At 39.7% G+C, this 57,671-nt stretch carries 43 protein-coding genes, 22 tRNA genes, 3 rRNA genes, 2 pseudogenes and 3 riboswitches (2 of these 73 running past the window's edge); of the genes and pseudogenes, 55 read left to right on the top strand and 15 right to left on the bottom strand.

Annotated elements, in window-relative coordinates; all coding sequences use genetic code 11:
* Window positions 1-218: the final stretch of a DUF6518 family protein gene (locus MKX65_RS18955; RefSeq protein WP_340905052.1), read on the top strand. Its footprint begins 280 nt before the window's first position; only the last 218 of its 498 coding nucleotides appear in the window; the start codon falls outside the window, past its left edge; its stop codon occupies window positions 216-218.
* Window positions 219-400: 182 nt separating this feature from the next.
* Here MKX65_RS18955 and MKX65_RS18950 read toward each other — a convergent pair whose 3' ends face one another.
* The 5 genes from MKX65_RS18950 to cobT all read right to left on the bottom strand — a co-directional run bounded on the left by MKX65_RS18950 (window position 401) and on the right by cobT (window position 5,992).
* Window positions 401-1,408: a DUF3231 family protein gene (locus tag MKX65_RS18950; protein ID WP_160549935.1), complete on the bottom strand. Its 1,008-nt coding sequence runs from the start codon at window positions 1,406-1,408 to the stop codon at window positions 401-403.
* 158 nt (window positions 1,409-1,566) lie between these two features.
* On the bottom strand, window positions 1,567-1,695 hold the full coding sequence (locus MKX65_RS18945) for a CBO0543 family protein (protein ID WP_340905051.1): 129 nt from the start codon (window positions 1,693-1,695) through the stop codon (window positions 1,567-1,569).
* 148 nt (window positions 1,696-1,843) lie between these two features.
* Window positions 1,844-2,959 (bottom strand): IS4 family transposase, encoded by a 1,116-nt coding sequence (locus MKX65_RS18940; protein ID WP_340902899.1) that lies wholly within the window; start codon window positions 2,957-2,959, stop codon window positions 1,844-1,846.
* A gap of 118 nt (window positions 2,960-3,077) precedes the next feature.
* Window positions 3,078-3,422: a CBO0543 family protein gene (locus tag MKX65_RS18935; protein ID WP_340905050.1), complete on the bottom strand. Its 345-nt coding sequence runs from the start codon at window positions 3,420-3,422 to the stop codon at window positions 3,078-3,080.
* A 782-nt stretch (window positions 3,423-4,204) separates the two neighbouring features.
* The gene (gene cobT, locus MKX65_RS18930) at window positions 4,205-5,992 is read right to left on the bottom strand and encodes a nicotinate-nucleotide--dimethylbenzimidazole phosphoribosyltransferase (RefSeq protein WP_160549849.1); all 1,788 of its coding nucleotides are present in this window, start codon (window positions 5,990-5,992) and stop codon (window positions 4,205-4,207) included.
* Between the two features lie 87 nt (window positions 5,993-6,079).
* A riboswitch (cobalamin riboswitch) is annotated at window positions 6,080-6,247 on the bottom strand.
* Window positions 6,248-6,502: 255 nt separating this feature from the next.
* Between cobT and MKX65_RS18925 the strand changes: the two are divergent.
* Together MKX65_RS18925 and MKX65_RS27140 are read left to right on the top strand one after the other, a co-directional pair.
* Window positions 6,503-6,745: pseudogene (locus MKX65_RS18925) on the top strand (cation:proton antiporter domain-containing protein); the annotation flags it as partial.
* Window positions 6,746-7,649: 904 nt separating this feature from the next.
* Window positions 7,650-7,898 carry an SMODS domain-containing nucleotidyltransferase gene (locus tag MKX65_RS27140; RefSeq protein WP_445677957.1) on the top strand — a complete coding sequence of 83 codons (249 nt, stop codon included), beginning with the start codon at window positions 7,650-7,652 and terminating at the stop codon, window positions 7,896-7,898.
* Between the two features lie 118 nt (window positions 7,899-8,016).
* On the opposite strand, the gene MKX65_RS18920 is transcribed toward MKX65_RS27140, so the two are convergent.
* The 4 genes from MKX65_RS18920 to MKX65_RS18905 all read right to left on the bottom strand — a co-directional run bounded on the left by MKX65_RS18920 (window position 8,017) and on the right by MKX65_RS18905 (window position 13,133).
* The gene (locus tag MKX65_RS18920; RefSeq protein WP_340905047.1) at window positions 8,017-8,373 is read right to left on the bottom strand and encodes a response regulator; all 357 of its coding nucleotides are present in this window, start codon (window positions 8,371-8,373) and stop codon (window positions 8,017-8,019) included.
* A gap of 69 nt (window positions 8,374-8,442) precedes the next feature.
* A riboswitch (cyclic di-GMP riboswitch) is annotated at window positions 8,443-8,526 on the bottom strand.
* Window positions 8,527-8,706: 180 nt separating this feature from the next.
* Window positions 8,707-9,285, bottom strand: coding sequence for a CBO0543 family protein (locus tag MKX65_RS18915; protein ID WP_340905045.1), 579 nt, complete (start codon window positions 9,283-9,285; stop codon window positions 8,707-8,709).
* A gap of 194 nt (window positions 9,286-9,479) precedes the next feature.
* Window positions 9,480-10,250, bottom strand: coding sequence for a TerC family protein (locus MKX65_RS18910; protein ID WP_340905043.1), 771 nt, complete (start codon window positions 10,248-10,250; stop codon window positions 9,480-9,482).
* Between the two features lie 396 nt (window positions 10,251-10,646).
* Window positions 10,647-13,133 carry a substrate-binding domain-containing protein gene (locus MKX65_RS18905; protein ID WP_340905041.1) on the bottom strand — a complete coding sequence of 829 codons (2,487 nt, stop codon included), beginning with the start codon at window positions 13,131-13,133 and terminating at the stop codon, window positions 10,647-10,649.
* Between the two features lie 188 nt (window positions 13,134-13,321).
* Between MKX65_RS18905 and MKX65_RS18900 the strand changes: the two genes are divergently transcribed.
* The 20 genes from MKX65_RS18900 (at window position 13,322) to MKX65_RS18805 (ending at window position 37,852) form a co-directional block, all read left to right on the top strand.
* Window positions 13,322-14,038 (top strand): LytR/AlgR family response regulator transcription factor, encoded by a 717-nt coding sequence (locus MKX65_RS18900; RefSeq protein WP_340905039.1) that lies wholly within the window; start codon window positions 13,322-13,324, stop codon window positions 14,036-14,038.
* A 200-nt stretch (window positions 14,039-14,238) separates the two neighbouring features.
* Window positions 14,239-15,234: a LacI family DNA-binding transcriptional regulator gene (locus tag MKX65_RS18895; protein WP_340905038.1), complete on the top strand. Its 996-nt coding sequence runs from the start codon at window positions 14,239-14,241 to the stop codon at window positions 15,232-15,234.
* 206 nt (window positions 15,235-15,440) lie between these two features.
* Complete coding sequence (locus MKX65_RS18890) at window positions 15,441-16,610, top strand: substrate-binding domain-containing protein (protein ID WP_340905037.1); 1,170 nt, start codon at window positions 15,441-15,443, stop codon at window positions 16,608-16,610.
* A gap of 60 nt (window positions 16,611-16,670) precedes the next feature.
* The gene (locus tag MKX65_RS18885) at window positions 16,671-18,167 is read left to right on the top strand and encodes a sugar ABC transporter ATP-binding protein (RefSeq protein WP_340905035.1); all 1,497 of its coding nucleotides are present in this window, start codon (window positions 16,671-16,673) and stop codon (window positions 18,165-18,167) included.
* Complete coding sequence (locus MKX65_RS18880; RefSeq protein WP_340905033.1) at window positions 18,148-19,128, top strand: ABC transporter permease; 981 nt, start codon at window positions 18,148-18,150, stop codon at window positions 19,126-19,128. Before MKX65_RS18885 ends, MKX65_RS18880 begins: the two co-directional genes overlap by 20 nt.
* Before the next feature lie 70 nt (window positions 19,129-19,198).
* Window positions 19,199-20,377 carry a Gfo/Idh/MocA family protein gene (locus MKX65_RS18875; protein WP_340905030.1) on the top strand — a complete coding sequence of 393 codons (1,179 nt, stop codon included), beginning with the start codon at window positions 19,199-19,201 and terminating at the stop codon, window positions 20,375-20,377.
* Window positions 20,374-21,345 carry a sugar phosphate isomerase/epimerase family protein gene (locus MKX65_RS18870; protein WP_340905028.1) on the top strand — a complete coding sequence of 324 codons (972 nt, stop codon included), beginning with the start codon at window positions 20,374-20,376 and terminating at the stop codon, window positions 21,343-21,345. The genes MKX65_RS18875 and MKX65_RS18870 overlap by 4 nt, the downstream gene beginning before the upstream one ends.
* 75 nt (window positions 21,346-21,420) lie before the next feature.
* A complete protein-coding gene (locus MKX65_RS18865) occupies window positions 21,421-22,455 on the top strand; it encodes a zinc-dependent alcohol dehydrogenase family protein (RefSeq protein WP_340905025.1) in 1,035 nt (344 codons plus the stop codon).
* 94 nt (window positions 22,456-22,549) lie between these two features.
* Complete coding sequence (locus MKX65_RS18860; RefSeq protein ID WP_340905023.1) at window positions 22,550-23,401, top strand: sugar phosphate isomerase/epimerase family protein; 852 nt, start codon at window positions 22,550-22,552, stop codon at window positions 23,399-23,401.
* 301 nt (window positions 23,402-23,702) lie between these two features.
* The gene (locus MKX65_RS18855; protein ID WP_340905021.1) at window positions 23,703-24,287 is read left to right on the top strand and encodes a helix-turn-helix domain-containing protein; all 585 of its coding nucleotides are present in this window, start codon (window positions 23,703-23,705) and stop codon (window positions 24,285-24,287) included.
* 459 nt (window positions 24,288-24,746) lie between these two features.
* The gene (locus tag MKX65_RS18850; protein ID WP_340905019.1) at window positions 24,747-26,384 is read left to right on the top strand and encodes an alpha/beta hydrolase domain-containing protein; all 1,638 of its coding nucleotides are present in this window, start codon (window positions 24,747-24,749) and stop codon (window positions 26,382-26,384) included.
* Between the two features lie 367 nt (window positions 26,385-26,751).
* Window positions 26,752-27,573, top strand: a complete 822-nt coding sequence (locus MKX65_RS18845; RefSeq protein WP_340905017.1) for a sugar phosphate isomerase/epimerase family protein — start codon at window positions 26,752-26,754, stop codon at window positions 27,571-27,573.
* A gap of 26 nt (window positions 27,574-27,599) precedes the next feature.
* Window positions 27,600-28,775, top strand: coding sequence for a substrate-binding domain-containing protein (locus MKX65_RS18840; protein ID WP_340905015.1), 1,176 nt, complete (start codon window positions 27,600-27,602; stop codon window positions 28,773-28,775).
* Window positions 28,776-28,805: 30 nt separating this feature from the next.
* Window positions 28,806-29,993: a Gfo/Idh/MocA family protein gene (locus MKX65_RS18835; protein WP_340905014.1), complete on the top strand. Its 1,188-nt coding sequence runs from the start codon at window positions 28,806-28,808 to the stop codon at window positions 29,991-29,993.
* Between the two features lie 227 nt (window positions 29,994-30,220).
* A complete protein-coding gene (locus tag MKX65_RS18830; RefSeq protein WP_340905013.1) occupies window positions 30,221-31,228 on the top strand; it encodes a LacI family DNA-binding transcriptional regulator in 1,008 nt (335 codons plus the stop codon).
* 409 nt (window positions 31,229-31,637) lie between these two features.
* Entirely contained in the window at window positions 31,638-32,816 is a 1,179-nt protein-coding gene (locus tag MKX65_RS18825) for a Gfo/Idh/MocA family protein (protein WP_340905012.1), read from the top strand.
* A complete protein-coding gene (locus tag MKX65_RS18820) occupies window positions 32,813-33,784 on the top strand; it encodes a sugar phosphate isomerase/epimerase family protein (protein WP_340905011.1) in 972 nt (323 codons plus the stop codon). The genes MKX65_RS18825 and MKX65_RS18820 overlap by 4 nt, the downstream gene beginning before the upstream one ends.
* Before the next feature lie 74 nt (window positions 33,785-33,858).
* On the top strand, window positions 33,859-35,139 hold the full coding sequence (locus MKX65_RS18815; protein ID WP_340905010.1) for an MFS transporter: 1,281 nt from the start codon (window positions 33,859-33,861) through the stop codon (window positions 35,137-35,139).
* Window positions 35,140-35,758: 619 nt separating this feature from the next.
* Window positions 35,759-36,580, top strand: coding sequence for a sugar phosphate isomerase/epimerase family protein (locus tag MKX65_RS18810; RefSeq protein ID WP_340905008.1), 822 nt, complete (start codon window positions 35,759-35,761; stop codon window positions 36,578-36,580).
* 84 nt (window positions 36,581-36,664) lie between these two features.
* The gene (locus MKX65_RS18805; RefSeq protein ID WP_340905005.1) at window positions 36,665-37,852 is read left to right on the top strand and encodes a Gfo/Idh/MocA family protein; all 1,188 of its coding nucleotides are present in this window, start codon (window positions 36,665-36,667) and stop codon (window positions 37,850-37,852) included.
* A gap of 484 nt (window positions 37,853-38,336) precedes the next feature.
* On the opposite strand, the gene MKX65_RS18800 is transcribed toward MKX65_RS18805, so the two are convergent.
* Both MKX65_RS18800 and MKX65_RS18795 read right to left on the bottom strand, forming a co-directional pair.
* Window positions 38,337-38,636, bottom strand: coding sequence for a spore coat protein (locus tag MKX65_RS18800; RefSeq protein ID WP_340905003.1), 300 nt, complete (start codon window positions 38,634-38,636; stop codon window positions 38,337-38,339).
* Complete coding sequence (locus MKX65_RS18795) at window positions 38,629-38,841, bottom strand: hypothetical protein (protein WP_340905002.1); 213 nt, start codon at window positions 38,839-38,841, stop codon at window positions 38,629-38,631. The genes MKX65_RS18800 and MKX65_RS18795 overlap by 8 nt, the downstream gene beginning before the upstream one ends.
* A 126-nt stretch (window positions 38,842-38,967) precedes the next feature.
* On the opposite strand from MKX65_RS18795, the gene MKX65_RS18790 reads away from it, so the two are divergent.
* The 3 genes from MKX65_RS18790 to MKX65_RS18780 are packed head-to-tail and all read left to right on the top strand — an operon-like array spanning window position 38,968 to window position 40,709.
* Window positions 38,968-39,174 (top strand): spore coat protein, encoded by a 207-nt coding sequence (locus tag MKX65_RS18790; RefSeq protein WP_340905000.1) that lies wholly within the window; start codon window positions 38,968-38,970, stop codon window positions 39,172-39,174.
* Window positions 39,175-39,193: 19 nt separating this feature from the next.
* Window positions 39,194-39,556: a spore coat protein gene (locus MKX65_RS18785; protein ID WP_340904999.1), complete on the top strand. Its 363-nt coding sequence runs from the start codon at window positions 39,194-39,196 to the stop codon at window positions 39,554-39,556.
* A gap of 16 nt (window positions 39,557-39,572) precedes the next feature.
* Window positions 39,573-40,709, top strand: a complete 1,137-nt coding sequence (locus tag MKX65_RS18780) for a zinc-dependent alcohol dehydrogenase (protein WP_340904997.1) — start codon at window positions 39,573-39,575, stop codon at window positions 40,707-40,709.
* A gap of 244 nt (window positions 40,710-40,953) precedes the next feature.
* On the opposite strand, the pseudogene MKX65_RS27135 reads toward MKX65_RS18780, so the two are convergent.
* Both MKX65_RS27135 and MKX65_RS18770 read right to left on the bottom strand, forming a co-directional pair.
* Window positions 40,954-41,154, bottom strand: a pseudogene (locus MKX65_RS27135) (transposase); the annotation flags it as partial.
* A 288-nt stretch (window positions 41,155-41,442) separates the two neighbouring features.
* Window positions 41,443-41,515 (bottom strand) — tRNA-Ala (locus MKX65_RS18770).
* 265 nt (window positions 41,516-41,780) lie between these two features.
* Window positions 41,781-41,895: riboswitch (TPP riboswitch) on the top strand.
* A 142-nt stretch (window positions 41,896-42,037) separates the two neighbouring features.
* On the opposite strand from MKX65_RS18770, the gene thiC reads away from it, so the two are divergent.
* The 3 genes from thiC (at window position 42,038) to MKX65_RS18755 (ending at window position 45,730) form a co-directional block, all read left to right on the top strand.
* The gene (thiC, locus tag MKX65_RS18765; RefSeq protein WP_340904996.1) at window positions 42,038-43,822 is read left to right on the top strand and encodes a phosphomethylpyrimidine synthase ThiC; all 1,785 of its coding nucleotides are present in this window, start codon (window positions 42,038-42,040) and stop codon (window positions 43,820-43,822) included.
* 224 nt (window positions 43,823-44,046) lie between these two features.
* Window positions 44,047-44,748, top strand: a complete 702-nt coding sequence (locus MKX65_RS18760) for an MgtC/SapB family protein (RefSeq protein WP_160549927.1) — start codon at window positions 44,047-44,049, stop codon at window positions 44,746-44,748.
* A 37-nt stretch (window positions 44,749-44,785) separates the two neighbouring features.
* Window positions 44,786-45,730 carry a DMT family transporter gene (locus MKX65_RS18755; RefSeq protein ID WP_340904995.1) on the top strand — a complete coding sequence of 315 codons (945 nt, stop codon included), beginning with the start codon at window positions 44,786-44,788 and terminating at the stop codon, window positions 45,728-45,730.
* Window positions 45,731-45,744: 14 nt separating this feature from the next.
* Here the strand turns inward: MKX65_RS18755 and MKX65_RS18750 are convergent, their stop codons facing one another.
* Complete coding sequence (locus MKX65_RS18750) at window positions 45,745-45,921, bottom strand: hypothetical protein (protein WP_340904993.1); 177 nt, start codon at window positions 45,919-45,921, stop codon at window positions 45,745-45,747.
* A gap of 356 nt (window positions 45,922-46,277) precedes the next feature.
* Between MKX65_RS18750 and MKX65_RS18745 the strand changes: the two genes are divergently transcribed.
* From MKX65_RS18745 to MKX65_RS18630, 24 genes are all read left to right on the top strand, one after another.
* Window positions 46,278-47,830, top strand: a 16S ribosomal RNA gene (locus MKX65_RS18745).
* A gap of 202 nt (window positions 47,831-48,032) precedes the next feature.
* Window positions 48,033-50,966 (top strand): 23S ribosomal RNA (locus MKX65_RS18740).
* A 232-nt stretch (window positions 50,967-51,198) separates the two neighbouring features.
* A 5S ribosomal RNA gene (rrf, locus tag MKX65_RS18735) occupies window positions 51,199-51,314 on the top strand.
* Together the 16S, 23S and 5S rRNA genes with 21 tRNA genes alongside form the textbook arrangement of a ribosomal RNA operon.
* A gap of 6 nt (window positions 51,315-51,320) precedes the next feature.
* A tRNA-Val gene (locus MKX65_RS18730) sits at window positions 51,321-51,396 on the top strand.
* Between the two features lie 70 nt (window positions 51,397-51,466).
* Window positions 51,467-51,542: transfer RNA gene (locus MKX65_RS18725), tRNA-Thr, on the top strand.
* Window positions 51,543-51,550: 8 nt separating this feature from the next.
* Window positions 51,551-51,626: transfer RNA gene (locus MKX65_RS18720), tRNA-Lys, on the top strand.
* A 31-nt stretch (window positions 51,627-51,657) separates the two neighbouring features.
* A tRNA-Leu gene (locus tag MKX65_RS18715) sits at window positions 51,658-51,742 on the top strand.
* A gap of 32 nt (window positions 51,743-51,774) precedes the next feature.
* Window positions 51,775-51,849, top strand: a tRNA-Gly gene (locus MKX65_RS18710).
* A 12-nt stretch (window positions 51,850-51,861) separates the two neighbouring features.
* Window positions 51,862-51,950, top strand: a tRNA-Leu gene (locus MKX65_RS18705).
* Window positions 51,951-52,053: 103 nt separating this feature from the next.
* Window positions 52,054-52,130: transfer RNA gene (locus MKX65_RS18700), tRNA-Arg, on the top strand.
* 13 nt (window positions 52,131-52,143) lie between these two features.
* Window positions 52,144-52,220 (top strand) — tRNA-Pro (locus MKX65_RS18695).
* A gap of 14 nt (window positions 52,221-52,234) precedes the next feature.
* Window positions 52,235-52,307, top strand: a tRNA-Ala gene (locus tag MKX65_RS18690).
* 56 nt (window positions 52,308-52,363) lie between these two features.
* Window positions 52,364-52,440 (top strand) — tRNA-Met (locus tag MKX65_RS18685).
* A 23-nt stretch (window positions 52,441-52,463) separates the two neighbouring features.
* Window positions 52,464-52,540 (top strand) — tRNA-Ile (locus MKX65_RS18680).
* 12 nt (window positions 52,541-52,552) lie between these two features.
* Window positions 52,553-52,645 (top strand) — tRNA-Ser (locus MKX65_RS18675).
* A 16-nt stretch (window positions 52,646-52,661) separates the two neighbouring features.
* Window positions 52,662-52,735, top strand: a tRNA-Met gene (locus tag MKX65_RS18670).
* Window positions 52,736-52,772: 37 nt separating this feature from the next.
* A tRNA-Asp gene (locus MKX65_RS18665) sits at window positions 52,773-52,848 on the top strand.
* Between the two features lie 139 nt (window positions 52,849-52,987).
* Window positions 52,988-53,063 (top strand) — tRNA-Phe (locus MKX65_RS18660).
* A gap of 21 nt (window positions 53,064-53,084) precedes the next feature.
* Window positions 53,085-53,160 (top strand) — tRNA-His (locus MKX65_RS18655).
* Window positions 53,161-53,170: 10 nt separating this feature from the next.
* A tRNA-Gly gene (locus tag MKX65_RS18650) sits at window positions 53,171-53,244 on the top strand.
* Between the two features lie 5 nt (window positions 53,245-53,249).
* A tRNA-Ile gene (locus tag MKX65_RS18645) sits at window positions 53,250-53,326 on the top strand.
* A gap of 35 nt (window positions 53,327-53,361) precedes the next feature.
* A tRNA-Asn gene (locus MKX65_RS18640) sits at window positions 53,362-53,437 on the top strand.
* A gap of 3 nt (window positions 53,438-53,440) precedes the next feature.
* Window positions 53,441-53,531, top strand: a tRNA-Ser gene (locus MKX65_RS18635).
* Between the two features lie 3 nt (window positions 53,532-53,534).
* Window positions 53,535-53,606, top strand: a tRNA-Glu gene (locus MKX65_RS18630).
* Window positions 53,607-54,084: 478 nt separating this feature from the next.
* Here MKX65_RS18630 and MKX65_RS18625 read toward each other — a convergent pair.
* On the bottom strand, window positions 54,085-55,200 hold the full coding sequence (locus MKX65_RS18625; RefSeq protein ID WP_160549960.1) for an IS4 family transposase: 1,116 nt from the start codon (window positions 55,198-55,200) through the stop codon (window positions 54,085-54,087).
* Between the two features lie 440 nt (window positions 55,201-55,640).
* Between MKX65_RS18625 and glgB the strand changes: the two genes are divergently transcribed.
* Both glgB and MKX65_RS18615 read left to right on the top strand, forming a co-directional pair.
* Window positions 55,641-57,578, top strand: coding sequence for a 1,4-alpha-glucan branching protein GlgB (glgB, locus tag MKX65_RS18620; RefSeq protein WP_160549757.1), 1,938 nt, complete (start codon window positions 55,641-55,643; stop codon window positions 57,576-57,578).
* Window positions 57,526-57,671: the 5' portion of a glucose-1-phosphate adenylyltransferase gene (locus MKX65_RS18615; protein ID WP_160549756.1), read on the top strand. 997 nt of this gene lie beyond the right edge of the window; only the first 146 of its 1,143 coding nucleotides appear in the window; its start codon is at window positions 57,526-57,528; its stop codon lies off the right edge, out of view. Before glgB ends, MKX65_RS18615 begins: the two co-directional genes overlap by 53 nt.

Genomic DNA, 57,671 nt, shown 5'->3' with positions numbered 1-57,671 from the left:
GTGCTTCGCTACCTATTGGTTTCTTGCTCACACAAGGATATTCATTCTTTTATGTATTTTCAATGGTGACGGGTTTTGATTTATTTGCTGCATTATTTCTACTAGTAATAATGACAAAATCAAAACCACAATACTTAAAGGTCATTCCAATAGTGATACTTATTTTTATCATTCTTAGAAATACATTCCTTTTATCATATTTGTTCGGTGGTTTATAGTTTTCCAGTAATAACAACGTAGCCGTATAAGGAATTGCACTCTTTGTATCAGTTCTTGAACAAAAGGATAGGTTAGTGGAATAATGGCTTTTATATATCTGGTACACATACCATTTCTTAAAGGAGATTTGGAATTCCTTTAAAAACCAAAAAAGCTACCTTACTTTGGTAGCTTTATTTCTTTAGTCTTGAGCAAGCTTATCCCTATTTAGTGCAACAGGAGGTTTCTCCATCCATTCATTTTTTATCATAAAGGTTTTTATATTTTCTTCATATTGATACACATCTGCAATTATCTTTGCATATGTAGTTTTTAAATCTTTTCGGATACTTACTGCTGCACTATACCCATAACTGGCGATACCATCACGATTAAGTTCATCCAATAGATAAGATATTAATTTATCTGAAAAAGGCGATGTTTTACCGTCCAAAACATTCGTATCCCAAGTCATTGAAATAGGTAAATCGTTTTGAACTAAAATATCACCTAATTTGTCTATAATATTTAAAGATAATTCTTTTCCATGTTGCAATAAACGCATTAATTGCTGATTAGATGTAGATTGTATAAAACCAATTAATAAGTTTTTACCAATATAATTCATAAAAACATTTTTGTGTAGCTCATTTGCTTCTCTTGCAGTTAATTCTCTATTATCATTAAAGAAGTTACCCAAAAATCCTTTATCTGTAATTGGGTTTGTTTCATGGGTGGAGGTAATTGAAGGAGGTCTTACAAATACTCCCTTTTCCAATAGAATAGTTGTTGTACGTTCATATAAACTTGAAACGTTTTTTAATTGCACGTGGAAAAAATTGCGGATATCCTCCCTTACTGAATCGGATAGTGCCATACTTGTTAAGGACATTCCAATTTTAGACATATTATTTAAATAAAATAGTATAAAAACATCTGTATATATCTTAGGGGCATTTGGGTTTAAATCATCTTTAATGTTAAAGCCTTTGGGGATTGGATAGTTTTCACTTCGTAGTACAGATTCAAAAAATTGTACAGCAGATTTAGAATTAGAACCCGCCTCATTACAAAGAGATTTAACTTCTTCTAGTTCTGATGTTAATGTAAGATACTCCAAAACAACATTTAACATACTATTATTCATTAACTGTTCCCAACAGTGTGCTAACTCACCAGCAGTTAACTTGGCAGCCTTTTTATTATCCATATAATCAATTCCTTTTTAAGATTAATTTTATATTCTTTAACAAGTATCTGGAATTTTTTTATCAAATATGTAATATTGCATGGAAAATTAATAATTTTTGGTTTGTCAAGGGAGAAATCATAACTAAAAGGGCTTCAAATATTCAGCATTGGGGGACTTTAGTTGAACAAAAAAGGATGGATGAATACAGTTATGAAGCTCCAATACCATTTCCATTTTTTATAGTGAATCAATTTTGTGTACTTTAGAGCGATTACTTCAAAAAATATTATTAGAGAAGTATGCAACCACTAGTGTTGCATAAATAATTTCGTAATTTTCAGTTTAATTATATTCTCTATTTAGAGCCAAAAAAGTAAATACCCAACAAAGGTGGCTCCATCCATTTGGAAATTTATTTACAATTAGACCTGTGTGACGACGACAACTTTCTTATCAAGGAATGGCTTTTCCTTCAATTTTTCGGAGCCAAATATGGGCTGGTTTCCAAAGGGCAGCCCGTAGATAACGGCTAATTTTTAAGGTTTTTCGCTTACTATTTGTCTCAAGTTGAACAAGAACATGTAGGCAAAAAACGATAAGTGCGATAAACACTTGATTTTGAATGGCCCATTCGCTTTGTCCGTAGAACTTTTTGATGCTAAGGTGCTGTTTGATCCATTTAAAAAACAACTCAATGGCCCACCTTGATTTATACATCTCTGAAATTTCTTCAGCGTTCAAATCAAAGCGATTGGTGATTAAATGGAGTTCATTTCCTTTGGAATCAAGCACTTTTAGAAGGCGAAAGTAATTTTCAGCACGGTTTTGGGTTGTACCAATCAGGACCATTTGATCTGATAAAACAGCGGAATCCTCGGGTAGTTTAAAATCATAAACCTCCCGTATAACGGCGTTTTTTCTTAGCCTTGATAGAAAAAAGTAACCGCCATCTGTCATGCGATCAAAGCGCTCGTAGTCTAGATAGCCACGGTCAAACACATACATGCATTCCTTGTCATCGACCATGATTTCAAGTTGACCACGATCATGTTCGTTTGCCGTTGTTATGACTGCTTTTTCTGGATAGGACGCACCTTTTTCCATAAACACAAGGCGTAGATGCAACTTCACACCGGCTTTTGTCTTACGGAACTTTGCCCATTTATGATTGGTCAAATTAAGTGGCAATGTGCTTGAATCAATGATTTTTAACGGCATGACCAGTTTCGTATAGTGTGTCTTGGCATGAATTTGTACGACCAAATCAAGGAAAAGCCTTTGAAATAGATCTGGGTTCATGCCATTTAATCGCCGTGACAGCTGAGAAATACTGATCGAATCAAGGTCAATCCCTTTTTGAAGTTGGTCATCGAATAGACAATCACCTAGCGCATGCAGGCTTTCGATTTCTTCTAGCTGGGCAAAAAGTAGTAATTTTAGGAAAGACTCTGTCGTTAATTTTTTCGTATAGTAATCTAATTTCATCGTTTTCACCTGTTCTTCAAATAATTGAATATTAATTGGTGAAAACCATTGTCCAAATGAAGTTTTTCGTGTAATCTTGTCCATGAGATGTGTCCTTTTTAGTGGATTTGGACGGGTTACCACCTGACTTATCCATTATAAAGGACTTTTTCTTTGCACAATATAATAAAGTTGAACATTTTGAGTATTTTTAATAGTGAAATTAAATTAATGCAACACTAGTGGTATGCAACAAATAATATAATGCCTTGATATAAGTATTTTTGTTTTCAGGATAAAGAATGTTGAACAATACATTCCATGCAGGAAAAATAAAATATTCAAAAGTAAAATTGCTTTTTATTGTTTTTTTGAAGAAGGTTCTGATGGGATATTTTATATTACCTTTTTCAACAACAAGTGCCCCCATTAACCAGGTGACTACCTGTGTAAACAGGAAAACTACATGTGCTTCACGTATTTTTTTCTTCGGTACAAATTTGATTAACAACATAAACATTATTATCCAAGAAGATATTTCAATGATTTTTTCTTTCTTAAATGTCATCCCTTTTAGGGAAGTTTTTCCTATAAAAATTATTGCTATTCTAAAACAAAGAAAAATGAGACTTTGATGAACAATTCGAAAATGCTGAGCACTATTAAGCTAAAGAAGCAGTTTAGAACAAGGATGCTTTTCTAATAAGAAATCGAAGGGGATGACTATGGAAAATTGGTTAACTGATATTATTAGTGAGTTTAGGTATGTAAGATGACCGTTATTCAAACTTGATAGATCTACATGAAACTCTTCACAGGCTCGTACATCTGAAAGATATTAATAAAATTAATTCTATTCTTGATGATTTACAACTGAACAGCAAACAAAAGGGAAAAGTAAATGAACTCAGAAGTTTATGTAAAAACTATACGATTTGATTGAGATTAAACTAATTTCACTTGAGTACATAGAATTGAATGAATTGGATTAGTTGGAACGCCGTATACGGTGAAAGTCGCACGTACGGTGTGAACAGGGGGAAAAGGGAACGATTCTCTCAAACCCTTACCTATCTGTTTCAATAAGACAATAAAACCAAACAGAACTTCCGGTTTTATGAAAGTTCTGTTTATTATATTTATATCAACATATATAAATTTGATTGATTTTCAATAAGACAGTTTTCCGTAATCGGGACATTTAATGAAATAACTTTATTATTCATTATGGTTAGTAAGAACAATATGGGAAACATATGTTAATAAAAGATTTAGAAACGGTTCTTCTAATGAAGAAGGACTCGTTTCGTTTATAACTCTATCAAATCCAGCTAAATAATGGTCACTTAACTATTTAGTTTTATTGCTTCCCCAATTGTCAGTATAAATTAAATTGTCTATTGGTATTCGTTTTCCCCATCCGACTGTCTCTAATACAGGTTGTTCTTGAAACTGATGTGTATACCCAACTGACATCAAACCGATAGGCTCGATATGTGGCGGAATATTAAGTATTTTTCGTATGTCTTGTTTCTTATAAAAGGAAACCCATCCAACTCCAAGCCCTTCAGCCCGAGCAGCTAACCATAAGTTCTGCATAGCACATACTACCGAATAGGCATCTGTTTCTGGTATCGTATTGCGTCCCAGTACATGATCCCCGTTCCTTGTCGGGTCACACGTAAAACAAATCGTAACAGGTGCCTCAAGAATACCTTCAAGTTTTAGCTTAGGATACAACAAAGACCGATCATCTTCAAAATATTTTCCTGCTACTTGTATTTCTTTAGAAACAACGTCATGTAATTGCTGTTTAATTTCGTCTGAGCGAACCGCAATGAAATTCCACGGTTGCATAAAGCCAACTGAGGGTGCATGGTGTGCTGCTTTTAAGATTCTGTACAGTTTTTCCTCCTCAATTGGTTGCTTTATAAATGAACGAATATCCCTTCGGCTATAAATTGCATTATAGACACCTTGTTTTTGTTGCACATCAAACTCATGAAGAGTTGCTATTTGCAATGTAGGTTCTGTAGGTAATATTTCAGATGTCTTCGCTACTTCTGCTGTACCTTTTACCGAACCATCAGTTGAACCAGAAACGCCTGCTTGCTCGAATGTAGACATTTCATTTGCAATTTTAATAGCTGATCTCACAATGGGAAGTGCAATTGCCGTCCCACTTCCTTCTCCAAGACGAAGGTTTAGATTAACAAGTGGCTGTAATCCTAAAAGTTTATTTACAAAGATATGACCCGGTTCCACTGATTGATGTGATGCAATAAGATAATGCACACATGCGGGAGTCATTCGAACCGCTGTCAACGCAGCCACAGCTGTGATGAAGCCATCTATTAAAACAGGGACTCGTGCTGCTGCAGCACCCAACACAATCCCAGCAAGTCCTGCTATTTCTAATCCCCCGACTTTTGCCAAAACGTCAATCGGATCAGCTGGATTGGGTTGATTTATTTCAATTGATCTTTTAATAACGTTGGCTTTTTTTACTTTTTCATCTGTATTTATTCCTGTTCCAAACCCAACGACTTGATCAACAGATAACTGCCCGAGTACGGCGACCATCGCACTACTTGCTGTGGTATTTCCGATTCCCATTTCTCCAAGTGCTAAAAGTCTCGCACCTTTCTGTATAGCTGACTGTGCTACCTCAATTCCTACTTCTATCGCCGAAACTGCTTCTGTCCTTTCCATAGCTGGTCCTTGCACCATGTTATTTGTTCCAAAGCGTATTTTTCTGTTGATTAAACCTGGAAGTTGCAACTCTCCATTAATACCTATATCAACAACCTGAACTGAGGCATTTGAAGCTCGGGATAAAACATTGATCGCTGCTCCACCTGTAATAAAATTTCTAACCATTTGCTGAGTAACTTCTGATGGATAAGCTGAAACTCCTTCTGCAGTTACACCATGGTCTGACGCCATTAACACTACCATTGCTGGGTCAATATTAGGTTGTGCATTTCCAGTTATACCTGCTATTTTAATCGCTAGTGATTCTAACAAGCCTAAACTTCCGAATGGTTTAGTTAGTGAGTTTAAATGTTGTTCCATTTGTTCCTGAGCTTTTGTGTTCAAACCATCAATTAAACTAATTGTTTCCTTTAATTTTTTCATAATTAACTTACTTCCTCCTTTAATGGTAATTCCCGACCATACAAAAAAAACCCAGCTTAAATAAGCTGAGGTCTTGCCATAACCACATTGTAGAACTTCTCTTAGGCAGGTCTCCTGACTCCGATTCATCACATGCTGCGCCTTCCCAGTTTCCCAGTGGCATTGCAGCAGCTCCTCGACTACAGTGGCGGGCTCCGCGTTGTTTTAAACTTCCCTATTCTCCTATACTTAGGCACCTAATGAAGACATTCTATAAAACTACGTATTAGTAAACCATAGAATAGTTAAAATGACAATCTTTTCATGAATCGTATTTTTATCGCAAAAAAATATAGTTATTTTTTCTAGAACTTGTGGAGAAGATTGGAGGTACACAAAGTGGTTACATGGTAGCACTTTGCCTTTAATAAGATTGTAGCGGAAATTGAATGACAGATAATAAATTTGTTAATGTTCGTAGTGAATTATGAAATTGATTATTCAATTAAAAAACTTTATTTTATTAAAAACGCGGTCCTCACGAAATTGTTAGGTGGTGCATTAGGAGCGAAGTTCACAGGCTTTTCTTCACCCACATCGTTTATTATAGGGGCTGGGATGGTATCAAGAGGAGAAGTTGCTATAATTATTGCAGCAACTGGACTACAAGAAGCTCTGTTACAACCATAATACTTCACTTCAATTATTATTGTAATAATATTTACGACTTTAGTTGCACCTCCAATGTTAAAGTATTTAATACAAGGGGAATAAAAAAGGAATATATTTGTTCAGGTCACTTAATAGTTGTCACTGGCAACTGATTTAAAAAGGAGGGCATTCCTGTAATAAAGCTAAGTTTGTGAACATGAACATATGCACTTATACTATAGGGGGCTTATCTACAGTATGATTTTTCACAGTATTTAACGTATGTAAAGATACCAAAAATGCCAGTTTTCTATCTTTGTAGACGCATTATCAACAGTAAGTATTTATAGTATTCAACGTACACAAAGATAGGACTTTACGTGGAGAGGTGGGTATGATAGGCTTGGATGCCAGATGAAACAACGGCTTCAGCCTTTCATGACCAATCATGCCCACAGAGGCTCCACGTCAAGTCCTTAACCACTTATCTTTGCATACATGTACATAAAGATAAAAGATGCATTCTATCAACCTTTTTTCGTTGATACTGTAGATAAGCCCCCTTTAGTTGAAGAAGGTAATAAAATTGGACCACACATATTAGATATGTGTGGTCCTTTTAGTGTCAACTATTTCACTTTCCTAACCTAAATATAATCATGTTCTATAAATATATGCACGATCGAGATGTTACTGGACTAGTAGCTGAGTAAACAAATCGGATATTTTTACAGCGTTACACAAAAGTGAATCAAAATCGGCAAAAATAGGTGCTTAAAGAGGAATTTAGGGATATGTCAAAATAGGAGTGGATGTTAACTGAAGGAATTTATTAGAGGTTTTATAACGAAATCACTTAAGGATGCCTTTGTATTAGTGTTTTGGGATAAAGTCAAAGTGTAGAAATTGAAGAGTTTTATGTCAGGATAAGGAGAGAAGGGTGATTCTCTTCTTTTTTTGAATAGAGGTTCTCGTGTATTTTTATATTCTTGGAAAAAATTATATAATAAAGTTAGCGAATATTGTCATGAGGAGGCAAATTATGTCGGTTAATCCTGTTAATAATCATTTAAAATCTTTAGCTAGTAAACTGGTTTTATCAGAGAAAGAAAAGGCAAGTATTTCAACATCAATAATCACCTTATCAAGAAGGTTAAATCTATATTTTGAAGGTGGGGAACTACATACTCATTTTCAAATCGGATCTTATATAAGAGGTGCTTTCGACATAATTCGACCTCCTTTTAGGAAGTATTTCCAAAAAGAGAAAAAATAAAAACAAGCGAGTTTTTAATGAACTTTGAAAAGATCTCTATTTTGATTTGCACTAAAGACATATATACTGTGCAACTAGTTTAATCCAACAAAAAAGCATCCCTCTTAAGGAATTGAACTTAAACTAATTTCTTAAGAGTTGGTACTAACTCATTAAAATAGGGTTTAACTACAAAATCTTTTGCTCCTTGGCCCAGTGCCTCGATGATTATTCTTTGTTGTCCCATAGCAGAACAAATGACTACCTTAGCATTTGAGTCCATATTTTTAATATTCTCTAATGCGTTCATGCCATTTTTACAGGGCATATTTAGGTCCATTATCACTAGATCAGGGTAAACATCTCTATAGAGAGACACAGCTTCGCAACCATCTGAAGCTTCAGCAATTATTTTAAAATCACTATCTTTAAGATGTTTTTTGAGGAGGTCTCTCATAAATCGAGAATCGTCTGCAATAAGTACAGTTTTGTTCATAATTTTTACTCCTTTCATTTGTTAGGCAAATTAGAAAGGGAAAATATGAAATAACGAGACTCAATAAATCTCAGCAACCCGGCTACCGTGGCAAAATGCTGTAGGCCCGTGGCTTTGCGTCTTTTACTTTCGTAAAATTTGCCTATTTAGGTCTTTAATTATATCAGAATTTGTCGAAAAATAGTAGAAATATGCATTTTGACCTAAAGTTTTGGTGTTGAATTGTTTTTTACCCCAAAAAACCTGCATAAATGTAAAGTACGAGAAAATTACGTATTCAGTATATGAAGTGAAAAATAAAGAAAAAGCACCCATATTTTATGAATACCTTTCTTATTCTCTATTCTGAGTTGAGAATTTAGGTTTATGTAATTTATGAAATAACCAGGTTATCACTTTTGCTATCAAAAGTACAAATACGTATCCAATAAATAAGTGAAAATAATTAATTTCACCGTACATTCTAAAAAGACCAGTAATTACTAAAATTGGCTTTAAAATAAATGCAAATATAGCAGCTGTTATTATAGCGTATAGGTAATAATTTTTATGATTGTTTAATGTCCATTGGTATATGAGCATGAAAGCCACAGGGACGATGGAGGTGTCCATTGAGACGCTCGGCAGTGCAGGGATAACCTGATAAGGGTAATGCCAATATCCTCTATTTATACCGTATATATCGATAAATGTAAAAAAAACATGAACGTTATATCCATAAAAACCTATTAGAAATACTTTACTTCGGTCAATTTTAATGTAAAGAATAACCAATGGGACTAAAAGAACAGCAATCAAAACCCAAAACTGCCACGTAGAAGGGTTGGAATAGTCTATCCAATAATTAATTAAAGAATCGGTATTCTCTTTTCTACCGTATAGAATCTTGTCAAATTCACGTAAACGCTCCAATTATGTTCCTCCCTATTGTTTGACAATTATACCGTTAGAATAACCTAATATATTTAGTTTATTAGTAATTAAATAAATAAGAGAATGATTGGCATTTCAAGAACAATGTGTAATAAGATCTCCTTCTCGTGTTAATAAAAAAATCACTCTTAAAGAGTGATTTTAAAGCAAGATGTTTTAAAAACGGAAAAATTCTAAGAAGTCTCTTCTTCAACTTTTTTTTCCTTCGATAGAAACCATCCTAGTATAGCGATGAGTAACAACACTGCCCAAAATGTTAGTTTCCATTCAGTAGATTTTGCGAATCCTTTAGGTAAATATGCTAAGTCAGGATGAGACAAAGTATATACCGCTAATTTAACACCAACCCAACCTACAATAAGAAATGCTGCGGTTTCGAGACCCGGCTTTTTGTTCAAGATTCCAACAAAGAAATTAGCTGCAAAACGCATGATAACAAGTCCAATTATTCCGCCTGCTAGTATAACCAAAAATTGTCCTCCATCTAAACCACCAATTTGGGGCAATCCAGTCTCGGGCAATGCAACAGCAAATGCAACTGCAGCGAGTATAGCATCCACGGCGAATGCTAAATCGGCTAATTCTACCTTCAATACTGTCATCCAAAAGCCGGATCCTTGTTTTTCAACACCTGTCTTCTTATTTTCTCCTTTTCTTAATACAAATTTCTTAATAATGTGGGTAATAGAGATAAACAATAAGTACAAGGCACCGATTGCCTGTACCTGCCACACATCAACTAAAAAAGAAATAATAAAAAGGGAACCGAATCTGAAAATAAATGCACCTGCAAGTCCATAGAAGAGTGCTTTTTTTCTCCTTTCCTCCGGCAAATGTTTAACCATTATTGCAATAACCAATGCGTTATCTGCAGCCAAAATACCCTCTAAACCAATTAATACGATTAATACCCATAGATATTCTAGTATAAGGGCTGTATCCATTAAAAATAGCCTCCTTCAAACAGTCCTATTGCTACTTTACCCAGAGCAGATTTTTATATTCCGATTACCCATTCAACTACAGGGTACGAAGATCCCAGAAGGGATTGAGGCTTTTTGTTGAAGTTATTGTACTCCCATGGTAAGACGAATATCTAAACGGGGCAGGTCTGCTTAATAAAAAAACCATTATCACCGCCCGCATTTTGTAGAAGGTTTTTAGTGAAAACAGTTTCTATGAATTAGTTGTTCATGAAGCCTGAAATCAGAGAGAAAAAGAGGTCGTAAATAAGAGGTCAATTCTACTAAAAAGAGGCAGGTTTCAACATGAATCCGGCCTCTCCTTTTTATACGGTAATATTGGTGGTGATACTCTTGTAACCGGTATAATCAAGCTAGTTAAAAGTACTTTTGAATGGCATATGGAGGATCTTGACGATAAGCCAGTTTCCACACCTTTAGGATATTTTCTTTTGTTACTTTCATCGCTGGTACAACATAGAAAGGAGCTACTTCCTTACCTAGTAATGAATATCCCGTAATAATTGCTTGTGCCACTCCATTTTCATAAGGTAATTGTGCTCCAAGACCTTTAATATTTCCTCCAGAAGCAATTTGATATGCCGCATTACTTCCCAAATCAACGGTCGTAATGACTATATCCGTTTTCCCTGCTTTACGTGCTGCAGCTAGTGCTCCTTCCGCGGGTTCATCCCAAATAGCAAAAATACCATCTAAATCTGGATTTTTTGCTAACATATCAGAAGCTGCTTTTTCCGCATCGTTTGGGGTGGAAATTCCAGTACGTACAGCAATTTTAATATTTGGATATTTTTCTTTAATCGTAGTTTCGAATGCTTCTACACGCTGATTATTTACAAAGAAATCAATACTGTGGAAAATAACACCAATATTACCTTTTCCTTTAAGTTCTTTTCCCATAATCTCCGCTGCAAATATACCATTTCCATAGTTGTCAGATGTAACAACGCTCACATAATCTTTGCCAAATTCTAATCCTTCAGGCATGCTATCCATAAAAATTAGTTTGATTCCTGCTTCTGCAGCCTTTTTAAAAGCGGGAGCAGTTGCAACTGGATCAACTGGTAAGCTAACGATAACATCTGGTTTTTTAGCCATGATAATTTCGATATCTGAAAGTTGTTTTTCAGGCGTAAATTGTGCATCCGTAACAGCAACAACTTCAATACCCATTTTTTCAAAAGTATCTTTCAAACCACGGATGATCGCAGTTGAAAAGTCATTATCTGTATAATGCATCGCAATAGCTGCCTTATAATTCTTTTCCTTAAGCTTTTTCAGGTCTTTTAAAGATAACTGGAGTGTTTTGGCTGAAACAGCCTCCTCTCCATGCGGCCCTGTGCTTAAAATTTCATCAATGGGAAGATTTTGGTTAATCGTACTATTCAGCGTTTCTCTTATGACGGTCAAAAACTCTCTTACATTAAAGGGTTTTGTTACATAATTATCAAACCCCTTGTCCAATGTATATTGAATGTCCTGCGGAAGCGCATTGGCACTTACAGCAATTACTGCAATATCTTTCGTTTGTTTTATTGTTTTTAACCTATCAAATATTTCATAGCCATGGATATCGGGAAGGTTTGTATAAGAAAGCTGAGATTTCATGATTTTCCTTACTAAGTTCAAGTTCGACTCGTTATCTTCAATATATAACAAATGATAGTCATCTTCCTTACGGATATTTCTCTCAGTAAGTTCAACCTCTTCACCCCATCTCATGACAGGCTTTAATTCATTTGGAAGCGGCACACTAAAGAAAAAATCACTACCTATTCCTTTTTGGCTCGTTACACTAATTTTGCCCCCCATTAGCTGGACGAGCTGTTTTACTAAAGACAATCCAATACCTGTACCTTCTTCTTGTGTCCCTTCTATTCGGTAAAAGGGAATAAATATCTTTTGATATTCTTCACCTGAAAGTCCGATCCCTGTATCCGCAACATGAATGATCTGCTCGTTTCCTTTGAAATAAGAGAAGATCATAACTTTGCCGCCTTCCCGATTATATTTGATCGCATTATCGAGAAGATTAAGAAAGATTTGTTTAAGACGAATGGGATCGGCAAGAACAAATATGTTTTGCCATTGATTCAATTGGTTATGTATACTGATTCTCTTCTTGTTGGCCTGCGGCTGCACGATATTGATACATTCATTGATAATCGTCAGAAGATCAATCTCTTTGATCGACACTTTTATCTGGCCCGATTCGATTCTTGATAAATCTAAAATATCATTAATTAAATTTAATAAATGTCTCCCTCCACTTAAAATCTCTTGGACAAAATCACGCTGATCATCATTTAAGATTTCTTCCATTTCTAATAGCTGTGCAAAACCAAGGATTCCATTCAATGGTGTACGGAGTTCATGACTCATTTTAGAAAGAAAGTCAGATTTCGCCATATTTGCTTTTTCTGCCTCTTCTTTAGTTTGAATTAAGGCATTTTCCATGTTTTTTCGTTCGGTGATATCAGAAATGGTAACAAGGGCAGCCTGTTCTTCTTTATCACAAATTTTAAGTGGCGTTGAATTGACAGAGATCCATTTAGGTTCCTTATTCCTGTCGTTAATACCTAATATGAAACCATGGAAAGGAATACCATCCTTAAGTGTTATTATTCCTGGTAACTGAGAATAGGGTAACGGTGATCCGTCTTCATATATATATTCTAGTTGCATCAAGCTGGATTCAGTTAAGAACTCTGATTTAATCCCCAGTATTTTTTCTACATTTGCATTTAGAGCAACCATTTTCCCCGACTTTTCAAGAATAATGACACACTCGGACATGGTCCGAAGAACTTCTTTATATAAATTATCTTTATAAAAGATTTCCATTTTTTCTCCACCATTCCCTTTCGATTCGAAAAAACTACCTAATCCAGACGTCCTGTCTTATACTGAAAGCAGTTAGATTGCCTACTAACAAAAAATAAGAAGCCATTTATTTCATTTTTTCACATATTATCTAGTTAATATGTATGTGATATAGTTTAAACCAAACCTAATTACATGAGGGATGATTTATGAAAATTTTGATTGCAGAGGACAATGCACCATCTTTAAAATTGTTAAAGCATCTGATTAAATCTGCTCCGAACTATCAAATTGTCGGAGAAGCAGTAAATGGTGAGGATTTAATCAACAAGGTAATGATGGAAAAGCCCGACATCGTGTTAGTTGATATTAACATGCCTTTATTGAACGGAATGGAAGCGGTTAAATCGTGTAAAAAAATTCTGCCAACCTTGCAGGTTATTTTTATCACAGGCCATGATGAATATGCGCTGGAAGCCTTTGGGGTGAATGCAATCGATTACATTGTGAAACCGGTTGAGCGAGACAGGCTTTATTCCGCTTTAGAGCGGGCAGCAGCGTTTTTGAAGAAAACCGGCATGGTTCCGCCATCTGCTCCTGTCAAAAAGGATTTAATGATTAAGCAACAAAATCAATATTCCTTTATTTCGTTAGACGAGATTATTTTTATTGAAAAAGCAGACCGAAAGTCCGTCATTCATACGATTGATAAAAAAATGGAAATAAATGAGGCATTAACCAATCTGGAGGAGCTCCTTGATTCGCGATTTGTTGTTTCTCATCGTTCTTTTATTATCAATTTGCAGTATTTAACGAGAATTGAAGTGGCTGGCCAAACGTATATAGCCCATTTTAAAAATTACGAAGAAACTGCAAGGGTCTCTAAGCATAAGCTAGTTGAACTACAAAAATGTAAATCGTTGTAAAAAAGTAAGGCTCAGTAATGAATAATTATTGGGTCTTATTTTTTTAAAAAAATGCTTTTTTTGTTCGAATGAATGAAAGGGCTTTCTGAAGGAAAGAAACTAGCAGACAAATGGACAAAAAACATGCCTAAAGGCGATTAGACGAAAAAAATGTAAACGATTACAATCTAAGTATAGATACAGGAAAGGAAAAAACAATAATGGTTGGGATTGTCGATGTAGCAAAAAGGGCTAATGTTTCTACTGCAACAGTATCTCGAGTTTTAACAAAGCCTGAAACAGTAAAGGAAACGACGACGGAAAAAGTGTTAAAGGCGATTGAAGCATTGAATTATCAGCCTAATCTCTTAGCGCGCCAGCTAAGAAGGCTCGAAACGAAGACGATCCTAGTTGTTGTACCTGACATTACAAATCCCTTTTTTTCAAAGGTGTTAAGGGGGATTGAAGCTGTCGCTGTTGCAAAAGGATATCAGGTTTTACTGGGTGATACAGGCAATGATGTGGAACGAGAAAAGGGGTATTTAAACATCTTGCAGCAAAAAAAAGCAGATGGAATGGTTTTATTAACCGCCAGAATGGATGCAGCAGCCGTTGAAGAGGTGGCCCGAAGTTTTCCAGTGGTACTGGCATGTGAATATATTGAAGGCTCCAGGATCCCAACTGTTTCGATTGATAACATCAGTGGTGCCAGAAAGGCAACGGAATATTTAGTCGATTTGGGACACGAAAGAATTGGCTGCATCACCGGACCTCTCGATATCGTATTGAGCCGTGACCGTCTCAAAGGATTTTATCAGGCGATGGCAAGGAAAAACCTTATCGTTGACCCCGTGTTAGTCCAGGAGGGGGACTTCTCATTTGATAGCGGATTTAATCTTATGATGAAGTTTTTCGCTCTTGGCCAACTCCCAACAGCGATATTCGCTGCAAGCGATGATATGGCAATGGGAGTCATTAAGGCGATTAAATCAAAGGGTCTTAAGGTTCCTGAGGATATTTCGGTTCTAGGTTTTGATAACCTAAAATTTTCCTCCATATTTGAACCGGCTCTTACAACGATTGCACAGCCAGCATTCGAAATTGGTGAGAACGCAATGGAATTACTGATGAAGCTCATCAACAAAGAGGAAGTCAAGCGCGAGCAAATTATCTTAGCTGACCAGTTGGTTGTAAGGGAGTCTGTCAGAACTATTTAAAAATTTTTAATAAAAAATGTAATCCTTTGCATTTTTTTAAAGTCCATGAGATTCCTATTCTACTTCTAAAATGTAAACGATTACTAGATAAAATTTACTAAACCTTTCAATTTATGAAAAGGAGGTGGTGCCACACTTAAGATTTAAGGTGGTGCCAACAAAATAACGAGCCTAAAGTAAATAACAAACATTGTGGGGGTTATGACATGAAAAAGAGTTTCTCACTTTCGGTATTACTATTATTCATTATAAGCATTTTCCTAACCGGTTGTGGTAATAAATCCACTTCTGGTGAACAAGCAAAGACACAAAAGAATGAAAACTATTCAGAAGCAGCATCAGGGCCATTAACGATCAATCCAGCTATTCCTGATTTAGAAGTACAAGATAAAGGACCAAATGGCGAACAAGCTGTTTCTGCAAAATCCTTACAATTAAATGAAGAAGAACTTAAAAAGATTAAAGATGGAAAATATAAAGCAGCTATTGTTATGCATTACTCCGGTACTGACTATATGAATGCAGCAGTAGGTGCAATGCAAGATACATTTAAGAAGATGGGAATCGAAGTAGTTGCCGTTACAGATGCACAGTTTAAAGCAGAAAAGCAGGTAAACGATATTGAAACCGTTTTAGCGAAAAAACCCGATATTATGATCTCTGTTCCAGTTGATGCAGTATCGACTGCACCAGCTTATAAAAAGGCTGTCGCACAAGGGGTTAAGTTAGTATTCATGGATGGAGCGGCAGAAGGCCTTGTCGCTGGAAAAGATTACATTAGTATTGTATCCGGTGACAACATGGGTAACGGCGCAACAGCGGCCGACATTATGGCTGAAAAACTTGGTGGAAAAGGTAATGTTGGGATTGTGTATCACGATGTAAACTTCTTCGTAACCAAAAACCGCTCTGATGCATTCGAAGCAAGAATCAAAGAAAAATATCCAAATATTAAAATTGTAGCAGAAGGCGGTATTACCGGTCCAAACGATGCTGAGAAAGTAGCTTCTGCAATGCTTACAAAAAATAGAGACCTTGATGGAATCTTTGCCCCATGGGATGTACCGGCTGAAGGCGTTATGGCCGCTGCCCGTACTGCTGGCAATAACGATTTAGTTGTGACAACTGTTGACTTAGGAACGAACGTAGCAATCTCGATTGCACAGGATGGACATGTAAAAGGACTTGGAGCACAGCTACCATATGACCAGGGTGTAGCACAAGCGATTCTCGCTGGTTATGGCCTATTAGGAAAAGAAGCACCTGCTTATGTGGCATCACCATCGATTAAAGTAACAAAAGAAAATGTATTGGATTCTTGGAAGCTTATCTACGGGGCAGATGCTCCAAAAACAGTTCAAGATGCAATGAAATAATTACAATCCGATAGGGGTTGTTTGTAAACAGCCCCTATCACGAAAAGAAGGTGAACTTAGATGGATCAATCTATTCTTGAAATGAAAAATATCAATAAAGCATTTAATGGGATTCCCGTACTGAAGGATGTCAATTTCTCCGTCAAAAAAGGTGAGGTTCACGCTTTGATGGGGGGAAATGGGGCCGGAAAATCGACGTTAATGAAAATCCTTACGGGCGTTTATACTGCCGATAGCGGCGAAATTTTGATTGAAGGAAAGTCTGTGAGCATTAAGAGCTATGAAGAGGCTCAAAAAAATAATATATCGATGATTTTCCAAGAGTTTAGTTTAATTCCAACTCTTACAGTAGCCCAAAATATCTTTCTTACTCGTGAGAAGAAAACAGGGCTGGGATTTTTAGATGATAGAGATTGTGAAAAGAAAACAGAAAAGCTGCTAGAAGAATTAGGCGTAGATATTAAACCTTCTGATATTGTCCAAAACTTAGGCGTTGGCTATTGGCAAATGACAGAAATCGCCAAAGCGCTATCGCAAGAGGCAAAAATACTGATCATGGATGAGCCAACCTCTTCCTTAACGAAAAATGAAACAGAAGTGCTATTTGGTTTTATTAACAAATTGAAAGAAAAAGGTTATTCCATCATCTATATTTCTCACCGGATGGATGAAATCTTTCAAATATGTGACCGAATCACGATTTTACGAGATGGCCGCTACATTACAACGGAAACTTGCAGTGAAACAACTCTTGATACCGTTATTCAACATATTGTCGGTATGGAGTTTGACCAGGCCTTTGAATGGAAGGAACGTTCTTACGCAACTGACGTGCCGCCGATCTTTGAGGCAAGAAACGTAAGTGCTGGCAAGGTTCAAAATATTAATCTTAAAATTCAGCCAGGCGAAATCGTCGGCATTGCCGGGTTGATGGGAAGCGGTAGAACAGAGCTAGTTCGAGCTCTTTTCGGGATTGACCCGATTGAGAACGGAGACATCTATGTGAATGGGCAAAAACAAACGATTAAGAGTCCTAGACATGCGATCGATGCCGGTCTTGCTCTGATTCCAGAGGATCGGCGCATGCAAGGGTTGGTGCTTGAACATAGTGTCAAGGATAATATGATTCTACCCATTCTTTCGAAGGTGAAAAAAGGAACGTTTATTGATAATAAAAAATCCAATGACATTAGTAATGAATTTGTACGAAAGCTCAATATTAAAACCGATCATATTTTTAAACAAGCCAGATTGTTGTCGGGGGGGAATCAGCAAAAAATCGTTCTTGCCAAGTGGCTTGCGAATGATCCTACCGTCCTTATGTTGGATGAACCAACCATCGGTGTGGATATTGGTGCTAAAACGGAAATCGTTGAAATTATCAGAGCAATGGCCGAAAGCGGCAAGGCGATCCTTGTGGTCTCCTCCGAACTCCCAGAGCTGCTTGCCTTAAGTGACCGTGTAATCGTCATGCATGATGGGAAAATAAAGAAAGAGATTACACGCAAAGAGATTAAATCAGAGGAGGAATTACAATATGCAATCCAAGGTTTCTAATTTACAAAAGCCGGAAAATCCGGTATTGAAAGGCTTCGAGTGGCGCAATTATATTGTTTATTTCGCTTTTGTAGGAGTATTAATCTATTTTTCTATCACCTTAAGTGATGATGGGTTTTTAACATCAGGAAACTTGTTAAATATTGTTAGACAAACAGCGACGATTTCTTTAATGGCGTTGGCAATGACATTTGTTATTAGTACAGGAGAAATTGACCTTTCGGTTGGATCAATTGCCGCTCTATCTTCATTAGTCGGAGCATTAGCACTTCAAGCAGGGTATGGCATCATCGGCGGACTTATTGGCGGTGTTGGAACAGGACTAGTAGTTGGATTAATCAATGGTTTACTTGTAACAAAAGTAGCGATTCCTTCCTTCTTAGTAACGCTTGGAACAATGGGAGCGATCAAGGGGTTTGCAATGTGGGTAACTGACACGGCTCCAGTTCCAATTGTAAATGCTAATTTCAACTTCATCTTCGGTTCAGGTGACATTGGTCCGATTCCGGTTCTTCTTCTTTGGACAGTTGTATTCACTGTGATAGCTCATGTGTTACTTCGTAAAACATCATTTGGCCGTCAGGTTCTAGCGACAGGCGGAAATGAAAATGCTGCAAGGTTCTCTGGTGTTAAGACAATGAAAATCAAGTTAATGGTTTTCCTAGGTACAGGATTAATGGCTGGTTTAGCTGGTCTTCTCTATGCAGGTCGTATGAATGCCGGACGTTTTTCCTTCGGTGAAGGAGATGAGCTTTCAGTTATCGCTGCGGTTATTCTTGGCGGAACAAGCTTGTTCGGTGGTGTAGGAACGATTATCGGAACGATTGTAGGTTCCCTCATGATTGGTACGATTAATAATGGTTTGATCATTATGGGTCTGGATGTCAGTCAGCAAATGATTATCAAAGGAATTATCATCATCTTGGCGGTTGCATTTGGTAAGAAAGCGATGAAGCGATAGGTTTGTGAAAACCAAGAACGAAACAGTCAAAATGCAGCACGAGTAGATTTTTCGAACAGGAGGAAGAGCAGTGAAGAAGATAAAAGTTGGTATTATCGGGACCGGTTTTATCGGGCCAACTCACATTGAAGCGATCCGAAGACTTGGATTCGTTGAAGTAGTAGGATTGGCGGAAACCCGTCAAGAAGTCGCTGACCAAAAAGCAGCCGAGCTTGGAATTCCGAAAGCCTATGGTGATTACCGTGAAATGTTGAAAGACAGCCAAATCCAGGTTGTCCATAATTGCACCCCGAATCACCTTCACTTTGCGATTAATAAAGAGATTATTTTAGCAGGAAAGCATGTCGTTTCCGAGAAACCACTGGCAATGAACAGTGAAGAATCAGCAGAATTGCTGGCATTAGCAGAAAAACATGGAGTCATCCATGCGGTGAACTTTAATTACAGACAGCATGCCAGTGTTCAAAATTTACAAGCTAAAATCGTAAACGGTGAGCTTGGGAAAGTAAATTTGGTACACGGTAGCTACCTGCAGGATTGGTTATTGTATGAAACAGATTTTAACTGGCGCTTAGCCCCTGAAGTAGGTGGCAAATCCCGTGCTGTAGCAGATATTGGTTCCCACTGGTGCGATACGGTTCAATATGTAACCGGGAAGAAGATTGTGAAAGTGTTTGCCGATTTGGCAACAGTCATTCCGGTACGAAAGAAAGCAAAAAATGCAATGGCTACGTTTAGTACACAGACTTCATCAGAGCAAGAATTTGAAGATGTTCCAATTAATACAGAGGACTATGCATCCGTTCTGGTTCACTTTGAGGATGGATCAAGAGGAGTCTTTACGGTATCACAAGTAAGTGCTGGCCGGAAAAATCGATTAAGCTTTGAAATCAATGGAAGCAAAAGCTCTATTTTTTGGAATCAGGAAGAACCTGAAAAATTATGGATTGGACATAGGGACCGTGCCAATGAAATTCTGTTAGCGGATCCTGCCTTGTTTAATTCAGAAGCAAGGTCTGCCATCCACCATCCAGGTGGACATAATGAAGGCTGGCCGGATGCCTTGAAAAATATGATGTCGAATTTCTACTCCTTTGTTCGCGATGGCAAGAGTCTGAAAACAGACAAGCCTAAGTTTGCGACGTTTGAAGATGGCCATATTTCCATGTGCATTACCGATGCCATCCTGGAAAGCCACAAAAAGCAAAAATGGGTGAAGGTGCAAGCAGCCAAGGAGGTTCTTACATGAAACTAGGTGTATTTACTCCGCTGTATCAAAACCTTCCATTTGAAGAAATGCTCGACAAGTTAGTGGGAATGGGTGTCGAGGCAGTTGAATTAGGGACTGGGAACTACCCAGGAAACCATCACTGTAATCCGGATGAATTATTGGAGTCTCCGGAAAAAGCGAGAGCCTTTCTGCGAGCGCTTGAAAGCCGAGGGATCACCATCAGCGCACTAAGCTGTCATGGGAATCCGCTGCATCCCGATTTAAAGTTCGCTGCCAATTCTCATGAGGTATGGAGAAAAACGGTATTACTTGCGGAACGCTTAGAAATACCGGTTATTAACGGATTTTCTGGATGTCCAGGTGACAATAAGGACGCTAAAAATCCTAACTGGGTCACATGCTCGTGGCCGCCGGAATATTTGGATGTCCTTAACTGGCAATGGAACGAAGTCGTGATTCCTTATTGGAAAGAGGAAGCGAAATTCGCGGAGCAGCATGGCATTAACCAAATTGCTTTTGAAATGCATCCAGGATTTGTGGTCTATAATCCAGAAACATTGTTGAGGTTAAGGGAACACGCGGGCGAAAACATTGGGGCGAATTTTGACCCGAGCCATTTAATTTGGCAGGGAATCGATCCTGTTCAAGCTATCAAAAAACTTGGTCGTGAAAATGCGATCTTCCATTTCCATGCGAAGGATACTTATTTAGACCAAGCTAATATACAGATTAATGGAGTACTAGATACGAAGCATTATAGCAAGATTTTAGACCGCTCATGGACGTTCAGATCCGTTGGGTATGGCTCGGATGAAAAAATGTGGAAAGACATCGTCAGTGCGTTAAGAGCAGTGGGCTATGATTATGTGATTTCCATCGAACATGAAGATATGCTAGCTTCAACGGATGAGGGATTAAAGAAGGCTATTTCTCTTTTAAAAGGAGCTATGTTTAAGGAACAGCTTACAGAAATGTGGTGGGCTTAGTTTTTTTCGAACAAAGTGCTAAGTGGAGCACGGGTTGGACGTTTTTTTAAAAAATAACTTACCGGAGGAACGATTATGTCAACAATGCAAGCAGTATTTTTTCCAGGAGACAAACAAGTAGAAATTCGCGAGATTGAAATCCCAACACCAGGACAAGGAGAAGTACTCGTTCAATTGAAGGCATCTGCGATTTGCCGCAGTGATATGAGCTTGTATTATGGAACATCTGTATTTGAAGGAACAAAATGCGGATGCACGGTTCCAGGTCATGAACCTGCAGGTGTTATTACTGAACTTGGTGAAGGGGTAAGCAATTTCAAGCCAGGTGACCGTGTAGCGGTTTACTTAGCTTTAGGCTGCGGCGAATGTGAATACTGTAAATCAGGCTACAAAATGTTCTGTAAAGAGTTTAAATGCATCGGCTTTGACTCTCATGGCGGTGACGCTGAGTACATGGTAGTTCCGGCAGAAAACTGCATGAGGCTGCCTGATAGCATGAGTTTCGTAACAGCAGCGGTTTCAACAGACGCAGTGGGAACCCTTTATCATGCGCAAAAGAGATTAGGCATTTCTGGAAGAGACTATCTTGTTATTTTTGGAATGGGTCCAATGGGCGGTGCGGGTGTGATGATCGCCAAAGGACTAGGTGCAACCGTGATCGCGGTTGACATGCTTGATGAACGTTTGGAGCTTGCGAAGGAATTAGGGGCAGATTACACCATCAATGGTAAAACAATGAATGTTCAAGAAGAAATTTCCCGCATTACCAACGGATTAGGAGCCACTGCTGCGATTGATTGCTCTGGAAGCCCTTATGCAGAAAATGATGCATTAGATTGCGTGAGAGCCCATGGTCGTGTAGCGTTTATCGGCGAAAGCAAAGAAACAACAATTAAGCCAAGCCAGCAGTTCATCCGTAAACAAATTACCGTAATTGGATCTTGGTACTTCCCGATTCAAGAATTCGACGAAATCGCTGAGTTCATTGTTAGAAAGAATCTGCCTGTTGAAAAATTAGTCACACATCGATTTAAATTGGATGAAGCTGCAACTGCCTTCCAAATGTTTGATGAAAGAAAAACTGAAAAAGCAGTGTTTGTTTGGGAATAAGAAAGTGGTAGTACTCTGTAAGTGGTTATAACTGTCGAATCACTTGCTATAGAGAAACCAATTTTTATAAAAGAGCAAAAAGGAGCTGTAAACAATGAAAGGAATTTCATTTAATACATGGGTTTATAGTAGTTTTCCAAACTGGCTTTCTTCTTACCCGTTAGAGGAAGTCATCAATCGTCTTTCTTCTTTTGGTTACGATGCGATTGAAATTGGCTGTGCCGCTCCACATGCGTGGCCGGACTATTTATCACCTGAAAGAAGACAAGAAATTAAAAAATTGCTCAAGGAGAAGAACTTAAAGGTTTCATCTATGCTCCCAGCACCAGGCGGAGGCCCGGGAATGAACCCAAGCTCTCCATTAAAGGAAGAAAGAGAATTTACGATTAAACATTATAAGGAAGTCGTTCGCTTAGCACATGAATGGGAATGCCCTACAGTTATGTGGATTGCAGGCTGGGTGGTTTTTGGAACTTCACAGCAAGAAGCATGGAACTACAGCTTAGAAGGCTTAATTGAAGTAGCAACCTATGCAAAGGATCTTGGCGTGACACTCGTGGTGGAACCAACTCCTGCGGACAGCAATTTAATCGAAACTGCGGACGATGCTCTTCTATTAGCCGAGCAATCTGGTATGGACAATGTAAAAGTTATGTTCGATACCTTCCATGCCTTATATCGAAATGAAGTATCAAGCGACTATGTATACCGCATGAAGGATAAGCTCCACCATGTTCATATCGCTGATAGCGACCGCCTGCCACCAGGTCAAGGCCGTTGTGACTACGATGCTGTTTTAAGAGCATTAAAGGATATCAACTATGATGGATATCTATCAATGGAAGTCGGATTCCATGCTAGACAATCTGAGCCGGATTGGTATGCTAAACAATCGATTGCTTACTTGAAAGAAAAGTTAAAAGAAATTGGCTGGGAATACAAATAATCTTGGACAAAATCCGGGCGATAACAGGTACCTGTAGTCGCCCGCCATTTCTTCTTTAAAGGGGGCATTCGCCGTGCAAAAAACCTCCATTCTACTAGAAACTCCTCGATTAATATCTGCATCAGAAATCAATCCAAAAAATCCTCTGCGTTATAAGAAAAATGCCGACTCTGACTATACAGAGATTATCTTTATAGAGCAAGGACGAGGTGATTTTATATTTGAAGAAAACCATTTTGAGGGAAAAACAGGAGACCTTATCATATTAAATCCATTAAGTGATCTCGAGGTGAAATCTTGTATGGACGATCCTCTTAATGGGATTTCCATCTGTTTTTCCAATCTCCATATCAATGGGAAGCAGAAAGGTTGTTTGATAGAATCCACAGATCTTCCTATTATTAATTTGCAGGAAGAAAAGAGGGAGATTCATAATTATTTAAAGGTAATATTAAGTGAATATGATAAAAAGCATGCGGGTTACCAAGATATCATTTCCTCAATATTACAAACGGTAGTGATTAAAGTTACTCGTCTATTGAAAAATGCCAATCCTCATCCTTCCCTTTCATCTGTGTGCCTTGAAGTAAAAAAATATATTGAAGAAAATTTTCGGCAAGAGCTGACCTTAAACGATTTAGCCAACCTCGTTTATGTAAGCCCCTACCACTTAGGACACGTTTTTAAAGAAGAAGTGGGCCTGCCGCCCATTCAATACATAATTCAGTGCCGTATTGAAGAGGCAAAAAGGCTGCTGGAGCATTCCAATCTTTCTGTGAGAGAAATAGCCTCGTTAATAGGCTATGAAAATGCTAATTATTTCAATCTACTTTTTAAAAAAATGACAGGGAGCCCGCCGGGGAAATTCAGAAGAATGAAAGTATAATGCTCTAATCTTTCCAACACTTTAGGGAAAGATTAGAGTATTTTTTTACTATAATATATAGTTTTCCTTTTTGGAAAACTTTTAGTCACTCTTTGTAAACGTCAACAGAAATGTGTATTTTAATTCACAATTTTATTAATTTTCCGTTAACTATATTAACTGTATTATAAATACGAATCCATTGAAAGGCTATTTAACAGCAAAAAATTAATTGATTAATTAAAATATAAAATTTTGAGTTTATTTTAGAAGTAGGTGTTTGCATGGTTCCATTAAAAGATATTGCTGAAAATTCTAACCAGTTACAATATGTACTGATCCTTAAAGGGGGTGGTTGCCTTTAAATTGATTTTTATACATATGAAATCAAGAGGGGAGGAAACGCACGAAAGCAATTTAATAGGTTTCTATTTTTGAAGGCAATCGTTGAAATGATTCTAATTACAATGGAGGTAAAAAATGAGAAACTTTTCTAAAAAGCGCTGGCTGCTGGTAACGGCCAGTCTGGTGTTAACAACATCTCTCTTCACATTCGATTGGGCCCAGGCATCTACGAAAAGCTCCAAAGAAGATCCCTCAACCAAGAAAGTGACATCAGTCGCCATACCGAAGGTTACTGGACCTATTTCGGTTACGGAAAATTCCCAGCCATTTACTGTAGGTGGAACCGACCTTGAGGGTCATGGTTATCGTTTAGACGAGTATTTTGTTAGCGGGAAAGCTAACGTTTATGACTGGGGTTCAGACGGTAAAGCGTTAACACCTCAAGTACGGACCGCTAATGCGCCATATACCACACGTATTGTCGTTAGGAAACCGGAAAATCCTAAAAAGTTCAGCGGCAATGTCTGGGTGGAACTGAATAACCCATCACGCGGCTGGGATGTTGAAGTCCAGTGGCCAGTCGTTCAGGAAAAGGTCATGCGCGACGGGGATATTTGGGTAGCTGTGACTGTTAAACCGAATGTCATCGCTTCACTCGAACGAATCGATCCAAAACGGTATGAACCTTTATCGATGGCAAACCCGTTGAAGCCTGAGCAGCAAGTATGCGGTAAACTGCCTGGCGAACCAGGTTATGATGAGAATCTTTCCAAGTTATATGAGAACGGACTTGCATGGGATATCATCTCCCAGGTAGGATCTCTTGTCCAAAGTAAGGACAAAAGCAACCCACTACACAATTACAAGGTGAAGCACGTATTCGGGACAGGAGAGTCTCAAACTGGCTTTTATATTAACACGTATGCCGCCAATTTTGCGGAAGATGCGAAACTTTCAAATGGAGAAACCGTATATGATGGCTTCGTCTCCGCTTCTGGGGCGGGCAGGACTGTACCGATTAACCAATGCGTAGCGGCAACAGATGAAAAAGACCCTCGAAGCAAACTGCCGAGCAAGCATGTACCTTTTATGAGGATTGATGCACAAGGTGATATTTTCCAGTTGTCCAGCTATAAATGGCGCCAAGCCGACAGTGACACTCCAGGAGCAGGCTATCGTATGTATGAAATTGCTGGTGCCGTTCATGGTCCGGCACTCATTGTAAATTATCAGCCACCTGCTGAACAAATCGTAAAAGCTGGAAACCTTCCGACCCAAGTGCCATATGCTTACGGTGGAGTAGAGCCGAAGGCCAACCAACTGCCACGACATTATATTGAAATGGCAATGTATAAAAATATGGAGCGCTGGGTCATTAAAGGTATTCGTCCTCCGCATGCAGAGCCGTTGAAGGTACAGGCGGGAGTCGGAACTTCGGAAAGTCTTTTTGGAGAGACCTTCAATGCATCGTTTGTAAAAGATCAATATGGAAACGTTCTTGGCGGCGTACGCAGCCCACATGTTGACGTTCCGACAGCTACTTACTACGAGTATGCGACGTTAAAAGAAGGTTATGTGTATGCATGGTCGTTTGGCCATCAAGAAGATTTCTCCAGCGAGAAACTGCAGCAAATCTATGGAACTGTCGCACCGCATCAAAATTACGTCAAGCAAGTTAAAGCCTCTGTCGAAAAGCTGCAAAAGGAACGCTGGCTTGAGCCGGAAGAAGCACAAAAAATTATTCAGCAGGCAGAACTTACACCGATTCCATGATGACAACGGACAAGTAACAATTAAGGAAAAAGTGTCAAGCGGATGCACCAAAAGTTATTCAAGATGCTGATAAGTAGTTTTATGTAACGTGAACTTTAAAAGCTCTAATCGTTCTAGAAATGGGGAGATTAGAGTTTTTTTGTTAGCAAGAATGTGTATTTAATTTCGCAATTTTATTGATTTTACCTTTACCATATACCATGTAGTATAAGGAGTGAAAATACTACTTTGTCAATGTAATGGATTACATTATTTCTCATAGAAAACAAAAAATGATTTTTAAAAACCTAAAATTGTAATCGATTACAAACTGAGGATTATTTTCGATGGGTCAAGAAGCTACATAGTATAAAATGGAGGGGAAATGATGAGACTAGGCTATCAAACGAATACGTGGGGAGGCGTGGTTGGTCACCCGGCTGGAGTTACTTCTGTAAAGGATCTCTATTACCTTACAAACGGCTCAACAGAGGATGCACTCAAAGAGATTGCTGAAGCTGGCTATAAAGGGTTTGAAATTTTTGATGGAAATCTGATGCAATATCGAGATAAAAAAGAAGAATTTATAAAACTCACCTTAGATCACTCTTTATCCTTCATAGGTGTTTATACCGGCGGAAACTTTATTTTTCCTGATATTTTAGATGAAGAATTAGCAAAAATTGAAGAGGTAGCAGCTTTCGCTTATGAATTAGGAGCAAAGCATCTTGTTGTCGGTGGCGGAGCAGTCCGGACTAACGGTATCGAAGAAAACGATTACAAGAATTTAGGAAATGCCCTTAATAGAGTAGTAGAAATCGCAGATAAATACCACCTTATTCCTAGCTACCATCCGCATTTGGGGACGAATGTACAGTCACCTGAACAGCTGGATAAATTAATGCCTTTAACAACTATTAACCTATGTCCTGACACAGCACATATTGAAGCAGGTGGGGGAGACCCGGTTGAAGTGATTAAAAAATATGTTGATCGCATCAAATATATTCACTTTAAAGACTATGAAAATGGTGAGTTTTTGCCATTAGGGGAAGGCCATCAGAAGTTTGATGAAATGCTAAAAATACTAGAGGAAGCAAATTATGACGGCTGGATTACAGTGGAATTGGACAGCTGGGCGAATCCAAAAGAGGGTGCCGAAATCAGCCGGCAATTTCTTGCCCAGTATGAAGCATTAAAGACAAAATAAGTTTTTCAATAGATAGGGGGACCAATATGAAAAAGGTTTTATCGATTATTACTATGATTCTATTTATTACTAGTATTACACTAGCCGGTTGCGGCGAGAGAAGCACGAGTACCGAAAAAAGTGATGGGTCAGAGAAGTCCAAAACGGAAGAAACAGCGGCAAGTTCCGGTCCAATCACCATTAATCAGGAGATCCCTGACCAAGAAATTTTAAGTAAAGGTCCTAGCGGGGAAGCGGCTGTTTCAGCTAAAACACTACAGTTGACTGAAGAAGAAGTGCAAAAGATCAAAGAAGGAAAATACAAAGCGGCTCTTGTTATGCACTATGCAGGAAACGACTGGGCGACTGCTCAAATCGATGGTTTAAAAGCCACGTTTGAGAAAATGGGAATTGAAGTAGTAGCCGTTACCGATGCCCAATTTAAGGCTGAAAAACAAGTATCTGATATCGAAACTGTTTTAGCGAAAAAACCTGATATTATCGTAGGGATTCCAGTTGACCCAGTTTCGACTGCTTCTGCTTTTAAGAAAGCCGCAGATGCAGGAGTAAAAGTCGTGTTTATGGATAATAAACCAAATGGTCTGGAAGCAGGCAAGGATTATGTGAGTGTAGTTTCTGCCGATAACTATGGAAATGGCGTTCAGGCAGCGGAAATCATGGCTGAAAATCTTGGTGGAAAAGGAAAAATCGGTGTAATTTATCATGATGCCGATTACTTCGTAACCAAGCAGCGTACAGAAGCATTTGAAAAAACAATCAAAGAAAAATATCCAAATATCGAAATCGTTGAACGTGGCGGCATCATCGGCCCTAACGATGGCGAGAAAGTGGCTTCTGGAATGTTGACGAAGAATCGTGACCTTGATGGAATGTTTGTAGTATGGGATGTTCCGGCAGAAGGAGCTTTAGCAGCCGTACGTACGGCTGGCAAGAAAGATTTCGTGATTACAACCATTGATTTAGGGACAAACGTAGCGTTGGATATTGCGTCTGACGGAATCATTAAAGGGCTTGGCGCTCAGCTGCCGTATGACCAGGGGATTTCAGAAGCCATTTTAGCCGGTTATGGATTACTGGGTAAAGAAGCCCCGGCATATGTAGCCGTACCAGCATTACAAGTAACGAATAAAAACGTATTAGAAGCTTGGAAACTTGTTTACCATCAAGATGCGCCAGAATCTATTCAAAGTGTTGCAAAATAATGAAACGTTCATAAAAGGGAGGATAAAAGAGTGAAAAAATTGAACGTAGGCATGATCGGCGGAGGATTTATGGGAAAGGCGCATTCACTTGCCTATGCAGGAATGCCAATGTTTTTTTGGCCAGCACCAGCGATTCCTCATCGTCATACTGTAGTGGATGTAACAGAGGATTTAGCAAGGGAAGCCGCAGCAAGATTAGGATTTGAACATTATTCAACCGATTGGAGAGAAGTTGTTAACAATCCGGAAATCGATGTTATCGATATTGTAACTCCGAATAATACCCATGCAGAAATAGCGATTGCAGCAGCAAAAGCAGGCAAGCATATTATCTGTGAAAAACCCTTAGCATTAGGTGCTGAACAAGCGAAAGAAATGCTGGAAGCAGTTAAAGCAGCAGGTGTTAAGCACGCGGTGGCCTTCAACTATAGAAGAACACCAGCCGTTGCTCTAGCAAAAAAATATATTGAAGAAGGAAGAATTGGAAAAATTCTAAGCTTCCGCGGAACCTATTTACAAGACTGGTCAGCTGATCCCAATTCTCCTTTATCATGGCGCTTCCAAAAGAAAATTGCAGGATCAGGTGCTCTTGGAGATATCGGTACACATGTCGTTGATTTTGCCCGTTACCTTGTGGGTGAAATTACCGATGTGAATGCGATGACAAAAACATGGATTCCAGAAAGACCTATCCAATCTGGCGGTCTTGACAAGTTAGGTACAGTTAAAGCTGGTGGAGCTGATGTTCCGAAAGCGGCTGTCGACGTTGATGATGAAATGATTACTATGGTTAAGTTTGATAATGGTGCGATTGGTACAATTGAGGCAACACGTAATGCCTGGGGCCGCAATAACTTCTTAACTTTTGAAATTCATGGTGAAAAAGGTTCATTATACTTTAACTATGAGCGCCGCGACGAGCTTCAAGTTTGCTTCGCGGATGATCCAAGTGATGCGAAAGGCTTCAGAACGGTTTATACTGGACCTGCCACTCCATATGGTGAAGGATTATGGCCAATTCCAGCTCTAGGTATTGGTTACGGGGAAACAAAAATCATTGAAACCTATGATTTATTTAAAGCAATCACTGATGATACAGAGTTTTCTCCAAACTTCAATGATGGCTATCAGATCGAATTGATCGCAGATGCTATTCTTGAATCTGCTGAAAAAGGTGAATGGGTAAAACTTGAAAAAACTGTAGTGGATGTAAAATAAAATAATAGGAGGCTTCTCTTTGAGAAGCCTCCTTCATACTGTAGACAAGTCCCTTAAAAAGGATTTGCCTACACTTTTTTTTTGTATAATAAAGTTACTATCTAAATTAAATTAATTTAAGTGGAAAAACCGTACTATTTTGATGCTGATTTTGATAAAATGATTGAATCTCTTATTGTAATCGATTACAATAAATACTAAAGAAACACTGAAAGGGAAAGAAATGCATGGTGAGAATTGCGGATGTTGCAAGAATGGCAAATGTTTCAACAGCCACAGTATCCCGAGTGATAAGTAATGCAGGGACTGTAAAAAAAGAAACAGCTGAAAAGGTCTTAGAAGCAATAAAGAAACTAAATTACCAACCAAATATGCTGGCAAGACAATTGAGAAGATCTGAAACAAAAACTATTCTTGTTGTTGTTCCTGACATAACCAATACTTTTTTTTCTGCGGTGCTGCGGGGAATTGAATCGGTTGCAATAGAAAACGGATATCAGGTGCTTCTTGGAGATGCTCGAAACAATGTAGAAACTGAAACCAGTTACTTAACTATTTTAGGTCAGAAAAAAGCAGATGGTTTGATCTTATTAACAGCAAGGACAGATCAAAAGATATTAGAAGAATTATCGCAGGATTACCCTGTGGTATTGGCATGTGAATACTATGAGGGCACCGTGCTGCCTACGGTTTCAATTGATAATGTTAGCAGTGCAAGAAAAGCAACAGAATATTTAATTAGCTTAAAACACAATAGAATTGGGCATATCTCTGGACCCTTAAATGTTGTCGTTGGCCGGGACCGATGTAAAGGATTTCATCAAGCGATGTCAAAACATGGCCTATTAGTAGATCCAAGTTTGGTACAGGAAGGCGAATTCTCTTTTGAAAGTGGATTTAATTTAATGATGAAATTTTTGTCACTAGAAGAACCTCCAACAGCCATTTTTGCTGGAAATGATGAAATGGCAATGGGGGCAATAAAAGCTGCTAAATCTAAAGGCTTTAGAGTTCCAGAAGATTTATCTGTTGTTGGCTTTGATGATATTAAATTTGCATCGATTTTTGAACCTGCCCTTACAACGATTGCTCAGCCAACGTTCGATATGGGCCAGAAAGCGATGCATCTACTGCTAAGATTAATTAATAATGAAGAATTAGAAAAAGATCAATTTATTCTTCCTGATAATCTAATTGTGCGTGAATCATGCAAAGAACTTACCATAGATGGGTAGTTCTTTGATTTTTGTTAGAAGCAATAAATAAAATTTAATGAAAAGCAAAAGGGGAGTAATTCTTGAAAAGGGATCACTCCTTTTTAATCGTTGTTATTGTAGTATGGGAAACGAATTTAAATCATTCCAAAATAGATTCTTTCAAAATAGAATCAAAGAAGTTTTAAAAAAATATTGAAGTCTATTCTGTAATCGATTACAATAAGGGTGTCGAAAAAAGAGTTAAAAATCAATAAATAAGAGTAATTTTTTCGGCATAAATGTAATGGATTACATTTAATTAATATATTAGTTAATAAACTTTTCAGTTGTTTAATGGTTTTAATAATAAAAATACTATTTTTTTACTCAAGTATGTAATCGATTACAGTGATTTTAAATATATTTCGATTTTGGAGGATGAAGTAAAATGAAAAAAATAAATGTAGGAATCATAGGGACAGGTTTTATTGGCCCGACACATATTGAAGCAATCAGAAGACTTGGATTCGTGGAAGTCGTTGGATTAGCTGAAACTAGTCAAGAACAAGCCGATAGAAAGGCTGCTGAACTTGGAATTCCCAAAGCCTACGGCAACTACCGCGAAATGCTGCAGGATCCTGAAATTCAGGTTATTCACAATTGCACACCAAACCATCTTCATTTTGCGATTAATAAAGAGATCATTTTAGCAGGTAAGCATGTAGTATCAGAAAAACCACTGGCGATGAACAGCAAGGAATCAGCAGAATTGTTGGCTTTAGCTCAAAAACAAGGTGTGGTACATGGTGTGAACTTTAATTACAGACAGCATGCAAGTGTACAAAATCTAAGAGTGAAAATCGCTAATGGTGACTTTGGGAAAGTGAACTTGGTACACGGAAGCTACTTGCAGGACTGGTTACTATATGAGACCGATTATAACTGGCGTTTAGCACCGGAAGTGGGAGGCAAATCAAGGGCTGTCGCAGATATCGGTTCTCATTGGTGCGACACCGTTCAATTTGTTACTGGAAAAAAGATAGTTGAAGTATTTGCCGATTTAGCAACTGTTATTCCGGTAAGAAAGAAACCAAAAGCAAATGTCGCTACTTTCGGTGCGCAAAGCACTGAAGTAACAGAGTATGAGGATGTTCCAATCAATACAGAAGACTATGCATCCGTTCTTGTTCGTTTTGAGGACAGCTCACGAGGAGTATTTACCGTTTCACAAGTAAGTGCCGGACGAAAAAATCGACTAAGTTTTGAAATCAATGGAAGCAAAAGCTCTGCTTTCTGGAATCAAGAAGAGCCTGAAAAATTATGGATGGGACACAGGGATAAGCCAAATGAGATGCTTCTTGCTGATCCAGCCCTGTTTTCACCGGAAGCTAAACATGCGATTCATCATCCAGGTGGGCACAATGAAGGCTGGCCGGATGCATTAAAAAATATGATGTTTAATTATTATACATTCATTCGTGAAGGCAAAGATCCTTTGAAGGATAAACCTAATTTCGCAACATTTGAAGACGGACATATTTCAATGGCCATTACGGACGCTATTCTAGAAAGCCATGAGCAGCAAAAATGGGTGAAAGTTCAGACGAATCAGGAGGTACTAGTATGAAGCTAGGTGTATTTACTGTACTGTATCAAAATCTTCCTTTCGAGGTAATGCTCGATAAATTGTCAGAAATGAGAGTTGAAGCCGTCGAGTTAGGGACAGGTAATTTTCCTGGGAACAGCCATTGTAATCCGGACGTTCTACTAGATAACCCTGAAAAAATCAAATCGTTCCAACGGTCCATTGAAAGCAGGGGATTAACCATCAGCGCTCTAAGTTGCCATGGGAACCCCCTACATCCTGATGTAAAGATTGCAAGAGAGGCCCATAACGTTTGGAGAAAAACGGTGATGCTGGCCGAGCAGTTGGAGGTACCAGTAATTAATGGATTTTCTGGCTGTCCGGGAGATCATCTAGGTGCTAAGCATCCAAACTGGGTGACCTGTTCCTGGCCGCCTGAATATGCGGAAGTCCTTGATTGGCAGTGGAATGAAGTTGTGATTCCGTATTGGAAAGAAGAGGCTAAATTCGCAGAGCATCATGGAATCAATCAAATTGCATTTGAAATGCATCCGGGCTTTGTTGTTTATAACCCGGAAACATTACTAAAACTAAGAGAGCATGTAGGATCAAGTATCGGCGCCAACTTCGATCCAAGTCACCTTGTTTGGCAGGGAATTGATCCGGTTGAAGCGATTAAAAAACTAGGTCGGGAAAATGCCATCTTCCATTTCCATGCTAAAGATACCTACTTAGATCAATCGAATATCAAGGTGAATGGTGTATTAGATACGAAACACTACAGTAAAGTTTTGGATCGTTCTTGGACATTCCGCTCGGTTGGGTATGGTCATAATGAAAAAGTTTGGAAGGATATTGTAAGCGCTCTGCGTGCTGTGGGATACGATTATGTTCTCTCTATTGAACACGAAGATATGCTTGCATCTATCGATGAAGGCTTAATGAAAGCGATCACGCTGTTGAAGGGAACCTTGTTTAAAGAGCAATTAACGGAAATGTGGTGGGCTTAATCTCGAAAATATGATTAGGAGGGGACTCCTCCTAATCGCCCAATAATAAAAAAATATAAATAGAGGTGTTAAAAATGAAAGCGGTTGTAGGTGGGGAACGTACTCTCGGCGGCCTCCCTATGGGAGTGGTTTGGGGATTTGTTGCAATATTAATTTTTATGGCTGGTGACGGTCTTGAACACGCATGGTTGTCTCCATATCTTATTGAAAAGGGTTTGACTGTTCAACAAATTGCTACTATTTTTGCAGTCTATGGAGCGGTGTTGGCGATCGCATCTTACTTTTCTGGTGTACTCACCGAAATGTGGGGACCAAGGAAAGTAATGATTATTGGATTGGTCACTTGGTTAATTGGTCAGGTTCTATTTATTGAATACGGTTTAAAGCTAAACAGTTACGCTATTATGTTACCAACTTATGGTATTCGCGGCTTGGGTTATCCTTTATTTTGCTATTCTTTCTTAGTATGGGTCACTTATCGCAGTCCAGATCGCATTTTGGCTACAGCTGTTGGTTTGTTTTGGGCAGCTTGGAGTGGTGGTCTCTATGTAGTGGGCAGTTATTTCCCAGCCTACATGCTTCCAAAGATCGGATATATCGGGTTGATGTGGAGTGCAATCGCTTGGGTATTAGTTGGTGGTATTATTGGCATTATCGTGGTAAAAGACGAAGGAATAAAAAAACAAGCAAGAGATCCAAAGGAAAAATTAAAAAGCTTAATGAGTGGATTTACGATTTGTATCGAACAACCAAAAGTTGCGATAGGCGGCGTTGTACGGATTATTAATTCGACAGGTATCGGTGCACTGCCTATCTTTTTCCCAATGTATTTGTCAAGTAAATATGGATTCACCACTGAACAGTTTCTGCAAATGTGGGGAACCATGTGGTTTGCAAACATCATATTTAACCTAATCATTCCTTACATTAGTGATAAATGGTTAGGCTGGCGCAAAACAATTCAATGGCTTGGCAGCTTCGGCATGGGTGTCATGTTTCTGGTTATGCTTTACATCCCGCAAGTTTTTGGCAGTAGTTTCTTGGTCTTGAATATTGTTGGTATTATCATGGGAATTGTTCTTTGTGGTTTCGTCCCACTTTCAGCTTTGGTAGCGGCGCTGGCACCTGAGAAAAAAGGATCTGCGATGGCGATTGTAAGCTTTGGTGCAGGGATGTCCTACTTTATCGCACCGGCAATCGTTGGGTTATTTATCGGAATTATCGGTGCAGAAGGGGTTATGTGGATATTTGCAGGAACGTATTTCCTTGGTGCCTATTTAATGAAATTTATGAAGCTTCCTTCTGAAGAGGAACAAAATGAAAAAAGAATTCGATTAGAAAAACAGGCAGGTTAAATCATTTTGAATAAGGAACATGTTAAGGGGGGATAAACCGTGATTATCATTCATGCAAACATTAAAGTGAAATCCCAGTATCGCGAAGCATTTCTTGAAGAGGTCGGACTTAAATGGAATAAACCTTCGAGTGATGGTGGATCAGTTGCAAGCCTCTAAGATAAAAGTTTCTTTATACCCTGCTGAAGAAGGAAGAGAAACGACAATTGTGGTGGAATAAAGCAACCTAAAAAATGTTTGGTGAAGATTGTGTGACAATTGAAATATAGGGTTGCATTTTTGATTGTAATCGATTACAATTATTCGTGTAAGGGGTACAAAAATCTTTGTTCTTGTTAGATGATTGTTTGCTTTAAATAAAGCGAGAATAATTCATTGTTTCCTTTAGAAGGCAGTTGCTAATCTGTATAGAAAAATGTAATGGATTACATTATTAAGTGATTAATAGTTTGGTATTAAATGCAAAAAAAATAGCCTGGTGTTATAATTGTTAGAAAAAAAGATAAGACATTTTCATCAAATAATGTAATCGATTACTATTCTCAGAGATGTACTTGCTTCGATTTATCTACTATGAAATATGGCATACTAAATTCCAACATATATGGAGGTAAATTGTATGAAATTAGGTTATCAAACAAATACATGGGGCGGCGTAGTTGGTCACCCAGCAGGTGTTACTTCTGTTAAAGATCTTTACTATCTTGCCAATGGTTCAACAGAAGAAGCATTAAAGGATATTGCTGCAACTGGATATGCTGGTTTTGAAATCTTCGATGGAAATTTGATGCAATACAAGTATAAAAAAGAACAATTCTTAAAATTAATGGCTGACCATTCTCTATCTTTGGTGGGTGTATATACGGGTGGGAATTTCATCTTCCCGGATATTTTAGAAGAAGAATTATTGAAAATTGAAAGTGTAGCAGCATTCGCTTCAGAAGTAGGTGCTGAACATCTTGTTGTCGGCGGTGGGGCTGTGCGAACAAACGGCATTCTTGAAAGCGATTATGAGGCGCTTGGTAATGCTTTAAATAAAGTAGTAGAAATCGCTGAAAAATATAATCTGATTGCTAGTTATCATCCGCATTTAGGAACGAACGTTCAGGCTCCAGAACAGTTAGATAAATTAATGCCATTAACAACGATTAATCTTTGCCCGGATACGGCGCACATTGAAGCTGGCGGAGGAGATCCAGTGGCGGTCATCCGAAAATATGTGGATCGTATTAAATATGTGCACTTTAAGGATTATGCAAATGGCGAGTTTTTACCATTAGGGGAAGGCCATCAAAAATTTGATGAAATGGTCAAAGCATTAGAAGAGGCAAACTATAAGGGCTGGATTACGGTAGAGTTGGACAGCTACCCTGATCCAAAACAAGGGGCTAAAATCAGCCGCGACTATTTAACTCAGTTTGAAAAAGTAAATCAAGCTTAATCGTAAATAATCATTTAGAAAAATTAGCCACAGGATGTAACGATTTCTGAAGAACTGATTTAATATACTAGGGAGGAACTTAAAATGAAAAAATTAAATGTAGGTATGATCGGCGGAGGCTTTATGGGGAAAGCGCATTCTCTTGCATATGCAGGAATGCCAATGTTTTTCTGGCCAGCACCAGCAATCCCTCACCGTCATACAGTAGTAGATGTTAACGAACAATTAGCAAAAGACGCAGCAGCAAGATTAGGATTTGACAATTATTCGACAGATTGGAGAGCTGTCGTTAACGATCCGGAAATTGATGTTATTGATATTGTTACTCCAAATAATACGCATGCTGAAATTGCAATTGCAGCAGCAAAAGCTGGTAAACATATTATCTGCGAAAAACCATTGGCATTAGGTGCTGAACAAGCGAAGGAAATGTTAGAAGCAGTAAAAGCAGCAGGTGTAAAACATGCAGTTGCATTCAACTACAGAAGAACACCGGCGGTTGCACTTGCGAAAAAATATATTGAGGAAGGAAGAATTGGAAAAGTTCTTAGCTTCCGTGGAACGTATTTACAAGACTGGTCTGCTGATCCCAATTCACCATTATCATGGCGCTTCCAAAAGAAAATCGCTGGTTCTGGTGCTCTAGGTGATATCGGAACACACGTAGTTGATTTTGCCCGTTACCTTGTTGGTGAAATTACAGATGTAAATGCGATGACAAGAACATGGATTCCAGAAAGACCGGTTCAATCTGGCGGTATTGATAAACTAGGTACAGTGAAAACGGGTGGAAATGATGTACCAAAAGCGGCAGTGGATGTAGACGATGAAGTGATTACCATGGTTAAGTTTGATAATGGTGCGATTGGTACAATTGAGGCAACACGTAATGCATGGGGGCGCAACAACTTCCTTACTTTTGAAATTCATGGTGAAAAAGGTTCTTTATACTTTAACTATGAGCGCCGCGACGAGCTTCAAGTTTGCTTCGCGGATGATCCAAGTGATGCGAAAGGCTTCAGAACGGTTTATACTGGGCCTGCCACTCCATACGGTGAAGGATTATGGCCAATCCCTGCTCTAGGAATTGGTTACGGAGAAACAAAGATCATTGAAACCTATGATTTATTTAAAGCAATCGCTGAAGATACTGAATTCTCACCAAACTTCCAAGATGGCTATCAGATCGAATTGATCGCAGATGCTATTCTTGAATCAGCTGAAAAGGGTCAATGGGTAAATCTTGAAAAAACAGCAGCGGCAGTAAAATAAATAGAAGCTTCTCAATTGAACTATACCCCGAATAACGGACACTATTATAAAGGTGCCCCTTATTCGGGGATTTTTTATGTTTTAAGAAAAAATCCTAAGGATGTTCAGTCAATGGAAAAACAAACATTTTACTGGGGAAGAATTCAAAAGGAGATAGCGATTGCCTATAAAAACGAGTTCCCCTAATCGAAATAGGGTATCTCGATATAAATCATTGTACCTACAACCAGAATATGGAGCTCTTTTTAGAAATATACAGTTTTGAAATACTCTCTCCAGTCGATGCTGTATTATGGCTAAAAGTAAGAAACCCAGAATTAATTTTATACATTGATTACGGTGTGAAGGGGTAACAAGTTACAGGCGGCTTCTCTTCTTCAACTCACGGGCAGGTTGAAGATTTACCTGTGTAATATATTGAAAGGAAAAATCAGCTGATTAATAGCAGCTGATTTTTTATTGCATAAAACATACGATAGTGCCCCTATTGATCTTTAAGATTTAAAGCGGTTTGTGCATCCTGCAGTCTCACATTTATTTGGTCCCCTAAATGATTAGGGTGATAATACCCATTGGCAGTCATAAAATCCGTTATCTTGGCATGTGTATCCACTGCATTTCTTAATTGCTCGCGAAGAGCTGATTTCAGTTCAGGTGTAGCTGTTTCCGTAATAGCAAATGCGAGATTTCTGACGGCAGATTTAGATGAAATCAGAAAATCAGAGGCGATTGCCTGTTCTGTTAATCCTCCCATTCCAGCCATATTTTGCAGAACATTAGTCATTGTGAGTCTCCTCCCGGTTTGTAATAAAGGTCTGAAGTTGCTTAAGACTTTGACTTCCTGATTCTAAATCACCAGAAAGGATCGTTTTAAGATCTCCATCAGGAAGCAATTTGCTCATAGTTATAGCTTTAGTTAAACATACTGTTTTAAATGCAATTAACTCGAGTGTCTCCAGTGTTTCATGAAGTCCTAAATATTTTGTCATAGTATCTCTCCAATCTTTAAAAACTTCTCTTATCTTGCTTCAAACACGAGATTCACATTACGCCAAAAATATTCCATTGAATAATATTCGCATTTTAAAGGGATTTTAATTTCAGGAGGTGAAGTCATGGAAAAGGAAATCTTGGCTTATCATGAAACAATGGAAACACATGAGATATTAAATCTGAAGACTGTAAGCTTATTGAAATCAAAGCTTATGCAGGGCCTTTGTTTCGATAATGATTTAAAAGCACTGATGGAAAAAGAGGTTCAACAGTCAATCGCAGCGATAAATGAACTTAAAGAATTTTATAAAGGTGCAAGAACTAATTAAATAGAATGAGGTGAAAAAAATGGAAATGGATTATTTGGATCCCCAAGGGGCTGAACATATGCCAGAGATGGCAGATTCAGGCATTGCATTGGAGTTTCTTCTTTCGGTGAAAACGGGCATTCATACATATGCCATTGCGTTAACTGAAACATCGAGCGTGGAGTTAAGAGAGGCATTATACAGGCAAATGGAACTATCTATTGATTTACACACCGAGATATCTGAATTGATGATAAGCAAGGGTTGGTTATATCCGAACGACGTTGGCAAGCAAGTTGAGTTGGATCTTAAATCTGCCGAAAATGCTTTAATGATTGCCGGAATGAACTTATTCCCGAATGATACGGATAGACTTGGAATGTTCGCAACGCCTAATAAATAAGGGAGGTTAGAGAAAAATGAAAGCTGTCACGTACCAGGGGAGTAAAAATGTCCAGGTTAAAGAAGTAAAAGACCCAAAAATTAAAAATGGTGATGATATCATTGTAAAAATAACAACTTCTGCTATATGCGGATCCGATTTGCATTTGATTCATCAAATGATTCCCAATATGCCCACTGATTACGTAATAGGCCATGAACCGATGGGGGTAGTCGAAGAAGTAGGACCGGAAGTAACAAAATTGAAAAAAGGGGATCGGGTAATTATTCCCTTTAATGTAAGCTGCGGGCATTGCTGGTACTGTAACCATGATATAACCAGCCAATGTGATAATTCAAACCCTCATGGTGAAATGGGTGGTTTCTTTGGATATTCAGAAACAACCGGTGGATTTGCTGGCGGACAAGCTGAATATATGCGTGTTCCATATGGAAACTTTACTCCGTTTAAAATACCGGAAAACTGCGAAGTAGAAGATGAAAAGTTAGTGTTACTTGCAGATGCAGCCTCAACAGCTTATTGGAGTGTAGACCACTCTGGTGTCAAAGCTGGTGATACTGTTATCGTTTTAGGATGTGGTCCAGTAGGTCTCCTTGCTCAAAAATTTGCTTGGTTTAAAGGTGCTGAGCGTGTTATTGCGGTCGATTACCTCCAATACCGGCTTGATCATGCGAAACGGACCAATAAAGTAGAGACTGTAAATTTTGAAGAACATGAAAACGTTGGCGAATATTTAAGAGAGATAACACAAGGTGGAGCAGATATCGTTATTGATTGTTCAGGTATGAGCGGCAAGATGACGCCTCTTGAATATCTTGCATCCGGAATGAAACTTCATGGCGGTGCAATGGGTGGGCTTGTCATTGCATCACAGGCTGTGCGAAAAGCTGGGACCATCCAAATTACTGGTGTTTATGGGGGACGTTATAATGGTTTCCCGTTAGGAGACATTTTCCAAAGAAATGTTGACATTAAAACAGGTCAGGCCCCCGTTATTCCTTATATGCCTTTTCTTTACAATCTTATATCTGAAGGAAAGGTTGATATTGGTGATGTAATTACACATGTACTCCCATTAGACCAGGCAAAGCATGGATACGAAGTTTTTGACACAAGGACCGATAATTGTATAAAAGTCATTTTAAAACCTTAAATTGATAAATCCAAGATAAAAGATTACCTTTATTTCAAAAATAAATTTGCAGAAGAATAAAACAATCATTTAAGGCGGTGATCATCCATCGTCTTTTTTGATGAATCAATAATTCTTCTAACGTATAGAGCTTGCTTATGTATCCTATTGGATTCCTGATCCCTCACCTCCCGGAAGTAATGCTTTACGCTAAAGACACTTTTGATATAGTGGTTGAAAAGCAATGGCTTGAACAATCTCCTCTAGTTACAAACATCTTACGACAATCGCATAAGGCACTCCTAACATCCATAAACAATGCATGTCTTAGTCTGCTCAAACCACTTTTGGTAATTCAATTTAAAGTACCTTTGAATGTACCAGATTCAAAGACACTTGGGTCAATACTTACAAAGGCCACCAGTTTCTTAGAGTGATTAAACCGATCAATTTCCTTGTTTTCAGATTTAGAATTTCAAGCTCAGGCCATGATGTTTTGCAAAAAATTCTGCCTCTTTAATTCTCCCATCTATGAAATACTGAATAGTTTCTCTTCCAGTTCTTGGCTTTTCATTAATATCACCAGATAAGTTTACTTTCATAAAAAAGGATAATTTCTTAAAGCTAAAGATAGGACCCAATAGAAACACGTAAGTTAACTAAAGTGTTTCTATTGTGCACATTTAGGTAAATTTTTTAACTTAAATATTCCAAGAAATAATAAAAACCCTTGCTACGCAAGGGTTTTTATATATGGAGCATAGGGGGCTCGAACCCCTGACCTCTACGCTGCCAGCGTAGCGCTCTCCCAGCTGAGCTAATGCCCCGAATATCTGAAGCGATATAAAAATATTATACTACATCATTGTATTTTTACAATACCTGAAAACGCATTTTTTTGCCTAAGCTAAATATTGTAGGAGGCATGTAATATCAGGGCTTCATAGGGCAGTTATGAATAACTCGTAACCTTTATACGATAACTTCCGAATCTTTCATAAAGTGGTTCTGAATTGTGGTCTTTTATAACTATTCAGGAAAATTTACCCTTCCATTTCCTATGGTTTCATGTATAATAAATGTGAATTGAATAGCAATAACTAGGGGAGTCCAATAGTTTGGGCTGAGAGAGAGACACGTTTAAGTTTCTTGACCCTTTGGACCTGATCTGGATCATACCAGCGTGGGGAAGTTAATAACAATCTATTAATTTAGATTACACTTCTACATATTAAGCCGGGTCCGTCTGTTTTTGGACCCGGCTTTTTTATTGTGTATTTCTTACTTCGATCCCCCGTTTTTTCTAGATCTCGTCCTTTTATTACATTATATAAAAGGAGAGATTTACTATGGCATCAACCTCATTAAACGAAAAAAGCATTTCGATCATGTCAAGTTTTTCAGGAAGTAAAAAGGTATATGTAGAAGGTTCGAGACCTGATATTCAAGTGCCTATGCGAGAGATTGCACTTAGTCCCACATCTGGAACTTTTGGTGAAGAGGAAAATCTACCTGTTCGTGTGTATGATTCAAGTGGTCCATACACCGATAGTCAATTTACAGTTGATATAACCAAAGGCCTACCTAATCTAAGACATAACTGGATACGAGAAAGAGAAGATGTAGAAGAATATGAAGGAAGAGAAATAAAGCCGGAAGACAATGGATTTAAAGATGATCATGACCCAAGAGCGAATCATAAAGTCTTTCCGGGGCTCAACCGAAAACCGTTGCGAGCGAAAAAAGGTCAGAATGTAACTCAGCTTCACTATGCAAAAAAGGGAATCATTACTCCTGAAATGGAGTTTATCGCCATTAGAGAAAATATGAAACCAGAGTTTGTTCGTGAGGAAGTGGCAAAAGGAAGAGCTATTATTCCATCGAATATCAATCATCCAGAGATGGAACCAATGATCATCGGACGCAATTTTCACGTGAAGATTAATGCGAACATCGGAAACTCAGCTGTTTCCTCTTCGATTGAGGAAGAAGTGGAAAAAATGACATGGGCTACACGCTGGGGCGCAGATACGATTATGGATTTATCAACAGGGAAAAATATTCACACTACAAGAGAATGGATCATCCGTAATTCTGCCGTTCCAGTAGGTACGGTTCCTATTTATCAAGCACTTGAAAAAGTAAATGGTATTGCAGAGGATTTAACTTGGGAAGTTTATCGTGACACATTAATTGAGCAAGCGGAGCAAGGAGTCGATTATTTCACCATTCATGCCGGGGTTCTTTTAAGGTACGTGCCTCTAACGGCGAAGCGATTAACGGGCATTGTTTCAAGAGGTGGATCGATCATGGCTCAGTGGTGCTTGTATCATCACCAGGAAAATTTCCTTTATACTCATTTCGAGGAAATCTGTGAGATTATGAAGGCATATGATGTTGCGTTCTCCCTTGGGGACGGTTTGCGTCCTGGTTCTATTGCAGATGCAAATGATGAGGCACAGTTTGCAGAACTAGAGACATTAGGAGAACTAACTCAGATTGCATGGGAACATGATGTTCAGGTAATGGTGGAGGGGCCAGGGCATGTACCGATGCATCTGATAAAAGAAAATATGGATAAACAATTAGAGGTTTGTAAGGAAGCGCCTTTTTATACATTAGGGCCTTTAACGACTGATATCGCTCCTGGGTATGACCATATCACATCGGCCATTGGTGCTGCGATGATCGGTTGGTATGGTACGGCCATGCTTTGTTATGTTACACCAAAGGAACATTTAGGCTTACCTAATAGAGATGATGTTAGGGAAGGGGTAATCACGTATAAGATTGCGGCGCATGCGGCTGATTTAGCTAAAGGACATCCAGGGGCACAAAAGAGAGATGATGCTCTATCCAAAGCAAGATTCGAATTCCGCTGGAGAGATCAGTTTAATCTATCTTTAGATCCAGAACGAGCGTTGGAGTATCATGATGAAACCTTACCTGCAGAGGGAGCTAAAACAGCCCATTTTTGTTCCATGTGTGGACCGAAGTTTTGCAGCATGAGGATTTCGCACGATATTCGTAATTACGCAAAAGAAAATAAACTTGACACGAATGAAGCAATGGTGAAGGGTATGAAAGAAAAAGCTGAAGAGTTTAAACAGACAGGTGGAAGTATCTATCAATAATATATGCAAATAAATAATATAGAAGGAAGTCGTTCCAATAGACTTCCTTCTATTATTTTGTATATTAAATTTATTTGTATGGAAATTCGTTTTTTGTGTGTTATATTTCATATAATATATTGACGTGAATGAATGGAGCTTGGATGGAATACGTATATATGATATACGCATCGTTTCCTTTTCTTTTACCAAAAATATATCTACATAATAAAGGGGGATAATAAATGAAAGAACTATTTATAGAATTTACACGTTACGATGTTCTTTTTAAATTATCTTTTGCGGCAGTTGCTGGGATTGTCATCGGGTTAGAACGAGAACTAAAAGGGAAGCCATTAGGATTGAAAACTTGTCTAATTATTTCAGTAATGGCTTGCTTGTTAACAACGGTATCATATGAATCCGCCTTTTTATATGCTAAAGAGTATTCAAGGCCAATGGATCCAGGTAGAATTCCCTCATATATCATTAGTGGTATCGGGTTTTTAGGAGCAGGGGTAATAATGAGGAGAGGTAATGAAGCCATATCAGGTCTTACAACCGCGTCATTGGTACTTGCATCTGCTGGGATTGGAATTACGATTGGTGCTGGTTTTTACATAGAGGCTCTTGCTGGCATATCATTCTTAATTTTCGGTATTAAAGTCATTCCATTTTTATTTGATAAGATGGGGCCGAAAAAGTTAAAAGAGAAAGAAATTAAAGTAAAATTATTTTTAGAGAAATCAACTAACTTAACAGAAATGATTAAAGAAATAAAAGGTAGAAAGTTAGGGGTAAAACACTTAAAGGTCAAAGAAGAGACAGATGATATTTTGATTAGTTGCTTAGTCACAACCTATAAAGGTATTTACACAACCGATATTTACTACGAGTTGAAATCAATTAATGGTGTCAACCAAGTTGAGGTCGAAAGTGTTGAGTAAATGGTGGTACCTTTGAGGAATTAATAAGGAGAAATAAATGAATCGTACAATTGCAAATCCGTATTTTGCATTAATCGTTGGTGTGATTGCCGTATCGGCTTCAGCCATTTTCGTAAAGTTTTCTGATGCTCCTTCGGGGGTAATTGCTTTCTACCGACTACTTTTCTCTGTTTTGTTTATGCTGCCGGTCTTTTTAATAAAGTATGTAAAGGAATTGGCGTTTATTTCGAAGAGGGATTGGTTATATGCTACTTTTGCGGGAGTGTTTCTAGCCTTTCATTTTATATTATGGTTTGAATCTTTAAACTACACATCTGTGGCAAGTTCTACAGTACTTGTCACTCTTCAGCCGTTGTTTGCATTTGTGGGTACTTTTTTGTTTTTTAAGGAGCGTTTTTCATTAAAAGCCATACTTTGTGCGGTAGCAGCGATTGTAGGGAGTGTCATTATTAGCTGGGGAGATTTTCGAGTAAGTGGAACAGCTTTATATGGGGATATTCTTGCATTACTGGCATGTGCACTTGTTACTGCGTATTTAATGTTTGGACAATCAGTAAGAAAGAGAATTTCTCTAGTTACCTATACGTTTGTTGTATATAGTATAAGCTCGATTGTTTTATTGTTTTATGTACTTATTGTTGGTGAATCTCTTTATCCATATCCGAAAAATGAATGGTGGAACTTTATTCTATTAGCTCTTATTCCTACCTTATTAGGGCACTCCTTATTTAACTGGGCAATCAAGTGGATTAGTACTTCAATCATCTCGATGGCAATCTTATTCGAACCGGTGGGAGCAACAATTCTTGCATATTATCTTTTATCAGAAAAAGTTTTATTTACTCAGATATTAGGGGGAAGCATTGTTATCGTGGGGATCTCCTTGTTTTTATTAGATGAGAGAAGTGGAAAACAGAAGAAAGCAAAAAAAAGATGCATTAAAAGACATCGTATAAAGTTAAAAGGAGAACCTTTGATATGAAGGTTCTCCTTTTTTTAGAGGGTGTAAGTAAATCCAGAAAAAATAAATGCTGAGACGAGTGTGAAGATAAATGTACCACCGTATACTTTACCTTCGCTATTTGCGATTCGAATTCCCTCCCAGTAAGCATAGTAAAATAAGAAGATGGCCATAACAAGTGAAAGGTATAAGGAGAATGATTCTAATAGCATATGTTGCTCCTTTCTATTATTTTATATCGTATATATATGCTAGTGAACCCAATCTATTACTCCTATTAAGAGATTCTACTTTTAAAAGGAAAAACTTTTTTAAAATTATATTGAAATTGGATATTATTCGTGATATATTATTCCTTGTCCTCACGAGGAAGCAACGATTTGAAAAAATAAAAGTAAAAAAGTTGTTGACTCCAAAATGGGCGATGTGATATATTAAGGAAGTCGCTTTTGAGCGGTAACCTAACGAATTGTTCTTTGAAAACTAAACAAATCATACGTCAACAAAAATGATTAGTGTTGAAAAATACACTAGCCAACGTTTTAACTTTAAGAGCTAATCTTACTCTTTATTGGAGAGTTTGATCCTGGCTCAGGACGAACGCTGGCGGCGTGCCTAATACATGCAAGTCGAGCGGATCTTTGGGAGCTTGCTCCCAAAGATTAGCGGCGGACGGGTGAGTAACACGTGGGCAACCTGCCTATGAGACTGGGATAACTCCGGGAAACCGGGGCTAATACCGGATAATTCTTTTCTACACATGTAGAAAAGCTGAAAGATGGTTTCGGCTATCACTCATAGATGGGCCCGCGGCGCATTAGCTAGTTGGTGAGGTAACGGCTCACCAAGGCGACGATGCGTAGCCGACCTGAGAGGGTGATCGGCCACACTGGGACTGAGACACGGCCCAGACTCCTACGGGAGGCAGCAGTAGGGAATCTTCCGCAATGGACGAAAGTCTGACGGAGCAACGCCGCGTGAGTGATGAAGGTTTTCGGATCGTAAAACTCTGTTGTTAGGGAAGAACAAGTACCGGAGTAACTGCCGGTACCTTGACGGTACCTAACCAGAAAGCCACGGCTAACTACGTGCCAGCAGCCGCGGTAATACGTAGGTGGCAAGCGTTGTCCGGAATTATTGGGCGTAAAGCGCGCGCAGGTGGTCTCTTAAGTCTGATGTGAAAGCCCCCGGCTCAACCGGGGAGGGTCATTGGAAACTGGGAGACTTGAGTGCAGGAGAGAAGAGTGGAATTCCACGTGTAGCGGTGAAATGCGTAGAGATGTGGAGGAACACCAGTGGCGAAGGCGACTCTTTGGCCTGTAACTGACACTGAGGCGCGAAAGCGTGGGGAGCAAACAGGATTAGATACCCTGGTAGTCCACGCCGTAAACGATGAGTGCTAAGTGTTAGAGGGTTTCCGCCCTTTAGTGCTGCAGCAAACGCATTAAGCACTCCGCCTGGGGAGTACGGCCGCAAGGCTGAAACTCAAAGGAATTGACGGGGGCCCGCACAAGCGGTGGAGCATGTGGTTTAATTCGAAGCAACGCGAAGAACCTTACCAGGTCTTGACATCCTTTTGCCTTCCCTAGAGATAGGGCGTTCCCCTTCGGGGGACAAAAGTGACAGGTGGTGCATGGTTGTCGTCAGCTCGTGTCGTGAGATGTTGGGTTAAGTCCCGCAACGAGCGCAACCCTTGATCTTAGTTGCCAGCATTTAGTTGGGCACTCTAAGGTGACTGCCGGTGACAAACCGGAGGAAGGTGGGGATGACGTCAAATCATCATGCCCCTTATGACCTGGGCTACACACGTGCTACAATGGGTGGTACAAAGGGCAGCAAAGCGGCGACGCCAGAGCCAATCCCATAAAACCACTCTCAGTTCGGATTGTAGGCTGCAACTCGCCTACATGAAGCTGGAATCGCTAGTAATCGCGGATCAGCATGCCGCGGTGAATACGTTCCCGGGCCTTGTACACACCGCCCGTCACACCACGAGAGTTTGTAACACCCGAAGTCGGTGGGGTAACCGTAAGGAGCCAGCCGCCTAAGGTGGGACAGATGATTGGGGTGAAGTCGTAACAAGGTAGCCGTATCGGAAGGTGCGGCTGGATCACCTCCTTTCTAAGGAAAATTGAGGCTTATGACCTTCGGTCAAAGCTAACAACCGTTGATGATATGATTTGTTTAGTTTTGAGAGAGCAATCTCTCTATGATAATCGTTCTTTGAAAACTAGATAATGATAAATGAAGAAAACCAAGAAATACCGAGTAATCGCCATTTTAGTTTTCTCTCTATATTATATAGAGAAACTTTTTAACTGTAGGTTAAGTTAGAAAGGGCGCACGGTGGATGCCTTGGCACTAGGAGCCGATGAAGGACGGTACTAACACCGATATGCTTCGGGGAGCTGTAAGTAAGCTTTGATCCGGAGATTTCCGAATGGGGAAACCCTCTATCCGTAATGGGATAGAATCTTTACCTGAATACATAGGGTATTGAAGGCAGACCCGGGGAACTGAAACATCTAAGTACCCGGAGGAATAGAAAGCAAACGCGATTCCCTGAGTAGCGGCGAGCGAAACGGGATTAGCCCAAACCAAGAGGCTTGCCTCTTGGGGTTGTAGGACACTCTATACGGAGTTACAAAGGAATGAAGTAGACGAATCGATCTGGAAAGGTCAGTCATAGAAGGTAACAACCCTGTAGTTGAAACTTCGTTCCCTCTTGAGTGGATCCTGAGTACGGCGGAACACGTGAAATTCCGTCGGAAGCAGGGAGGACCATCTCCCAAGGCTAAATACTACCTAGTGACCGATAGTGAACCAGTACCGTGAGGGAAAGGTGAAAAGCACCCCGGAAGGGGAGTGAAAGAGATCCTGAAACCGTGTGCCTACAAGTAGTTAGAGCTCGTTAACGAGTGATAGCGTGCCTTTTGTAGAATGAACCGGCGAGTTACGATTACATGCGAGGTTAAGTTGATAAGACGGAGCCGTAGCGAAAGCGAGTCTGAATAGGGCGCTTTAGTATGTGGTCGTAGACCCGAAACCAGGTGATCTACCCATGTCCAGGGTGAAGTCCAGGTAACACTGGATGGAGGCCCGAACCCACGCACGTTGAAAAGTGCGGGGATGAGGTGTGGGTAGCGGAGAAATTCCAATCGAACTTGGAGATAGCTGGTTCTCTCCGAAATAGCTTTAGGGCTAGCCTCATGTAGTAAGAGTCTTGGAGGTAGAGCACTGTTTGGACTAGGGGCCCTCATCGGGTTACCGAATTCAGACAAACTCCGAATGCCAAAGACTTATCCATGGGAGTCAGACTGCGAGTGATAAGATCCGTAGTCGAAAGGGAAACAGCCCAGACCACCAGCTAAGGTCCCAAAGTATACGTTAAGTGGCAAAGGATGTGGAGTTGCTTAGACAACCAGGATGTTGGCTTAGAAGCAGCCACCATTTAAAGAGTGCGTAATAGCTCACTGGTCGAGTGACTCCGCGCCGAAAATGTAACGGGGCTAAACGTATCACCGAAGCTGTGGATTGGCGTCACACGATGTCAGTGGTAGGAGAGCGTTCTAAGGGCGTTGAAGCTAGACCGGAAGGACTGGTGGAGCGCTTAGAAGTGAGAATGCCGGTATGAGTAGCGAAAGATGGGTGAGAATCCCATCCACCGAATGCCTAAGGTTTCCTGAGGAAGGCTCGTCCGCTCAGGGTTAGTCGGGACCTAAGCCGAGGCCGAAAGGCGTAGGCGATGGACAACAGGTTGATATTCCTGTACCACCAAATTACCGTTTGAGTGATGGGGGGACGCAGGAGGATAGGGTAAGCGCGCTGTTGGATATGCGCGTCCAAGCAGTTAGGCTGATCACGAGGCAAATCCCGTGATCAAAAGGCTGAGCTGTGATGGCGAGGGAAATATAGTACCGAAGTTCCTGATTCCACACTGCCAAGAAAAGCCTCTAGCGAGGTAACAGGTGCCCGTACCGCAAACCGACACAGGTAGGCGAGGAGAGAATCCTAAGGTGAGCGAGAGAACTCTCGTTAAGGAACTCGGCAAAATGACCCCGTAACTTCGGGAGAAGGGGTGCTCTTCAGGGTGAATAGCCCAGAAGAGCCGCAGTGAATAGGCCCAGGCGACTGTTTAGCAAAAACACAGGTCTCTGCGAAGCCGCAAGGCGAAGTATAGGGGCTGACGCCTGCCCGGTGCTGGAAGGTTAAGAGGAGGGGTTAGCGCAAGCGAAGCTCTGAATCGAAGCCCCAGTAAACGGCGGCCGTAACTATAACGGTCCTAAGGTAGCGAAATTCCTTGTCGGGTAAGTTCCGACCCGCACGAAAGGCGTAACGATCTGGGCACTGTCTCAACGAGAGACTCGGTGAAATTATAGTACCTGTGAAGATGCAGGTTACCCGCGACAGGACGGAAAGACCCCGTGGAGCTTTACTGTAGCCTGATATTGAATTTTGGTACAGCTTGTACAGGATAGGTAGGAGCCTGAGAAGCCGGAGCGCTAGCTTCGGTGGAGGCGTCGGTGGGATACTACTCTGGCTGTATTGAAATTCTAACCCTCACCCCTGATCGGGGTGGGAGACAGTGTCAGGTGGGCAGTTTGACTGGGGCGGTCGCCTCCTAAAAAGTAACGGAGGCGCCCAAAGGTTCCCTCAGAATGGTTGGAAATCATTCGTAGAGTGTAAAGGCACAAGGGAGCTTGACTGCGAGACCTACAAGTCGAGCAGGGACGAAAGTCGGGCTTAGTGATCCGGTGGTTCCGCATGGAAGGGCCATCGCTCAACGGATAAAAGCTACCCCGGGGATAACAGGCTTATCTCCCCCAAGAGTCCACATCGACGGGGAGGTTTGGCACCTCGATGTCGGCTCATCGCATCCTGGGGCTGTAGTCGGTCCCAAGGGTTGGGCTGTTCGCCCATTAAAGCGGTACGCGAGCTGGGTTCAGAACGTCGTGAGACAGTTCGGTCCCTATCCGTCGTGGGCGTAGGAAATTTGAGAGGAGCTGTCCTTAGTACGAGAGGACCGGGATGGACGCACCGCTGGTGTACCAGTTGTCTTGCCAAAGGCATCGCTGGGTAGCTATGTGCGGAAGGGATAAGTGCTGAAAGCATCTAAGCATGAAGCCCCCCTCAAGATGAGATTTCCCATAGCGCAAGCTAGTAAGATCCCTGAAAGATGATCAGGTTGATAGGTCAGAGGTGGAAGCGCGGCGACGTGTGGAGCTGACTGATACTAATCGATCGAGGACTTAACCAAGAAAAGCGGAAGCGCCTTGAACAGACGCGACAAGCATAAGACGAATCACGCAAGAAGGCCTGCCTTCTGGAGGGATTTGGCTTATGACCTCGAGCGGCTAGGCGCTGTAGCTGGACAATGATGAAACGTATTTCTTTCTTCTTCATTCATTATCTAGTTTTGAGAGAATGGTTAAAAATTTCTCTTGAAAAATTGTGAAAAACTATTATAATAAATAGTGTCGCATAAATAGTCTGGTGGCGATAGCGAAAAGGTCACACCCGTTCCCATACCGAACACGGAAGTTAAGCTTTTCAGCGCCGATGGTAGTTGAGGGTTTCCCTCTGTGAGAGTAGGACGTCGCCAGGCGTTAATGGAGGATTAGCTCAGCTGGGAGAGCACCTGCCTTACAAGCAGGGGGTCGGCGGTTCGATCCCGTCATCCTCCACCAACACTTTTTTCACGTAGTGAAAAATAGTCATCCTTTAAAAATTCACATAGTGAAAATTTTAATATTTCTCGCCGGCGTAGCTCAATTGGTAGAGCAACTGACTTGTAATCAGTAGGTTGGGGGTTCAAGTCCTCTCACCGGCACCATTTAGTACGAGCCATTAGCTCAGTCGGTAGAGCATCTGACTTTTAATCAGAGGGTCGAAGGTTCGAGTCCTTCATGGCTCACCATTTATTATTAAGTAACATAACTTTCCTTTATGCGGGTGTGGCGGAATTGGCAGACGCACTAGACTTAGGATCTAGCGCCGCAAGGCGTGGGGGTTCGACTCCCTTCACCCGCACCAAAGTTTTTCTCTAGCAAAACAACTTATTATTTGCGGAAGTAGTTCAGTGGTAGAATACAACCTTGCCAAGGTTGGGGTCGCGGGTTCAAATCCCGTCTTCCGCTCCAAGAACTTCTTTTGCCGGGGTGGCGGAACTGGCAGACGCACAGGACTTAAAATCCTGCGGTAGGTGACTACCGTACCGGTTCGATTCCGGTCCTCGGCACCAAAGCTTTTTGCAAAGCAAAATAGGTTTCAATATTACGAAGTAAAATATCCAATGCTTTTTACGAAGCAAAATAGCGATCTTTATCAATTTGATTGAAAAATATGCGCCCGTAGCTCAATTGGATAGAGCGTCTGACTACGGATCAGAAGGTTATGGGTTCGACTCCTTTCGGGCGCGCCATATTAGATTTAAACGGGGAGTAGCTCAGCTTGGTAGAGCACTTGGTTTGGGACCAAGGGGTCGCAGGTTCGAATCCTGTCTTCCCGACCATCTAACTTTATTATGGGGCCTTAGCTCAGCTGGGAGAGCGCCTGCCTTGCACGCAGGAGGTCAGCGGTTCGATCCCGCTAGGCTCCACTTAGATTTTTTCACGAAACGTAGTGTAGTGAAAAAATCTTCATTAAATTAAATTTGGCGGTGTAGCTCAGCTGGCTAGAGCGTACGGTTCATACCCGTGAGGTCGGGGGTTCGATCCCCTCCGCCGCTACCAAAATTACTAAATTAGTTATCCTTGGACCTTTAGCTCAGCTGGTTAGAGCAGACGGCTCATAACCGTCCGGTCGTAGGTTCGAGTCCTACAAGGTCCACCATTTACGATATTTGGAGGTATACCCAAGTCCGGCTGAAGGGATCGGTCTTGAAAACCGACAGGCGGGTCAAACCGCGCGGGGGTTCGAATCCCTCTACCTCCTCCATATAATTTAATATCGTCGCGGGGTGGAGCAGTCTGGTAGCTCGTCGGGCTCATAACCCGAAGGTCGCAGGTTCAAATCCTGTCCCCGCAATTAAAAAGTTATTTTCAAGGAAACTTGAAAAAACTCTGGTCCCGTGGTGTAGCGGTTAACATGCCTGCCTGTCACGCAGGAGATCGCCGGTTCGATCCCGGTCGGGACCGCCATTAAATAATTCAAAGTTGGCTCAGTAGCTCAGTCGGTAGAGCACGATGAATAAGCTACAAAGCAAAACAGCCAGCGTACCGATTGAAAATCGGGACGAAGGACGAAACATAACTTTATCTAGGGTATTATCTTAAGTATGGCTCAGTAGCTCAGTTGGTAGAGCAAAGGACTGAAAATCCTTGTGTCGGCGGTTCGATTCCGTCCTGAGCCACCATTTATTTTCAATATAATTATGGCGATTGTGGCGAAGTGGTTAACGCACCGGATTGTGGTTCCGGCATTCGTGGGTTCAATTCCCATCAGTCGCCCCATAATATTTTTGCGGGTGTAGTTTAATGGTAAAACCTCAGCCTTCCAAGCTGATGTCGTGAGTTCGATTCTCATCACCCGCTCCATTTAAGGGCCTATAGCTCAGCTGGTTAGAGCGCACGCCTGATAAGCGTGAGGTCGATGGTTCGAGTCCATTTAGGCCCACCAGAACTTTTTGCACTACCTAAAAAACTTACCAATATTCCACAGTAGCTCAGTTGGTAGAGCATTCGGCTGTTAACCGAACGGTCACAGGTTCGAGTCCTGTCTGTGGAGCCATATGGGGAAGTACTCAAGAGGCTGAAGAGGCGCCCCTGCTAAGGGTGTAGGTCGGGTAACCGGCGCGAGGGTTCAAATCCCTCCTTCTCCGCCATATGGCCCCTTGGTCAAGCGGTTAAGACACCGCCCTTTCACGGCGGTAACACGGGTTCGAATCCCGTAGGGGTCATAAAAAACATTGAACATTTGTTCAATGTTTTTTTCTATTTGGTAAGTTCTTCACTAGTTAATGATATCAGAAGTAATTAACTAACCATATTAAAGAATACCTCTTTGCGTCTTTTTCCAGGTGCAAGGGTATCTGTTCTTAACTCTTCTACTAACCCTCTATTGATGACAATTTACTATCAATAGAGGGTTTATTTATCTCTTCTATTAAATGTCCTCTAACCAATTGTTAAGGTTTCCAATTTTCGACAAATGAATGAAAACCCTTTCATTTTTCAGCATAAAAATGACCTTTTCACACAAAGAAATCCTCTTAAATATATTATTCTACACTAGTGTTGCATGAATAATATTTAAATTTTCAGTTTAATTATTTTCCTTATTTGGAGCCAAAAAAGGAAATACCCATACAAAGGTGGCTCTATCCATTTGGAAATTATTTTACAATTAGACTGAGGTGACACCGACAGTTTGGCTGATTAAGGAACAGCCTTTCCTTCTATTTTTCGAATCCAGATCGTAGCCGGCTTCCACAATGCTGCCTTTAAATATCGGCTAATCTGCAGAATTTTCCTCTTGCTGTCCGTCTCGATCTGCGCGAGAACATTGAGACAATAGACGATTAACGCGATGAACACCTGATTCTGTATCGCCCACTCGCTTTGGCCGTAGAACTTTTTGATGTTTAAGTGCTGCTTGATCCATTTGAAAAAAAGTTCAATGGCCCAGCGGGCCTTGTACATCTCTGAAATTTCTTCTGCGCTCAAATCAAAACGGTTTGTGATGAGGTGAAGCAGATTCCCTTTTGAATCAGCCACTTTTAGAAGACGGAAGTAATTCTCTGTACGGTTTTGTGTGCTTCCGAGCAACACCATTTGATCAGACAAAACAGATGAATCATCAGGTAATGGAAAATCACTGACTTCTCGGATCACAGCGTTTTTGCGTAGTCTAGAGAGAAAAAAGTATCCATCATCCGTCATACGGTCAAAGCGCTCGTAGTCCAGATATCCTCTGTCAAACACATACATGCATTCTTTGTCATCGACCAGAACCTCCAACTGACCTCGGTCATGTTCACTGGCTTTGGTGATGACGGCTTTTTCCGGATAGGAAGATCCCTTTTCCATGAAGACAAGACGAAGATGTAACTTTACGCCTGCTTTAGTTTTCCGAAATTTTGCCCACCGATGATTCGTCAAATTAAGTGGCAATGTACTCGAATCAATGATTTTCAAAGGCATAACCAGTTTTGTATAGTGGGTTTTGGCGTGAATCCGCCCCACTAAATCGAGGAAAAGAAGTTGAAACAGATCTGGATTTAAGCTGTTTAACCGTCGAGATAACTGAGAAATACTGATCGAATCTAGTTCAATTCCCTTTTGAAGCTGTTCGTCAAAAAGACAATCACCAAGAGCGTGCAGGCTCTCGACTTCAACTAGCTGCGCAAAGAGCAGCAGTTTCAGGAAGGACTCTGTCCTTAACTTTTTTGTATAATAGTCTAATTTCTTGATTTTCACCTGATCTTCAATTAATTGAAGATTCATGGCTGAAAACCATTGCCCAAATGAAGTTTTTCGTGTAATCTTGTCCATGCGTGTGTCCTTTTTAGTGGATTTGGACGGGTTACCACCTGACTTATCCATTATAAAGGACTTTTTCTTTGCACAAAATAAAATTAGTGAAGATTTTGAGTCTTTTTAATATTGAAATTAAATTAGTGCAACACTAGTGATTATTCTAAATTCAATTATTTCATAATTCAAAATACACATTTTATTCATTACAACCAAATAATTAGCATATATCTCTATATCTGCATCATAAAATTTATTATCTATTAAAAAATAATTTCTATCATTTTTTGCAGTTTGCTGCGTTAAATGGATGAATGCCGTCGAAATCATATGTCTAATAGCTAATTGTGTCGAAATGGAGAGTTAATTGTCAGAAAAATTAAAAAGGGATTTGAAAGATTGGCAAGAATTATACAGTAAAAGTAATGTACAAAACTAATGAATAGGTAGGGAGTAGAATGATTTTGGATTTGATTCATCCAACTGAATACCAGCTTCATTTATTTCATGAGGGTAATTTCTTTGAATGTTACCGTTTGTTTGGAGCCCATGTTCTTACTATTGATGAAAAGACATGCACGAGATTTTGCGTGTGGGCACCAAACGCAACAAAAGTATCTCTTGCTAGTGATGTAAACAATTGGAATGGAAGTGGTTATGAATTTAAAAAGGTGAATGATGAAGGAGTTTGGATGCTCATTGTTGAGCAGGATTTAACGGGCTGCCTTTATAAATATGAAATTCATACATCCACGGGAGAAGTATTATTGAAATCTGATCCTTATGCGTTTTTCTCTGAAGAACGGCCAAAAACAGCATCCATTTGTTACCCCTTAGATGGTTTCCAATGGAACGATCAAAAATGGCTTCAGAAAAAAGAGAAAAACAAAGTGTATTCAAGTCCTACTGTTATCTATGAGATGCATGTTGGATCATGGAAAAAGAAAGAGGACGGCAGCTTTTTAACGTATCGTGAATTAGCTGATGAGGTCATTCCTTATGTACTTGACCACGGATTTACTCATATTGAGCTATTGCCATTAGTGGAACACCCTTTAGATATATCTTGGGGCTATCAAGGAACAGGATATTTTTCCGTTACTAGCCGTTATGGAACCCCTCATGATCTGATGTATTTTATTGATCAATGTCACCAAAATCATATTGGAGTAATTATGGATTGGGTACCAGGTCATTTCTGTAAAGACGCCCACGGATTACACCGATTTGATGGATCTTGGGTTTATGAATATGAGACAGAGATTGATCGTGAAAATTACACTTGGGGTACTGCTAATTTCGACTTAAGTAAAACAGAGGTACAGAGTTTCTTAATTTCTAATGCATTGTTTTGGATGGAATACTTTCATGTGGACGGATTTCGCGTAGATGCAGTTTCAAACATCATTTATTGGCCTAATTCAGATGGTCAACGAGTAAATGAATTTGGTATTGCATTTTTAAAGAAGTTAAATCAAATTGTATATCAATATGATTCAAACCTATTGATGATTGCCGAGGACTCTACTGATTGGCCACAGGTAACTTCCCCAACTCACTACGGTGGATTAGGTTTTAACTACAAATGGAATATGGGCTGGATGAACGACATGCTTTCCTATATGGAAAAAGGGTCAAATGAACGCTCACAATTTCACGATAAAGTCAGCTTCTCCCTTCTTTATGCATTTTCGGAGAATTATATCCTTCCATTTTCACATGACGAAGTTGTTCATGGAAAGAAATCGTTACTTGATAAAATGCCAGGAGATTATTGGCAAAAATTTGCTCAACTAAGGCTACTATTAACATATATGTTTGGACATCCAGGGAAAAAACTTCTGTTCATGGGATTTGAGTTAGGTCAGTTCTCTGAATGGAAAGATGAAGAGGAATTGGATTGGCATTTATTAGATTATGAGATGCATGGAAAAATGAATCTTTTTGTAAAAGAATTGATCAAGGTGTATAAGCGCAATAAACCTTTATATGAGCTTGATCATTTACATGAAGGATTTGAGTGGATTGATGTAAATAACCGTGATCAATCGATTTTCTCTTTTGTTAGAAAAGGGGAAGAAGGAGATCCATTGGTCATCGTGTGTAATTTTACAGAAAAGACATATGAAGATTATAAAATCGGTGTTCCAAAAGAGGGAACGTATCGAGAAATATTGAATACAGATGCGGTTGATTTTGGAGGGTCCGGTGTAATTAATAAAAAGCCACTAGAAGCGATTGATGAAGAGTTTCATGGAAGAGAGCATCACATTATGATGAGGATACCTCCATTTGGGGTTTCTATATTGCGTCCAGTTAAACATCGAAAGGAGAGAAAAGGAAATGGCAAAGAAGAAGTGCGTAGCTATGCTGTTAGCAGGAGGGCAAGGAAGTAGGTTACATTCCTTAACTTCAAATTTAGCAAAACCAGCTGTACCGTTTGGAGGGAAGTACCGAATCATTGATTTTACTTTGAGCAATTGTACGAA

This window comes from Robertmurraya sp. FSL R5-0851 (genome assembly GCF_038002965.1).
Lineage (GTDB): Bacteria > Bacillota > Bacilli > Bacillales > Cytobacillaceae > Robertmurraya_A > Robertmurraya_A beringensis.
The sequence above is the reverse complement of the archived record's forward strand: the minus strand, read 5'-3'. Positions and strand labels throughout refer to the sequence as shown.

What these genes read in the sequence shown, in the direction of transcription:
- MKX65_RS18950 (WP_160549935.1), bottom strand. Translation starts at nt 1,408, where the DNA reads ATGGATAATAAAAAGGCTGCCAAGTTAACTGCTGGTGAGTTAGCACAC.
- MKX65_RS18940 (WP_340902899.1), bottom strand. Translation starts at nt 2,959, where the DNA reads ATGGACAAGATTACACGAAAAACTTCATTTGGACAATGGTTTTCACCA.
- MKX65_RS18935 (WP_340905050.1), bottom strand. Translation starts at nt 3,422, where the DNA reads ATGACATTTAAGAAAGAAAAAATCATTGAAATATCTTCTTGGATAATA.
- cobT (WP_160549849.1), bottom strand. Translation starts at nt 5,992, where the DNA reads ATGAAAAAATTAAAGGAAACAATTAGTTTAATTGATGGTTTGAACACA.
- MKX65_RS27140 (WP_445677957.1), top strand. Translation starts at nt 7,650, where the DNA reads ATGAGGAGGCAAATTATGTCGGTTAATCCTGTTAATAATCATTTAAAA.
- MKX65_RS18920 (WP_340905047.1), bottom strand. Translation starts at nt 8,373, where the DNA reads ATGAACAAAACTGTACTTATTGCAGACGATTCTCGATTTATGAGAGAC.
- MKX65_RS18910 (WP_340905043.1), bottom strand. Translation starts at nt 10,250, where the DNA reads ATGGATACAGCCCTTATACTAGAATATCTATGGGTATTAATCGTATTA.
- MKX65_RS18905 (WP_340905041.1), bottom strand. Translation starts at nt 13,133, where the DNA reads ATGGAAATCTTTTATAAAGATAATTTATATAAAGAAGTTCTTCGGACC.
- MKX65_RS18900 (WP_340905039.1), top strand. Translation starts at nt 13,322, where the DNA reads ATGAAAATTTTGATTGCAGAGGACAATGCACCATCTTTAAAATTGTTA.
- MKX65_RS18895 (WP_340905038.1), top strand. Translation starts at nt 14,239, where the DNA reads ATGGTTGGGATTGTCGATGTAGCAAAAAGGGCTAATGTTTCTACTGCA.
- MKX65_RS18890 (WP_340905037.1), top strand. Translation starts at nt 15,441, where the DNA reads ATGAAAAAGAGTTTCTCACTTTCGGTATTACTATTATTCATTATAAGC.
- MKX65_RS18885 (WP_340905035.1), top strand. Translation starts at nt 16,671, where the DNA reads ATGGATCAATCTATTCTTGAAATGAAAAATATCAATAAAGCATTTAAT.
- MKX65_RS18880 (WP_340905033.1), top strand. Translation starts at nt 18,148, where the DNA reads ATGCAATCCAAGGTTTCTAATTTACAAAAGCCGGAAAATCCGGTATTG.
- MKX65_RS18870 (WP_340905028.1), top strand. Translation starts at nt 20,374, where the DNA reads ATGAAACTAGGTGTATTTACTCCGCTGTATCAAAACCTTCCATTTGAA.
- MKX65_RS18865 (WP_340905025.1), top strand. Translation starts at nt 21,421, where the DNA reads ATGTCAACAATGCAAGCAGTATTTTTTCCAGGAGACAAACAAGTAGAA.
- MKX65_RS18860 (WP_340905023.1), top strand. Translation starts at nt 22,550, where the DNA reads ATGAAAGGAATTTCATTTAATACATGGGTTTATAGTAGTTTTCCAAAC.
- MKX65_RS18855 (WP_340905021.1), top strand. Translation starts at nt 23,703, where the DNA reads ATGGACGATCCTCTTAATGGGATTTCCATCTGTTTTTCCAATCTCCAT.
- MKX65_RS18850 (WP_340905019.1), top strand. Translation starts at nt 24,747, where the DNA reads ATGAGAAACTTTTCTAAAAAGCGCTGGCTGCTGGTAACGGCCAGTCTG.
- MKX65_RS18845 (WP_340905017.1), top strand. Translation starts at nt 26,752, where the DNA reads ATGAGACTAGGCTATCAAACGAATACGTGGGGAGGCGTGGTTGGTCAC.
- MKX65_RS18840 (WP_340905015.1), top strand. Translation starts at nt 27,600, where the DNA reads ATGAAAAAGGTTTTATCGATTATTACTATGATTCTATTTATTACTAGT.
- MKX65_RS18830 (WP_340905013.1), top strand. Translation starts at nt 30,221, where the DNA reads ATGGTGAGAATTGCGGATGTTGCAAGAATGGCAAATGTTTCAACAGCC.
- MKX65_RS18825 (WP_340905012.1), top strand. Translation starts at nt 31,638, where the DNA reads ATGAAAAAAATAAATGTAGGAATCATAGGGACAGGTTTTATTGGCCCG.
- MKX65_RS18820 (WP_340905011.1), top strand. Translation starts at nt 32,813, where the DNA reads ATGAAGCTAGGTGTATTTACTGTACTGTATCAAAATCTTCCTTTCGAG.
- MKX65_RS18815 (WP_340905010.1), top strand. Translation starts at nt 33,859, where the DNA reads ATGAAAGCGGTTGTAGGTGGGGAACGTACTCTCGGCGGCCTCCCTATG.
- MKX65_RS18810 (WP_340905008.1), top strand. Translation starts at nt 35,759, where the DNA reads ATGAAATTAGGTTATCAAACAAATACATGGGGCGGCGTAGTTGGTCAC.
- MKX65_RS18805 (WP_340905005.1), top strand. Translation starts at nt 36,665, where the DNA reads ATGAAAAAATTAAATGTAGGTATGATCGGCGGAGGCTTTATGGGGAAA.
- MKX65_RS18800 (WP_340905003.1), bottom strand. Translation starts at nt 38,636, where the DNA reads ATGACTAATGTTCTGCAAAATATGGCTGGAATGGGAGGATTAACAGAA.
- MKX65_RS18795 (WP_340905002.1), bottom strand. Translation starts at nt 38,841, where the DNA reads ATGACAAAATATTTAGGACTTCATGAAACACTGGAGACACTCGAGTTA.
- MKX65_RS18790 (WP_340905000.1), top strand. Translation starts at nt 38,968, where the DNA reads ATGGAAAAGGAAATCTTGGCTTATCATGAAACAATGGAAACACATGAG.
- MKX65_RS18785 (WP_340904999.1), top strand. Translation starts at nt 39,194, where the DNA reads ATGGAAATGGATTATTTGGATCCCCAAGGGGCTGAACATATGCCAGAG.
- MKX65_RS18780 (WP_340904997.1), top strand. Translation starts at nt 39,573, where the DNA reads ATGAAAGCTGTCACGTACCAGGGGAGTAAAAATGTCCAGGTTAAAGAA.
- thiC (WP_340904996.1), top strand. Translation starts at nt 42,038, where the DNA reads ATGGCATCAACCTCATTAAACGAAAAAAGCATTTCGATCATGTCAAGT.
- MKX65_RS18760 (WP_160549927.1), top strand. Translation starts at nt 44,047, where the DNA reads ATGAAAGAACTATTTATAGAATTTACACGTTACGATGTTCTTTTTAAA.
- MKX65_RS18755 (WP_340904995.1), top strand. Translation starts at nt 44,786, where the DNA reads ATGAATCGTACAATTGCAAATCCGTATTTTGCATTAATCGTTGGTGTG.
- MKX65_RS18750 (WP_340904993.1), bottom strand. Translation starts at nt 45,921, where the DNA reads ATGCTATTAGAATCATTCTCCTTATACCTTTCACTTGTTATGGCCATC.
- MKX65_RS18625 (WP_160549960.1), bottom strand. Translation starts at nt 55,200, where the DNA reads ATGGACAAGATTACACGAAAAACTTCATTTGGGCAATGGTTTTCAGCC.
- glgB (WP_160549757.1), top strand. Translation starts at nt 55,641, where the DNA reads ATGATTTTGGATTTGATTCATCCAACTGAATACCAGCTTCATTTATTT.